At 41.6% G+C, this 45,252-nt stretch carries 40 protein-coding genes (1 of these 40 cut by a window edge); 7 read left to right on the top strand and 33 right to left on the bottom strand.

Annotated elements, in window-relative coordinates:
* Positions 1 to 172: 172 nt before the first annotated feature.
* From dat to AC1Q59_RS13735, 8 genes are all read right to left on the bottom strand, one after another.
* The gene (gene dat, locus AC1Q59_RS13770; RefSeq protein ID WP_492366413.1) at positions 173 to 1,027 is read right to left on the bottom strand and encodes a D-amino-acid transaminase; all 855 of its coding nucleotides are present in this window, start codon (positions 1,025 to 1,027) and stop codon (positions 173 to 175) included.
* A gap of 306 nt (positions 1,028 to 1,333) precedes the next feature.
* On the bottom strand, positions 1,334 to 2,338 hold the full coding sequence (locus tag AC1Q59_RS13765; protein ID WP_492366412.1) for a proline racemase family protein: 1,005 nt from the start codon (positions 2,336 to 2,338) through the stop codon (positions 1,334 to 1,336).
* Positions 2,339 to 2,479: 141 nt separating this feature from the next.
* Positions 2,480 to 3,949: an alanine/glycine:cation symporter family protein gene (locus AC1Q59_RS13760; RefSeq protein WP_492366411.1), complete on the bottom strand. Its 1,470-nt coding sequence runs from the start codon at positions 3,947 to 3,949 to the stop codon at positions 2,480 to 2,482.
* 224 nt (positions 3,950 to 4,173) lie between these two features.
* Entirely contained in the window at positions 4,174 to 5,670 is a 1,497-nt protein-coding gene (locus AC1Q59_RS13755) for an aldehyde dehydrogenase family protein (protein WP_492366410.1), read from the bottom strand.
* A 146-nt stretch (positions 5,671 to 5,816) separates the two neighbouring features.
* Positions 5,817 to 6,710 carry a 4-hydroxy-tetrahydrodipicolinate synthase gene (gene dapA / locus AC1Q59_RS13750; RefSeq protein ID WP_492366409.1) on the bottom strand — a complete coding sequence of 298 codons (894 nt, stop codon included), beginning with the start codon at positions 6,708 to 6,710 and terminating at the stop codon, positions 5,817 to 5,819.
* A 216-nt stretch (positions 6,711 to 6,926) separates the two neighbouring features.
* Positions 6,927 to 7,877 carry a proline racemase family protein gene (locus AC1Q59_RS13745; protein WP_492366408.1) on the bottom strand — a complete coding sequence of 317 codons (951 nt, stop codon included), beginning with the start codon at positions 7,875 to 7,877 and terminating at the stop codon, positions 6,927 to 6,929.
* Positions 7,874 to 8,911 carry a proline racemase family protein gene (locus tag AC1Q59_RS13740; RefSeq protein WP_492366407.1) on the bottom strand — a complete coding sequence of 346 codons (1,038 nt, stop codon included), beginning with the start codon at positions 8,909 to 8,911 and terminating at the stop codon, positions 7,874 to 7,876. Before AC1Q59_RS13740 ends, AC1Q59_RS13745 begins: the two co-directional genes overlap by 4 nt.
* A complete protein-coding gene (locus AC1Q59_RS13735; protein ID WP_492366406.1) occupies positions 8,911 to 10,116 on the bottom strand; it encodes an NAD(P)/FAD-dependent oxidoreductase in 1,206 nt (401 codons plus the stop codon). The genes AC1Q59_RS13740 and AC1Q59_RS13735 overlap by 1 nt, the downstream gene beginning before the upstream one ends.
* Positions 10,117 to 10,301: 185 nt before the next feature.
* On the opposite strand from AC1Q59_RS13735, the gene AC1Q59_RS13730 reads away from it, so the two are divergent.
* From AC1Q59_RS13730 to AC1Q59_RS13715, 4 genes are all read left to right on the top strand, one after another.
* Positions 10,302 to 11,915: a sigma-54 interaction domain-containing protein gene (locus AC1Q59_RS13730; RefSeq protein WP_492366405.1), complete on the top strand. Its 1,614-nt coding sequence runs from the start codon at positions 10,302 to 10,304 to the stop codon at positions 11,913 to 11,915.
* 76 nt (positions 11,916 to 11,991) lie between these two features.
* Positions 11,992 to 12,267, top strand: a complete 276-nt coding sequence (locus AC1Q59_RS13725) for a (2Fe-2S)-binding protein (RefSeq protein ID WP_492366404.1) — start codon at positions 11,992 to 11,994, stop codon at positions 12,265 to 12,267.
* On the top strand, positions 12,260 to 12,592 hold the full coding sequence (locus AC1Q59_RS13720) for a (2Fe-2S)-binding protein (RefSeq protein ID WP_492366403.1): 333 nt from the start codon (positions 12,260 to 12,262) through the stop codon (positions 12,590 to 12,592). Before AC1Q59_RS13725 ends, AC1Q59_RS13720 begins: the two co-directional genes overlap by 8 nt.
* Complete coding sequence (locus AC1Q59_RS13715) at positions 12,589 to 13,827, top strand: NAD(P)/FAD-dependent oxidoreductase (protein ID WP_492366402.1); 1,239 nt, start codon at positions 12,589 to 12,591, stop codon at positions 13,825 to 13,827. Before AC1Q59_RS13720 ends, AC1Q59_RS13715 begins: the two co-directional genes overlap by 4 nt.
* A gap of 55 nt (positions 13,828 to 13,882) precedes the next feature.
* Here the strand turns inward: AC1Q59_RS13715 and AC1Q59_RS13710 are convergent, their stop codons facing one another.
* From AC1Q59_RS13710 to AC1Q59_RS13655, 12 genes are all read right to left on the bottom strand, one after another.
* Positions 13,883 to 14,893: an ornithine cyclodeaminase family protein gene (locus AC1Q59_RS13710; protein WP_492366401.1), complete on the bottom strand. Its 1,011-nt coding sequence runs from the start codon at positions 14,891 to 14,893 to the stop codon at positions 13,883 to 13,885.
* Positions 14,894 to 15,214: 321 nt separating this feature from the next.
* Positions 15,215 to 16,321, bottom strand: coding sequence for a M24 family metallopeptidase (locus AC1Q59_RS13705; protein ID WP_492366400.1), 1,107 nt, complete (start codon positions 16,319 to 16,321; stop codon positions 15,215 to 15,217).
* A 67-nt stretch (positions 16,322 to 16,388) separates the two neighbouring features.
* Entirely contained in the window at positions 16,389 to 17,714 is a 1,326-nt protein-coding gene (locus tag AC1Q59_RS13700; protein ID WP_492366399.1) for a purine-cytosine permease family protein, read from the bottom strand.
* A 27-nt stretch (positions 17,715 to 17,741) separates the two neighbouring features.
* Positions 17,742 to 18,182 (bottom strand): DUF3830 family protein, encoded by a 441-nt coding sequence (locus tag AC1Q59_RS13695; RefSeq protein ID WP_492366398.1) that lies wholly within the window; start codon positions 18,180 to 18,182, stop codon positions 17,742 to 17,744.
* 163 nt (positions 18,183 to 18,345) lie between these two features.
* Complete coding sequence (locus AC1Q59_RS13690; protein ID WP_492366397.1) at positions 18,346 to 19,998, bottom strand: hydantoinase B/oxoprolinase family protein; 1,653 nt, start codon at positions 19,996 to 19,998, stop codon at positions 18,346 to 18,348.
* Entirely contained in the window at positions 19,995 to 22,031 is a 2,037-nt protein-coding gene (locus tag AC1Q59_RS13685; protein ID WP_492366396.1) for a hydantoinase/oxoprolinase family protein, read from the bottom strand. The genes AC1Q59_RS13690 and AC1Q59_RS13685 overlap by 4 nt, the downstream gene beginning before the upstream one ends.
* 133 nt (positions 22,032 to 22,164) lie before the next feature.
* On the bottom strand, positions 22,165 to 22,710 hold the full coding sequence (locus tag AC1Q59_RS13680) for a helix-turn-helix domain-containing protein (RefSeq protein WP_492366395.1): 546 nt from the start codon (positions 22,708 to 22,710) through the stop codon (positions 22,165 to 22,167).
* A gap of 171 nt (positions 22,711 to 22,881) precedes the next feature.
* Positions 22,882 to 23,970 (bottom strand): M24 family metallopeptidase, encoded by a 1,089-nt coding sequence (locus AC1Q59_RS13675; protein WP_492366394.1) that lies wholly within the window; start codon positions 23,968 to 23,970, stop codon positions 22,882 to 22,884.
* A gap of 27 nt (positions 23,971 to 23,997) precedes the next feature.
* Positions 23,998 to 25,620 carry an OPT/YSL family transporter gene (locus AC1Q59_RS13670; protein WP_492366393.1) on the bottom strand — a complete coding sequence of 541 codons (1,623 nt, stop codon included), beginning with the start codon at positions 25,618 to 25,620 and terminating at the stop codon, positions 23,998 to 24,000.
* A gap of 22 nt (positions 25,621 to 25,642) precedes the next feature.
* Positions 25,643 to 26,407 carry an IclR family transcriptional regulator gene (locus AC1Q59_RS13665; RefSeq protein WP_492366392.1) on the bottom strand — a complete coding sequence of 255 codons (765 nt, stop codon included), beginning with the start codon at positions 26,405 to 26,407 and terminating at the stop codon, positions 25,643 to 25,645.
* A 237-nt stretch (positions 26,408 to 26,644) separates the two neighbouring features.
* Complete coding sequence (locus AC1Q59_RS13660; protein WP_492366391.1) at positions 26,645 to 28,396, bottom strand: hydantoinase B/oxoprolinase family protein; 1,752 nt, start codon at positions 28,394 to 28,396, stop codon at positions 26,645 to 26,647.
* Position 28,397: 1 nt separating this feature from the next.
* Positions 28,398 to 30,443, bottom strand: coding sequence for a hydantoinase/oxoprolinase family protein (locus AC1Q59_RS13655; RefSeq protein WP_492366390.1), 2,046 nt, complete (start codon positions 30,441 to 30,443; stop codon positions 28,398 to 28,400).
* A 258-nt stretch (positions 30,444 to 30,701) separates the two neighbouring features.
* Between AC1Q59_RS13655 and AC1Q59_RS13650 the strand changes: the two genes are divergently transcribed.
* The 3 genes from AC1Q59_RS13650 to AC1Q59_RS13640 all read left to right on the top strand — a co-directional run bounded on the left by AC1Q59_RS13650 (position 30,702) and on the right by AC1Q59_RS13640 (position 33,157).
* Positions 30,702 to 31,010, top strand: coding sequence for an ArsR/SmtB family transcription factor (locus AC1Q59_RS13650; protein ID WP_492366389.1), 309 nt, complete (start codon positions 30,702 to 30,704; stop codon positions 31,008 to 31,010).
* Between the two features lie 12 nt (positions 31,011 to 31,022).
* Complete coding sequence (locus AC1Q59_RS13645) at positions 31,023 to 31,970, top strand: cation diffusion facilitator family transporter (RefSeq protein ID WP_492366388.1); 948 nt, start codon at positions 31,023 to 31,025, stop codon at positions 31,968 to 31,970.
* Positions 31,971 to 32,161: 191 nt separating this feature from the next.
* Complete coding sequence (locus AC1Q59_RS13640) at positions 32,162 to 33,157, top strand: potassium channel family protein (protein ID WP_492366387.1); 996 nt, start codon at positions 32,162 to 32,164, stop codon at positions 33,155 to 33,157.
* A gap of 42 nt (positions 33,158 to 33,199) precedes the next feature.
* Here the strand turns inward: AC1Q59_RS13640 and AC1Q59_RS13635 are convergent, their stop codons facing one another.
* From AC1Q59_RS13635 to AC1Q59_RS13575, 13 genes are all read right to left on the bottom strand, one after another.
* Entirely contained in the window at positions 33,200 to 34,549 is a 1,350-nt protein-coding gene (locus tag AC1Q59_RS13635; protein ID WP_492366386.1) for a glucose-6-phosphate isomerase, read from the bottom strand.
* A gap of 209 nt (positions 34,550 to 34,758) precedes the next feature.
* On the bottom strand, positions 34,759 to 35,382 hold the full coding sequence (gene hxlA / locus AC1Q59_RS13630) for a 3-hexulose-6-phosphate synthase (protein ID WP_492366385.1): 624 nt from the start codon (positions 35,380 to 35,382) through the stop codon (positions 34,759 to 34,761).
* Between the two features lie 3 nt (positions 35,383 to 35,385).
* Positions 35,386 to 36,222, bottom strand: a complete 837-nt coding sequence (locus AC1Q59_RS13625) for an SDR family oxidoreductase (RefSeq protein WP_492366384.1) — start codon at positions 36,220 to 36,222, stop codon at positions 35,386 to 35,388.
* A 2-nt stretch (positions 36,223 to 36,224) separates the two neighbouring features.
* Complete coding sequence (uxuA, locus tag AC1Q59_RS13620; protein WP_492366383.1) at positions 36,225 to 37,328, bottom strand: mannonate dehydratase; 1,104 nt, start codon at positions 37,326 to 37,328, stop codon at positions 36,225 to 36,227.
* On the bottom strand, positions 37,325 to 37,963 hold the full coding sequence (locus tag AC1Q59_RS13615) for a bifunctional 2-keto-4-hydroxyglutarate aldolase/2-keto-3-deoxy-6-phosphogluconate aldolase (protein ID WP_492366382.1): 639 nt from the start codon (positions 37,961 to 37,963) through the stop codon (positions 37,325 to 37,327). The genes uxuA and AC1Q59_RS13615 overlap by 4 nt, the downstream gene beginning before the upstream one ends.
* An 83-nt stretch (positions 37,964 to 38,046) precedes the next feature.
* Positions 38,047 to 39,066: a zinc-binding alcohol dehydrogenase family protein gene (locus AC1Q59_RS13610; protein ID WP_492366381.1), complete on the bottom strand. Its 1,020-nt coding sequence runs from the start codon at positions 39,064 to 39,066 to the stop codon at positions 38,047 to 38,049.
* A gap of 14 nt (positions 39,067 to 39,080) precedes the next feature.
* Positions 39,081 to 40,355: a TRAP transporter large permease gene (locus AC1Q59_RS13605; RefSeq protein WP_492366380.1), complete on the bottom strand. Its 1,275-nt coding sequence runs from the start codon at positions 40,353 to 40,355 to the stop codon at positions 39,081 to 39,083.
* A complete protein-coding gene (locus tag AC1Q59_RS13600; RefSeq protein ID WP_492366379.1) occupies positions 40,352 to 40,849 on the bottom strand; it encodes a TRAP transporter small permease in 498 nt (165 codons plus the stop codon). The genes AC1Q59_RS13605 and AC1Q59_RS13600 overlap by 4 nt, the downstream gene beginning before the upstream one ends.
* A gap of 131 nt (positions 40,850 to 40,980) precedes the next feature.
* Entirely contained in the window at positions 40,981 to 41,991 is a 1,011-nt protein-coding gene (locus AC1Q59_RS13595) for a TRAP transporter substrate-binding protein (RefSeq protein ID WP_492366378.1), read from the bottom strand.
* A 59-nt stretch (positions 41,992 to 42,050) separates the two neighbouring features.
* A complete protein-coding gene (allD, locus tag AC1Q59_RS13590; protein ID WP_492366377.1) occupies positions 42,051 to 43,061 on the bottom strand; it encodes an ureidoglycolate dehydrogenase in 1,011 nt (336 codons plus the stop codon).
* Positions 43,062 to 43,073: 12 nt separating this feature from the next.
* Positions 43,074 to 43,619, bottom strand: a complete 546-nt coding sequence (gene hxlB, locus AC1Q59_RS13585) for a 6-phospho-3-hexuloisomerase (protein ID WP_492366376.1) — start codon at positions 43,617 to 43,619, stop codon at positions 43,074 to 43,076.
* 16 nt (positions 43,620 to 43,635) lie between these two features.
* Positions 43,636 to 44,592: a sugar kinase gene (locus tag AC1Q59_RS13580; RefSeq protein WP_492366375.1), complete on the bottom strand. Its 957-nt coding sequence runs from the start codon at positions 44,590 to 44,592 to the stop codon at positions 43,636 to 43,638.
* A 50-nt stretch (positions 44,593 to 44,642) separates the two neighbouring features.
* A protein-coding gene (locus AC1Q59_RS13575) for a LacI family DNA-binding transcriptional regulator (protein ID WP_492366374.1) crosses the window boundary here: on the bottom strand, positions 44,643 to 45,252 show its 3' portion. 395 nt of this gene lie beyond the right edge of the window; only the last 610 of its 1,005 coding nucleotides appear in the window; the start codon falls outside the window, past its right edge; it ends in the stop codon at positions 44,643 to 44,645.

The following is a 45,252-nucleotide window of genomic DNA, read 5'->3' as shown; positions in this document are numbered from 1 at the left end:
TGTGGCTTTAGCCCACAACATACTGAAAGTAGCAGGCATCCGCCAGCTACTTTCAGAGAAAAATTCAAAAGATAAAAATAAGGGTGGAGAAAATTTGTTGATTTTCTTCCACCCTTATTTAATTTAGGGACTTATCAGACAGCCCCTTTTTTCTACTATAAGAGGATGTCAATTAAACCTTAGCTATCACTTCAGAAACCAACTTTTCATACTGATCCTGGAGCACTTTAGTTATCTTTCCTGGGGTTCCATTCCCAATAATTTTATCATCCACCTTTATTACCGGCATTACCTCGTTTGTCGTACTTGAAATAAAAATTTCATCGGCATCTAAAAGCTGATCTACAGTGAATGGCTCTTGAATGACTGGAAGACCAATTTGTTTGCTTAATTTTATTATTAATTCACGAGTGATTCCAGGTAATATTAAATTAGACAATGGATGTGTAAAAAGCTGTTCATTTTTAACGATAAATACATTAGTAGCACTGCCTTCAGTAACAGTTCCATTTCTATGTTGAATGGCTTCTTGAAACCCTTTCATCTTTGCTTCCTGTTTAGCTAATACATTACCTAATAAATTTAGACTTTTAATATCACATCTAAGCCAGCGTATATCCTCTTTTAGAGTTGCAGTGATTCCTGTTTTCTGTTTTTGAATCGGACGTTCAACTTCATTTGTATAAGCTATTACTTGCAGTTTTGTATCCCCATCTGGAAAATCATGATTTCTTGGAGCTACTCCCCGAGTAATCTGGATGTATACATTTCCTGTCCTTATATTATTTTTTTCAATTAGAGTTAGAATACTTTCTTCTATGTCTTTTCGCATATCCTTCAACTCAAGAAGAATCTCCCTGCCACTTCGTTCTAAACGATCAAGATGTTCTTTTAGAGTAAATGGTTTTCTATCATAAACTCTAATAACCTCGTAAATTCCATCCCCAAATTGATAGCCGCGGTCTTCAAAAGAAATGTTAACTTCATTCATTCTCATTATTTGACCATTAAAAAATACCAAATCCACAATTTCCACCCTCTTATTCTTTATATTTCTTATTAAATTACTCGTCACCTTTTCCTTTTGTGACTCTCGTTTAAGGATGAACATCTGATATACAATGATAAAAGCAAGCTTTACGTCTGTAAGTACTAATCCACATCGAATCTGAATATTTGGACATTTCTAAAGCAATATTAAACTCCAGCATTTTATATGTAAAATAGATAAACTCGTAATTTAAACACAATAATTTCGATATTTAATGAAAATCTCTAAAAGTAAAAGCGGTCCCCGCTCCATTATTGAGCAGCAAACCGGCTTATATATATATTATTCTAATAAGAAACCTTGTTTCAGCGGGTCCCTCGGATCAACAACAAACTGATGAAAACCAGTAATGAAGGCTTGCCCGGACACTCTTGGTATGACAGCATTATATTCTCCTACCTTTGTAAGCGACAAGATCTCTCCTATAAATTGGCCATCGGTAATGCACTCATGAACAAAGCTTTCACCTACTTTTAATCGGCCATGCTCATACAATGTTGCAGCTCTGGCAGAAGTACCGGTACCGCAAGCTGAGCGGTCGACTTGCTCATCTGCAAAAATCGTAACATTTCTAAGATCCGCGCCCTCTTTCCTTGGCTCATCTGAAAAAATTACGCCGTATATTCCCTTTAGGTCTGGCTCCAGCGGATGCATTACTTCTATATTGCTTTCAATAAAGTTTTTTATTTTTGTTCCCCAGGCTTGAATTTTGCGGAGGTCTTCAAAATTCACGTTAAGCCCCATTTTCTTACTGTCTACAACCCCATAAAAAGCTCCGCCAAAAGCGATATCAATGGTAAATTCACAGCCATCGATTGTCACCGGAAAATCTTTTTTATAAACAAAGGATGGAACATTTTCAAAAGATACGGATTGAACTTGATTACCCTCGTATTTCGCATAGGCAATCACCTCACCAGCTGGGCTGTCGATAATAAATTTCTCTTTCCCATTAGATAAATCGAACATCCCAGTCTCAATGCCAACAGTCATTACCGCGATGATTCCATGGCCGCACATCGTACTCCAGCCTTCATTATGCATAAACAGCACACCGAAATCTGCATGCGTGCTTGCCGGTGGTGTGATGATGCAACCATACATACCGTGATGGCCGCGCGGCTCATACATTAAAATTTCTCGAAGATGATCAAGATGTTCCATACAATAAGCCCGTCTTTCGAGCTGTGTTTCCCCTTTAATCTCTGGGAACCCGCCAGTAATAACACGAAGCGGCTCTCCATCCACATGCAAATCAACCGTTGTAAACATTTTACTAAAATTCATGATTTTCCTCCGATCATTAATTTTCTATTGTTTAGATAGTTGACTATTCACCTGTTCGCTGTACAAACTGTGTGTTCATCCTAAATTAAACTAGGACGGATCTCCCCTTCATAAGAAGAAGGAAAACCGCCCTATTTCTATTTAACCAACGTTTTTCTTATTTTTTGCAGCTTCATTTTTGATCTTTTCCTCCCAGAAATCAGCACCTTTAATACCAAGTTTAATTGGATCAAAGACTGGGTCTAAGCCTGCTTTTTTCTGAGTTTCATAGTCTTTAAATACTTTTAAGGCCGTTTTTGTTAAAAATAGAATGGCTATTAAGTTAAGCCAGCACATTAGGCCAAAGCCGAAGTCACCTAATCCCCATAACAAGGATGCATTCTCCACACTGCCGAAGTAAATCATTCCTAGGAAAAGAATCATTAAGCCTGTCCTTAGCCCTTTTAAATTTCTATTTCTGCCAAGGTAGAATAAAGTCGTTTCTGAAATATAGTAGTAAGCCATCAAAGTTGTAAAAGCAAAGAAGAAGATCGCAACGGCTACGAAAAATCCGCCAAATCCTGGGATAACGCTTTCAACGGCTGCCTGTGTCCACATTGGTCCAGCCTCAACGCCTGGAATGTTGTCAACAATCGGCTGTTGCTGACCTTCTGGTGTAATACTGTACATACCGGTGATTAGGATCATAAGTGCCGTAGCTGTACATACAACGATAGTATCAATATAAACAGAGAATCCTTGAACAAGACCTTGTTTGGCCGGATGGGAAACATCAGCAGCTGCTGAACTATAGGTACCTTCTCCGACACCGGCAACGTTAGAGAATACTGCCCGCTTAACTCCCCATGCAATAGCAGCTCCAATCATTCCGCCGAACATTTCATTAGCGCCAAATGCGCTTGAGATGATTAGCCACAGCATTGATGGAATTTCTGTTGCATTAGCAATTAATAGAATTAAGGTGATAATCACATAGCCCAAAGCCATGAATGGAACAACTTTTTCCGCAACAGAAGCAATTCGTTTAACTCCGCCGAAAATAATGACACCAATTAAAGCGACAAGAATAATACCAGTGATGCTTTTGTTTAGACCCAATGTGTTTTCAAATCCAACGGCTATAGTGTTGGCCTGTATGCCGGGGACGAAAACGCCATAGCAAATAGTAACAACAATCGCAACAAACACTGCAAACCACTTGATATTTAACCCTTTTTCGATAAAAAATGGTGTTCCGCCTCGATATTGATCTCCATCTTTTACTTTATAGACTTGAGCAAGAGTTGACTCAATAAAGGCACTTGCGCCTCCTAATATAGCCATAACCCACATCCAGAAAACTGCTCCCGGACCGCCAAATGCAATCGCAGTGGCTACTCCAGCAATATTTCCAATACCAACACGGCTTGCTAAAGACATAGCAAACGCTTGGAAAGAAGAAACACCTGATTCTGGATTACCCTTTTCCAAAAGAAGCTTGATCATTTCCTTAAAATATCTAATTTGCACAAAACGTGTCATAATGGAAAAAAACAATCCAGCACCAAGAGCAAATACCACTAATCCAAGGCTCCATACCATACCTGACGCTTTATTCACTAATTCTTCCATCCTATCCCTCCTCGAACTAGTCTTGATTAAACAATTCTATCTTTTTATATCCTTTTCAACAATAGTAATTTTCAGATAATAGTGAGTTTAGATGAGGACAGACCTGCTGCCCGCAGCTAGGGCATCTGGTCTGTCCCGTAAAGGACACGGGGACAGGCACCCTGTCCCACCGTAACCTGCTATTGGTTCAACACAAGGTCAGAACCGTTTTCCAAATAGAAGAATTATTGATCCTGCTTAATATTAACAAATACACTTTTCACTTCTGTGTAGTTTTGCAGGCCATACTCGCCGCCCATTTCGCGGCCGATTCCTGATTGTTTGTAGCCGCCGAATGGCATTGTTTCCCACTCGAGGCCAAAGTCATTAATCCAAACTGTACCTGATTGCAGCTTTCCTGCAATATAGTGGGCTTTTTTGATATTTTCTGTCCAAACACTTGCTGCTAAGCCGTAATCACTGTCGTTTGCACGTTTAATAACTTCTTCGATTGTGTCGAAAACAAAAATGGACATAACAGGACCGAAGATTTCTTCGCGGGCAATCACCATTTGATCTTCTACATCGGCAAAAACAGTTGGCTGCACAAAATATCCTTTTTCATATGCTTTTTCGCCGCCGGCTACAAGGCGAGCGCCTTCCTTTTTCCCTTGCTCAATATAGCTAAGAACCGTTTTATGCTGTTTAGCTGAAACAAGCGGTCCCATTTCTGTTTCAGGATCCATTCCAGGTCCTACTTTCACTGCTTTAGCTTTTTCTGCTAAAGCTTCTACAACACGATCATAGATGCCTCGCTGGACAAATACACGGGTACATGCACTGCAGTTTTGCCCGTGATTATACATCGTTCCGCTAAATGCCCCTTCGATAGCTTCATCAAGATTAGCATCATCTAAAATAATGGCTGGTGATTTTCCGCCAAGCTCTAGCGTAACACCTTTAATTTGCTCGGCAGCTTTTTTCATAACTTCTTTTCCAGTAGCTGTTGATCCAGTAAAGGCAACCTTATCAACATCTTTATGTGTGACGATAGCTTCACCGGCAATTCTTCCAGATCCCGGTACAATGTTTACAACACCGTCTGGAAAACCTGCTTCTTTAAAAAGCTTTCCTGCATATAGAAGAGATAGCGGTGTTTCAGTTGCCGGCTTGATAACGACTGTACAGCCGACAGCTAGTGCGGATCCAAGCTTCCAGGCAGCCATGGCGAGCGGGAAGTTCCATGGAATAATTTGGCCTACAACTCCAACCGGCTCATGTACTGTGTAAGTAACATAATCCTTTGAAATTTGCGTAGTCTTGCCGAATAGTTTTGTTGCCCAGCCTGCATAGTATCTGAAATGCTGAACAGTTCCATCGACGTCATCTGCCAAAGCGACTTCATATGGTTTACCATTATCCAATGATTCCAGCTGGGCTAGCTCTTCACGGTTCTCTTCTAAGAGATCAGCAAATTTATAGATGATCCGGGAGCGCTCAGCCGCATCCATCTTTGTCCATTCACCTTCATCAAAGGCCTTTCTTGCAGCAGCTACCGCAGCATTGATATCTTCCTCTTGTGCTTCACTCACTTCAGCAATCACTTCTTCATTTGCTGGATTTAAAACAGCAAACGTCTTGCCGCTAATCGATGGCACATACTCACCGTTAATATATAAACCTTTTACACCTTCTAAAAACTCCTGCACCTTTGGCTTCAATGTGTAATTAGTCGCTTGCATACTATCTCTCCTTCACAAATTTATTCATCTAGAAATCCCGCGCTGGCTTTAACGCTTTAAACCATCGGGGGTCAGGCCCCCATTGCGTTAATGCCTTAAACTAATGCAACAATCGCCGGGGGTCAGGCCCCCATTGCGTTAATGCCTTAAACTAATGCAACTGATAGGTCAGCTAATAGTTCTTTTAATTGCTGATCTTCTTCAGGTGATAAGCCTAGACGAGGGTAACGTGCAGGTCCTCCAGCCTGGCCAGTTAATTCCATGGCTCTCTTCACGATTTGCACGTATTTTCCTGATCCCTCTAGGAACGCACACAGCGGTAAAATACGGTCATTGATTGCCCATGCTTCTTCAAGCTCGCCGTTTTGGAAATGGTTATACATGTCTGTTACAAGCTTTGGCACGATGTTTCCTGCCACAGAAATCCAGCCTGTTGCTCCAACGAGGTAAGACTCCATAACAAGTTCTTCCGCGCCGCAGAATACTTCAAAGTCTCCCTTTCCTTTTCTTGCAAGATCTCTAACTTTACCAATCTCGCCGCTAGATTCCTTGATATGTGTTACATTTTCGCAATCCTTGCCAATCTGAAGCATTAATTCTGTGCTCATATTAACGCCGGAAGTAAATGGGTTGTTATAAAGCATAATTGGCAGATTCACAGCGCTGGAAACTTCTTTGAAATGGTAATAGATTTCATTTTCCTTTGGCTTCATGTAATAAGGGTTGATGATTAAGGCAGCATCAGCTCCATGTGCTTCTGCCTGCTTTGTATATTCGATCGTTTCTTTTGTTGTTTCTGCAGCTGTACCAACGATAACTGGAATACGGCCGTTTACTTCTTTCATAACCGTTTCTACCATTTGGAATTTTTCTTCTTTTGATAGACTGACAAATTCACCAGTGCTTCCGTTGATAACGATGCCTGCTACGCCTTGGTCTATGAAGTAATTGACGTTGTTTTTTACTCCTGCCCAATCAATTTCTTGTTCCTGTGTCATTGGTGTAATTAATACTGGATAAGCTCCTCTGATTGTTGTCATTTTAATTTCCTCCTGTATGATTAATAGTTTTTTATTTAGTTGTGTTAACTTAACAAAGCCGTTGATTTCCGCTCCAGGCACTGCGCTTTCCTGGGGGCATTTTGTGAGCCTCCTCGTCGCATTCGCTCCTGCTCACGTCTCACTTCAATGCTGATCCCCAAGGAGTCTTCGTGCCTTCCGCTCCAATCAACTAGTTCCTAACTTTTAACAATGTAATTATTTTAATAAAAACCCTGCAGCTAAAGGATCTGTTGGATCTAGCACATAGCTCTGCATCCCTGTAATAAATCCGCGGGCTTTAAAAACAAACTCAAAACCGGCTTCATTTTGTGCTGAAAGCTCTGCTGTCAATTTGCCATTAAAAATGCTTTCATTTTCAATTGGGCTATCTGCAGGTACATCGCCATTTCCTATTAAATAGGCGCTGCAGGCAGCGAGTGTGCCAAAGCCTGGTGAACGCACAATATAATTGTCCGGACGGAATGTGACCGTTTTGATTTTGCCTTCACTTTTTTGCGAATGATCCAGCAAAATCACTCGATCAACCGATTTGCCTTCTAAAGCTTCAATCGCCTTCTGTCCCCATTGATTAATCTCAGGAAGGTTCTCCGTCTCAATTTCAAAAGGCAGCTCCGCCTTATCAAAAATTGCATATACCTGATCGCCTTGAACAAGCGTAACTTCTGTCTGTACGTCTAAATAGGAAACTGCTGCATTAGTTGCAACAATCTTGAATGCTCCACTTTCCAATTCGACGGATTTCACCTCATCGTCTTCCATAGCAGCAGTAATCTTAACGATGCCGCTGACCGTTTCAATGCTATATTCGTTTGATGGCTTTGCCTTCAGCTGGCCGCATTCCAGCAATGCTGTTATAACAGCAACTACTCCGCCATATTGCACCGTAAACGTTCTGCTGTGATCGAAAAAGACAACTGCTGCATCTGCCCCGCTCTTAAAAGGCGGAACAACCAAACAGCCATTTAACCCGGCAAACCCGCGCGGCTCATTTAATAAAAGTTTAATCTCTTCCTCATAGACAAGCGGAAATTGCTCATTTAACTCCTGCAAACTCTGATAATGGACAAACGGCGCATCCTTAATGATGCGGAAGGCCTCGCCTGCTACGTGAACATCCGTTGCTGTGTATGCCTTTTGAATTTTCATTTCACATCCTCCATTTCATGTTCCATTGGGGGAATGAGTAAAAAGCCTTCTTTAAGCGGGTCTTCCTCGTTATAAAAGAACCTGTGCATTCCCATCAGCCATGCTGAACCAGCGATTCTTGTAATAACAGCCTCTACACCCTGCACATCGGCAGTTTCAAGGACGCGTCCGCGGAATAAAGAACCCACAATACTTTCATGTACAAATTCTTCGTCAATGCCTATTTCCTTTTTGGAATAGAGAACTGATAATTTGGCTGATGTGCCTGTGCCACATGGAGAACGGTCAATCCCGCCCGGCGGGACAACTACCGTATTTTTCACATCTGCTTCTTCATGAGTCGGCTCTGTGAAAAACTCAATATGAGTCAAGCCGCGAATAAATGGGTGCTGCGGATGAACCACATCTGTTGTTTCATTGATCGTGTTTCTAATTTTAATTGCTTTCTCGATAATCCTTGACGCGTTCTCTGGAATTAGCTCCAATCCAACAGATTTCGCATCAATAATTCCATAGAAATTACCGCCATACGCAATGTCTGCCTCAACTGTTCCAATTCCTTCAACATCTACAGAAACACTTTTTAATAAGAAGGCGGGGACATTGCAGAAGGAAACCTCTACCGCTTTTTTGTTTTCCACCTTAATATCTGCTTCTACAAGGCCTGCTGGTGTATCAATTTTGATTGAGGTAACTGGCTCTTGCACTGGGATAAGCCCTGCTTCCACTAATGCTGTACAGACACCGATTGTGTCATGGCCGCACATTGGCAAATACCCGCCAGTCTCGACATAAATAACGCCGATATCTGCTTCAGGATGACATGGTTCTGTCAATAATACCCCTGACATGACATCATGCCCTCGCGGTTCGTTCATCAACAGCTTGCGGATCCAGTCATACTCCCTTTGCATATGGAGCATTTTCTCAGACATGGTTGCCCCTTTTAGCTCAGGGAGTCCGCTTATCAAAGTCCGGGTGGGGTTGCCGCCCGTATGTGTATCAATGGTCGTAAAAACTCGATTTGCCTTCATCAGCTCAACACCCTTTCCGTAAATCGGGAGAACCTCAGCGGCTCAGTAGGGATGCATGTTTCCTTGTTATTAAGCATCTCCTCTATCACTTTTCCAGTGACAGCGGCAAGGCTGATTCCGTCTCCCTCATGGCCGGCTGCTATATAATAATTTGGAATTCCTTCAACCTCTGAAACAATTGGCAAATGATCCTCCGTCCATGGGCGCAGGCCTGCATAGGAGCGAATAACCATCATGTCAGCCATTTTTGGATAAAATCTGATGGCACGATTGGCAATGCACTTAATAATTTCGTTGTTGACCTTTGTATTAAAGCCAACAAACTCACGGCTGCTTCCAATTAGGAAGTTTTGGCTTTCTGTTGGTTCAAAAACAAGGGCAACCCCGTATTTTTCTGTAATCGGATCAACCTGGCGCTTGCCTCCAAACTTGGAAATCAAGTAACCAAACTCCATAACCTTTCTTGGCCCAACAAATTCCTGGCGCGACGCGACAATAATGTGGCCCTTTCTTGGTTTAATCGGAATTGACAAATCCAGCATCTCGCCGATATATGGAGCCCAAACCCCTGCAGCATTAACGACATTTTTCGCCGTAAACACCCCGTTGGATGTTTCGACGGTAAAAGTGCCGTCTGCTTCCCTTTTCATTCCGGTAACAGCTGTTTGCTTATGGGCTTTAGCCCCCATTTTCTTTGCACCTTCAAGAAGGTTAAAGGCAAGAAGGTATGGGTTAACGGTCGAGTCTGTTGCACACTCTAAACCGCCCAATAAATCATCTGCAAAATACTTGGAATCTTGGCGAATATCCTCGCGGTCCAGCATTCTAAACGGCAGCCCAGCCTCCTTCTGGCGGTCTACCCATTTTTGTGCAGCGATCATTTCTTCCTCAGTCTCACAGACAAGAATGCTTCCAGGAGCGCGGTATTCAAATGGATGTTCTAATTCTCTGCTTAGTTCATCAACTAGTTTCTGACTGACCAGCGACATTTGACTGTCAAAGCCAGGGTCTTTATCTATTGCTAGAATATTTCCATCACAGCGGGAAGAAGTGCCGCTGACGAATTCACCTTTTTCAATAACCGTTACGTCTCTTCCAGATTTGGCAGTATAATAGGCAATTGCACAGCCTATGATTCCTCCGCCTATAACCAAAACGTCACAATGATGTCCCACAAAAACCAATCTCCCTTCGTCTGGTTGCATGCTGTTATTAATGCAAAATGCGTGCCAATTATTTTAAGCTTGCATAAAACGACAATTTTCAGTTAAATATTACAATGATTTAAAATTTTTGATTTCAATTTACTTTTAATTTTAAAAAAATTTGATAAACTAGTGTATAAAAGATTAAACAGTGTAAAAATTTTTATACACTACAGGAGGCTGTCATGTTTGCATTACCGTCAGTCAAAGAAATAATTGAAAATAATTTAATTCAGCTAAACCGAACACAGGATGAGAAGGATTTAAAGAGGGTTGATATAAATGATTCCTTCTCAGTATTAACAAAGGCCTTCAAAAGCTCCCAGGCTGTTGCTGTCATAGACTCCTACGGTCAAACGCTTGGCTGCATCACAATTGAGCAGGTCGTTGAATTTCTGCATGATTCCTATAATCAGTTAAAAGCTTTCTATGAAACTGTCATTCATACAATGGATGCTTCGGTGACAGTCATTGATGGGGATGAACGCGTCCGTACTTGGACAGAAGGGGCAGAAACCATCTTCTCTGTCAGCAAAGAAGAGATTATGGGGAAGCCAATAACAGATTTCTTTGAACATCATAATCTTGAAATTTTGGAATCGCTGCACAGCGGAAAAACCATCCGGGGACAGCAGCATCAGCCAAGATCTGATCTATTTGTCCTTATTAACGCAAACCCTGTTTATTTTAATGAAAAAATAATCGGGGCTGTTGTTTCCGAAACTGATGTGACCAACCAAGTCGTACTGAATGAAAAATTATTTAATATGTCAACTGAGGTGCACCGTTTAGAACAGGAGATGGCTAAGTATAGACCATCCGATCCCTTTAATATCATTAAAGGCAAAAGCGCTGTCATGGAAAAAACGGTGCAAATGGCGAAAAAAGTGTGCTCTGTCAGGTCAACCGTTTTGATCTTAGGAGATAGCGGTGTCGGCAAGGAGGTCTTTGCCAAAGCCATACATGAGGCAACTGAAGGGCCTGACGCACCGTTTATTTCAATTAACTGCGGCGCTATCCCTGCTTCATTATTTGAAAGCGAATTATTCGGATATGACCGGGGCGCCTTTTCCGGTGCGGATCATAGAGGAAAAAAAGGTAAGATCGAGCTGGCTAAAGGCGGCACCCTTTTTCTTGATGAAATTGGTGAAATGCCATTAGATATGCAGGTTAAGATGCTGCGTGTACTTCAGGAAAGAAAGTATTATAAGGTCGGCGGCGAAAAGGAAATGGAAACTGATTTTCGGGTCATTGCCGCAACAAATAGAGATTTAAGAGAACTAATGATGGAAGGTCAATTCCGGGAGGATTTATACTATCGGCTCAATGTCGTCAGCTTAAAAATTCCTCCGCTAAAAGAACGCCGGGAGGATGTCGTTGAACTCATTCACTACTTTTTAAATGACTTTTCATTGCGCTACCAGCGGCCGATCCATCATTTTTCACAGGAAGTCATGCAGGAGATGCTCCAATATGATTGGCCAGGAAACGTTCGGGAGCTGCGTAATGTTGTGGAAAGGCTTGTTGTTTTTGCGACAGATGGCGTCATTCGGAAGGAATATTTGCCATTCCATCCCATGACGAACCATTCCTCTACAGCTGATGCAGAGCTTCAGGAAAGCTTTATGGAATTTGATACACTCATCTTGCCTCTTCAAGAAGAAATGGATCAGCATGAAAAGAAGGTGCTCGAAAAAGCATTGGCAGTTACCCATGGCAATAAGCTTGAATGTGCGAAAAAACTGGGGATCACAAGAGCAACTCTATACAATCGTCTCAAACGTCTAGGACTAAGCTAGCTGCGTGAGGCCCTTTATAAGTTGGTACGATTTTTGCATATATTTTTAACATATGATTGAAGGGGAGGATTTCCAAATGAACAACAAAGAAGCACTTGTGATCTGCCGTTGTGAAGAGGTTACCTATGGACAGCTTTGCGCAACAGCGGAAGAACATCAATGCACAGCCAGGGAACTAAAGCTTAGAACAAGGGCGGGAATGGGTTTCTGCGGAGGACGTACTTGCAGAGTGATGGTCGATCGAATCATTGAGAGTGCCATACCTAATATAGAAAAAGGCGAAATTCCATTAAAATATCAGCCTCCAATTCGCCCGGTAACATTTGGAACAGTAGGTGAAAATAATGACTAGAATTATAGATCATCCAGTTTTAGGGAAATTAGAAGATAGAAAAAAGATTCCATTCACATTTGATGGAAAAGAGTATGAAGCCTATGAAAATGAAACCATTGCTGCAGCCATGCTGGCAAACGGCGTGAGAACGCTGCGTGTTCATGAGGATAGCGGAACACAAAGAGGATTCTACTGCAACATCGGCCACTGTATGGAATGCCGTGTAAAAGTAGACGGACAGGCTAATGTAAGAGCTTGTTTGACCGTTGTAAAGGAAAATATGGCGGTTGAAAGCGGGAAACAGCATCCTAATATTGTCAAAAGGATGGTGGAGGAACAATGATGGATGTTATCGTAATCGGAGCTGGACCAGCCGGTTTAGCTGGTGCCATAGCCTGTGCTGAAAACGGCTTAAAGGTCACCGTCATTGATGAGTTTGTCAGACCAGGCGGGAGATTAATCGGCCAGCTGCACCAGGAGCCATCAGGCGAATGGTGGAATGGAATCAAAGAATCCGAGCGTCTTCACAATGAAGCTCAAAATCTATCTGTAGATATCCGCTGCGGCGTTTCTGTCTACAACCTTGAAAAAGACGAGGATGGATGGAATGTTCATACAAATATCGGAACACTGACCGCACCTTATGTGCTAGTAGCAACTGGAGCAGCAGAGTTTCCAATTCCAGTGCCAGGCTGGACACTCCCGGGCGTCATGTCCATAGGGGCAGCACAGGTCATGACGAATGTCCATCGTGTTGAGGTCGGGAAAAAGGGAATTATTATTGGAGCTAACATTCTAGCATTTGCGATTTTAAACGAGCTGCAATTAGCCGGAATTAATGTGGAACGGATTGTTCTTCCGGAAAAAAGCCCGCTTAGCCAAAATGCCGGAGAACCAGAGGAAGTCATGAAGTCGCTTCTAAACGCGGCCCATCTGGCTCCATCTCCGCTTTTACGCTTCGGCAGCCGTTTTATGAAAAATGAAGGGTTCCGTAAATTAGGAATGAAATTCTTCCCTAAAGGTGGCGTCAAGGTGAATGGCACACCACTGCAGCTGAGAAAAGCGGCCCTGGAAATTTTGGGCAAGGATCAGGTCGAAGGTGTCCTTACAGCAGATATTGATGCAAGCGGAAATGTCATCAAAGGAACGGAAAAGATTTATGAGGCAGATTTTGTATGTATCGCAGGAGGCTTGTATCCATTAGCTGAGCTGACAGCGGTTGCCGGTTGCCCGTTCCAATACATTCCAGAATTAGGCGGACATGTTCCGCACCATTCAGAAAAAATGGAAACCCCGCTCGAAGGATTATTTGTCGCAGGCAACATCACTGGCATTGAAAGCGGAAAAATCGCCATGGCCCAGGGAACCACTGCAGGTATTTCGATTGCCATGCACGCAGGAAAAGGCGGCGCTAGCATTGACGAGGAACTTAAAAAGGCAATGAAAAATGTCCATACTGTCCGTCAGAACGCTGCTATTCAATTCAACCCGGAGATTGCGAACGGCCGTAGAAAGATTTATGAGCTGTGGAATGAGCTATACGTGGAGAAACAGGATACTTTACAAAAGATAGGATAATAAATTCATGCAAAGAACTGCAGCTTTTTAAATGACTGCAGTTCTTTTTTTACTGTTATACATTTTGAAAATCAATAACAGATTCGCCTCCAAGCGAAACTTGCTGGCCTATTTGTTCTTTAAGGGCTTTTTCATATAGGTATCTAGCTGCAGCAATATCCGCTACTGCTAAACCTACTGATTTGAAGACAGTAATCTCTTCATCATTTTCTCTTCCCGCCGCTTTGCTGCTGATGATTTCTCCCAATTCGGCATGAATGCCTGCCGGGCTAAATACACCTTCTTTTATAGGGATTAAAAGATCTCCCGCCTCACTTAATGAGGACTTTCTTGATTCAACAACAACTTTATTTGCATTTGCAATAACATGGGAAGGCAGTTCCTGCATCGCAGGACGGTACGATCCAATCGCATTAATGTGAACGCCTGGTTTCAAACGCTTGGAAAAAACGGGGGTTTCTGAACTTGTAGAAGTAACAATGATGTCTGCACCTTCAATTGCCTCATCAGCATTTTGATGAACAGAAACAGGAATAGAATGACGTTCTTTCACATAATTTGCTAAAGCTTTTGCCTTTCCTTCACTCCGATTATACAATCTTACCGATTCAATATTTCGAACGGCCATAACCGCTTCTAATTGGCCAACGGACTGCTCTCCCGTACCAATTAAGGCAAGCACCTTAGCATCCCCGCGGGCCAAATATTTTGTTGCCGCTCCAGATAATGCACCTGTTCTCATGACTGTTAGATAGGAACCCTCTAAAAGCGCGATTGGCTCTCCCGTTTTATTGCTGATTAACAGCACAACCCCATTGATCGTTTTCTTTCCAATCGCTTTATTATTTGGGAATGTACCGACATACTTCATCCCAAGACTATCGATATCCTCTGCAACCGAAGGCATGAATATCGCATTGCCCTGTGCTTTATCAACTTGCAGCACTGTCCGCACTGGTGTCATTGACCGCTGGCAGGAATACTCTTCCAAGGCGTTCGATACTGCATCAATCAACTCGGGCATTTTTATTAATTTTTGCTGATCATTTGAACTTAAAACTAACATGTCGAACCTCCTATATAATTAGCTCTTAAATACTCAAAGTATCTCTTTTTAGCATTTCTAAGATGGTTTCGCATGGCCTTCTTGGCCCTTTCCTGTTCTTTAAGCTCAATTGACTTATATACTTCGAATTGTTTCTGCCGGATACTGTTAATTTAAATCATACTAGGATCAAGGTCAACAAAAATGACTAAATATTCATAATAATATAAATAATGATTTACCCTATGCGCCTTTATAAAAACACGAAAATTGACATAAAAAAGTCAAGAAATTCTTTGATTTCTTGACATCATTACGCTATTAAATCTTTATTTTTAAATTCTATCCAATCCGAATTAACTCAGTCGGGAAGGATGTGAGCTTTCTTCCATTTCCATCTTCATCAATATAAACATTTTCCTCAATCCGAACTCCGCCATATCCTGGGATATAGATGCCCGGTTCAATAGTGAATAATAAACCGCTTTCTGCAAGGGTTTCATTGTTTTCATGAATGGATGGATCTTCATGAACCTCGATTCCTAAGCCATGTCCGACACGGTTGTTAAAATACTGACCATATCCCGCTTCCTTAATCACATTTCGTGCGGCAATATCAAACTGCCCAAGAGGAGTACCTGCCTTGACAGCATTAACACCCGCTTCAGTTGATTGACGGACAATTTCATAGATTTCCCGCTGCTTTTCGGTTTCTTCGCCAATGACAAAGGTACGCGTAATATCAGAGCAGTATCCATCTGCGATGACACCCATATCAATTAGCAAGAAATCACCTTGATTAATGGTCTTGCTGCCTGGCACACCATGAGGCAGAGCTGCCTTCGCTCCGGACAAGACGATGGATGAGAATGAAGGGCCGTCAGCTCCAAATCTTCTCATCAAGTATTCAAGTTCAGCTGTTAACTCAGCCTCTGTCATTCCTGCTTTAACTCTTTTAATTCCTTCACCCATAACCTTTTCGATCAAATGAATGGCGTGCTGAACCTTTACGATTTCCTCTGGGCTTTTTTTCATTCTTTGGCTTGCAATAAACTCGCCAATATTTTTGTAGGTGAAATCTTTAAAGAAATATCCTAGCTGTTCCTGATGGTAAAGGGTAATAGCTTTTGTTTCCAAACCGATCATCTTCACATCGCTGCCAATGGTATCCACTAGCACCTGATATGGATTCACTTCATCAGAAATCGGCACAATTTGCTGTATATAGGAGCAATCATCTGCAATTTCCTTGTCCAATGCAGGTACAAACAAATATTCCTGCTGTCTTTTCAAATCAACAACCAGCGCCATAAATCTCTCATGCGGATCGGAATTAAATCCGGTGTAATAGAATACGTTTTTTGGATCTTTGACGATTGCCAGGTCTGTTCCTAGAGTTTTTAAATAGTTTGTCAATGCTTGTAATCTAGATTTATATTGTTCTTGCAAAGATGTTCACTCCTTAATTTAAAACATGAAGGCAATTCTTTATTATACAGAGAATGGTTTTATTCTACTATTTGTTGACAACGTCTCTCATGTCAGAAAGGTCTGTTTCAGTTACTGTAAATTGGTCAGGTCTAACACTTGCTTTGATTTTCATTCCAGCCAGATACACGACTCCGGAAATAATTAGTGATTGGATAGCAGGAACTCCCATTGGAAATTCATATTGTGTTAGGTAACCAACCACTGCACCTACAACTAATGCAAGTGTAGCAATCCAGTTCCATCCCGATTTATCAACCCAGGTCTTATTTCGAATAAAGAAGAAGTCAGCAAACATAACAGCAGCAATAGCAGGATAAATGACACTTAATAGAATTAGAAAATCCATGAAATAATCTAGTATACCTGCAACGGCTAATATGATACCGACGAGGGAGCCTCCTATGGTCAGCCAAGCTCTGCCTTTTCCTGAATCAATATTAAACATATTTGCTGCAGCAAGACCGGTTGAATAGCAAGCAACTAATTGGCTAGTCCATAACGCCAGCCATAAAATAAGGAAGCCCCAAAATGGAAAGCCTAAGTCGTGCATAACCGCAACAATATCTGCATTCCCAACGCCAACTGACATTACAGCACCAGTCAAAAAGAAGACAAACCCAATGATGATTATACCAAGAGGAATCAGAATTTGGTCCTTAACCTTTGGTTTTGAATACCTCGTATAATCGGATGCAATTAACCATTGAGCCACATTCGCACCGAGGATAAGACTAACTGCTCCCAAAAATGTCATCGACGGCTCCGGATTCCACGAAGAAATCTTTTCCCAGCCCGCTCCTTTTAATGAATAAAATACTCCAGCAAATATTAGTAAGAGGCCTGCGGGAACAGCTAAATAATCTGTCCACTTCATAGAATTATAGCCAATAATCGCTGGTACGGAAAACAGAACACCGGCAATTAATGTTAATAAAGCCCAAAGTACCCATTGCTCTGTGTAATCAATCCCAAAAACCGCTGAAATAGCATTCCCGGCAACAGCTGTATTTACACCAAACCAGCCTACATTCATAATTACTAATGATAAACCGACAATAAACCTTGCCTGTACTGAACCAAAGCTAGTTCTGGCAATAACGGCTGAAGGAAGTCCTGTTTTTGCACCTAGGTAACCTTGAAGAGCATTACCGGCCCATTGAATTATTACAAGTCCAACTAGCAGGATAAGCAATATCTTAGATAGCCCAAAGCTTCCAGCTAATGCGGCTCCAATCATAATAACCGGAACGGAAAACTCCAAACCGCCAAATATAGTGGCAGGAACAATCCAGTGCTGCCGCTCAGATTCCGGAACCTTGGCCAGTGCTTTATCATCATCCATAGACGCCATGTATTTTCCCCCTTAAAATAAAAAAGTCTATTCTTCTAATCTTTCAATAAAAATTTTCTCTTTGCCCTCTAGCCATATTCTTTCCCCTATTTGGGCCAGTCTTCCAAACTCATGATAATCAACTTGTGCAAACACGTTAACGGGTTCACTTCCTCTATGGCTCCTAGCCAGCTCTGCACCATAGTAGATAGCTATTGCCTGTGGGTGTTCACCATCTTCTTCCCAGCTCCAATCCCTCCAATAGCAGACTTCGCCTATACTGGTATAAATGGTTTGATTCTCTCTTCGAGGCATATCTTTTTCCATGTAAGCGAAATTCACTTCCCTGCCAGACCATCTGGACTGGGTAACAACACTTTCCAAGGGCAGTGAGCTCCAGATTTTTTCACATGTTTGCGGTGCTTTATCTACAAGTAATCTAGCTGTTAAACTATCTCCATTCTCAAATCTAATCCGTATTCGCTTCAAAATTTTGCACATCCTCTTTTGCTTTACTTCATCATTCTTTCAATACCCAATTTTCCGTTTTACAAGGATAAAAAAAGGAAGGAAACACAAATAAAATATTTGAATCCTCCCTTATTCTCGGAAAAAGTGTATTCATAGCTGTCTGTTAAGCATTTGGATCTGACTATTCGCTAACGTATCCGTTCCTTAAATCTTTTTCCTTATCACTAGCGGATCTTTCCTCTAGTTTGCCGAAGCCTCCTCCGCCGCCAGTTTTGGCGATAATGATATCACCCTTTTTCACCTTTTTCCCATTAACTTTAAGAAGATGTTCACTCTTGCCTTCTGATACAATTTCTACATCAGGCTGAGCACCGGGCTGGCCGCCAAACAACCCCCATGCAGGAGTCTTAGATCTTTCAAACCAAAGTGAAACATAAGCCTCATCATTTAAAATCTCGTATTCCCGCACAACACCGAGACCTCCGCGATGTTTGCCTGCACCGCCTGAATTTTCTCTGAGTGCGTACTGATTGATTCTAATCGGATATTTTGACTCAAACACTTCAATCGGAAGGTTTTTGAAGTCTCCGCTCACATGGTTAATTAATGCGGATTGGCCATCTCCGGAATGAAACGCACCCCATCCGCCAGCAGTTGCTTCAACGCTCAAAAATGATTCATTTGTTTCCTCGTCCATTCCGGCAAAAGTTACAACCATTGAATCACCATAATGGGCCCCAGCTGCTTTTTCTTTCATAACAGGAGAAAGCGCTTTTATTATTAAATCGATTAGAATACCAAGCGGTGTAAAATACCATCCGCACGGAGCAGGCTCGACCGCATGGAATATGGTTGCTTCCGGTGCAATCACATTCATTGTCCTAAAGTTTCCGCCTGTTACCGGAGAATTAGGGCTAATTAAATCTTTAAATGCAACCCGGCATGCAGAGATTGTCTGAGCGTATCCGCAATTGGTCTGTCCAAACCGCTGTTTGCTTGAACCTGTTAGATCAATCGTAATATGTTCTCCCTCTACTATTACTTTAACTTTGACAAGTATTGGCTCATCCTTAACTCCGTCATTATCAAGATGTCCTTCCGCTTCATAAACTCCATCTGGGATACTTCTGATAACACTGCGGTCCATTTCCTCGGATTGCTTAAAAATATCATGAATGCAGCGATTAATCCGATCAATGCCAAAGCGAATGATGAGTTCTTTGAATCTTTTTTCACCTGTTCTGCAGGCTGCAATCTGCGCGTTTAAGTCTCCAAGTGCTGCCTCCTGGAAACGGTTATTTGAAACAATTAGCCGAATGACATCTTGAATTGGCTTTCCTTTATCATAAATTTTAGTAGGGAGGATGCGGATTCCTTCCTGATAAATACTTGTAGCATCCATTGGATAGCCAGGATCTTTTGAGCCAATATCAAGCCAGTGTGCACGGTTAGCAGTAAACCCTACCAATTCTCCATCAAAGAAAATAGGTGAAAAAACTGTGACATCATTCAAATGGGTTCCGCCAATATAGGAATCATTTAAAATATATACATCGCCATCATTGTAATTTTTGATTCCGCCAATCATTTGCGTAGTCACTTTAATACATTCATCGATGTTTCCAAGGAATATCGGCAAACCTGCAGACTGCCCCAGCAGCTCAACATCCTTGTTAAAAATACAAACGCTGCAATCTTTCATTTCATAAATGATTGGAGAGAAAGCACTTCTGGCAAGACTTGCATTCATTTCGTCAGCTGCAGAAATAAGTGCATTTCTTATGATTTCCGTTGTAACCGGATTCTCTAAATAAACCTGTTGCTGGATTGTCATACCAAGACCTCCTGTTCAGCTGTTTCTTTAACAATTTCGATATTCTGATATTCATCAATGCGAATAAAGTGGTTTGGCGGTATTACAAGTGTTGAGTTTTTATCTTCTACGATCGCTGGGCCATTGAAATAGTTTCCATTAATAAGTACATCTGTTGAATAGACCTTTGTTGCCTGTTCAACGTTATCCCAAACAACATTACGGGAAGATTTAGGCACAGCTTCCTGTTCAGAATGCACTTGTGATTTCACATATTCCACTTTCTCTAAATCTCCGAAAGCGGTCACTCTAAGGTTTACAGCTTCTATTAATCCTTTTGGATTATTGTGTCCATAAATTTCCAAGTGTGCTTTGTGGAAATTTTCTTCAATTTCTTCAAAGTTATTAGAGTCATTTAATATATTAATCGTGTATTCCTGTCCTGTATAACGAATATCAATACTGTTTTGGAAACGTATTTGACCCGTTTCAATATTCTGCTGATTCAGCACCGTAATAGCTTCCTGTCTCATTTCATCATACAATGATTCTACTTCTGACAGATTAACCTGATCACTGCCGGATACATAGTTTCTCACTGTATCGAATCGAATGTCAGTCTGAAGCATTCCCCACGCTGAGAATGTACCGGAAACACTAGGAACGAATACTTTTTTCATATCTAGCAGATCAGCTATTAAAACAGCATGCATTGGGCCCGCACCGCCAAAAGCAACAAGTGTAAATTCACGAGGATCAATCCCGCGCTTTACTGTCAAAGTACGAATGGCATCAGCCATTTTTGCATTGGCAATATCACAAATTCCTTCTGCTGTCTCCTGTACAGACAAGCCGATTTGATCTGCCACAGACTTAACAGCTTCAATGGCAGCCTGCTTATCAAGCTTTATATCTCCGCCTAAAAAGTTATTTTCATCAATTCGTCCAAGGACTAGATTTGCATCAGTAACCGTTGGCTGTGTGCCGCCTTTGCCATAACAAGCCGGTCCCGGTGTTGACCCTGCACTTTTAGGACCAACTCTTAGTCCGCCTGCTTCAATCCAAGCAATAGAACCGCCGCCTGCACCAATTGTATGTATATTAACCATTGGTGAAAGAATAGGGAAACCTTCCATATTTATTTCTGCTATTACATCTGGCTCGCCATCAATAATCATGCTGACATCAAAACTAGTGCCGCCCATATCTACACAAATTAAGTTCTTATCACCAGTTAGTTTGGTTATATTCATTCCGCCAATCGTACCGCCAACTGGTCCGGACATTAGTGTCTGCAGCGGCAGCTTTTTTGCAATTTTTGATGTCATGACACCGCCATTTGACTGCATGATATAAATGTCCTTTTTGAACCCTCTTTTTTCAACTTCTTCTTCTAAAATAGCTAAATACTTCTTCACGATAGGTGCAATATAAGCATTAATAACAGTGGTGCTTACACGCTCATATTCGCGCCATTCTCTTGCAATATCACTTGATAGGGAAACAGGAATATCAAGCTCTCTCCCAATAACAGTGCGAATATGGTCTTCATGATCAGGATTACGGTAAGCGTGCATGAGGCAAACAGCAACCGCATCATATTTTTTCTCTTTTAACTCCCCAATGATCTGGAGAAGATTTTCCTCATCCAAAGGTTTTATTACAGAGCCATCGAAGGTAACTCTCTCATCTATCTCGTAAATATGCTCGCGCGCTACTAGAGTAGCAGGCTTATTGAATTGGATATTGTACATTTCCGTACGGTTAGCCCTGCCTATTTCGTATACATCTCTAAAACCCTTTGTAACAATAAGAGCCACATTTGCTCCTTTTCTTTCAAGGAAAGCATTTAAACCAGATGTGGTTCCATGGACAAAATATTCGATGTCACTTAAGTCATCTACATAATGTTCAATACACTCTAAAACACCTTCTGCTAAATTATGTGGGGTTGTTAGCGCTTTCTTTGTATGATAAACATTCTGCACGCGGTCAAAGATTACTAAATCAGTAAAGGTACCTCCAATATCTACACCCAGCCGATAACGCGACATTTTGTTTTTCCTCCTTTTATACATATACTGTAATTTTTGTAAGACTGTAACATAAAAAGCATACATTAGCCTAAGGTAAGCAGTAGCTTTGGGACCGAAACATTCCTCCTTTCAAGTATCGATTTATGTAACATTAATTAAAAATAACAGGGGTTACAACAGATAAAATTACGGTTTCCTGATCCAAAGGATTTTCCCACATATGAAGATGTGTGGATGGAAAGTGAATGGCGTCACCCTCCCGCAAGTAGTATTCATTCTGATCAACACTTATAAGCACTGCACCTTTTAAGACATAGTAAAATTCTTCTCCCGGATGCTTGACAAGCTCCTTATCCTTTTGATGCGGCTGCATCGTAATTAATAAAGGCTCAATTTTTTTGTCAGTAAAATCGCTGCTCAGCCTAATATAAGTAGATTCTGAGCTTTCTATCTTAAAAGGCTTTTGATCTTCTTTTTTAACAGCGTAATTTACATTCTCAGGCTCCTCGAAAAAATAAATCATCTTTACTCCGAAAGCATCAGCAATTCTTTTTAGAGAAGTAATGGCCAAGGAGGAGTTCCCTCTTTCAATTTGAGACAAAAAGCTTACCGACAAATCAGTCTTTTTACTCAGTTCCTTTAAGGTCATTCCATGTTCGAAACGCAGCTGCTTAATCTTTTGGTAGATTTCCTCCATAGGTTAATTCCTTTCTTTAAATAAAGAAAATTTACAGTATTTCTAAAATTCGTTTTAATTCTATCATAAATTTAAAGGTATTTAAATACACTTTTCAAAAAATTTAACCTAGTTAGAATTCAATGTGTTTCTAAGACAATAAAAAAAAGCGGTAAAATTACCGCTAATTTTTTATAAAACAATTAATTCCTTAGTAAACGTCATTAAATTCAAACTGCCATTTTCAGTCACAATTAAATTGTCCTCAATTCGCACGCCGAATTTGTCCTTTAAATAAATCCCGGGTTCTATCGTAAAAGCCATTCCCGGCCGGAGAACCATTTCATTCTTTTGCATAATAAACGGCTCTTCGTGTCCATTTAGGCCGACACCATGACCAAGCCTGTGTGTGAAATATTCGCCATAGCCTGCTTCGCGAATAATCCCTCTAGCTTCTTCATCGATGTCATGAATTTTTACTCCGGGCTTAATTTTGTTAATCGCTGATTCATTTGCTTTTTTAACAATTTCATATACATTTTTCATTTCGCCTGTAACAGATCCAACACCAACGGTTCTTGTAATATCCGCGACATAGCCATTATAAATAGAACCATAATCAAGGACTACAAGGTCGCCTTTTTCAATGACTTTATTTGATGCCCGTCCATGGGGGAGCGCCCCGCGATAGCCTGAGGCAACAATAGTTTTAAAAGGGGTTCCTTCAGATCCTCTTGTTCTCATTTCAAATTCGAGCCTTGCGGCAACAGCAAGTTCACTTACACCAGACTGAATATATGGAAGGGTTGCGGTTAAGCTTTCCTCGACGATTTGGACAGCCTTTTGCATATGCTTCATTTCTTCCTCTTCTTTATACATGCGGATCGCAGGAATAAGCATGCCCAAATCGACGCTCTCTTCAAAGTCCAGTTTCTGTAAGAACCTTTCCTCGCGTACTCTTGTTTCTCCGTATACATAGCCAACCTTTTGCAGATGCCCCATTTTATTTTTTAGCTGCTGAAGAGCCATATTAGGCCCTTCCTCATCTGAGTAATAAAAAATAGATCCATCTGTTTCGCCTTCTACCTTATTTAACTCAACGGCAGGGACAAGAAAGTGCATGTCCCCAGCACTTGTAACCAATGCCAAGGTCAGCCGTTCGCTTGCATGGAGAGGAATCCCTGTAAAATAATACATATTTTCTGATGGAACAAAAATGACTGCCTCTAATTGATGATCCTTCATTAGTGAAAGGAGCTTGTTTACTCTTGTTTCTAGCATTAAAATTCCCCTAACAGTATTAACTCATTATTTTCCAATCTTAAAGATGGAATTAAAGAAGCTGTATAACGCGTCTCCAGCGATAAACCCAGCGGCTAAAATAGTCATTGGTGTTTCCGCCTCTTTTCCTTTCCATTTTAACACTGAGAATCTAATTAAAATACCGACCAATACTGCCCATCCAGCAATAGGATTGGTCAGTAATAAACCTGTCGCGAACAAAACACCCATTTGTCTTTTTGAGCCGCCAATCAATTGAAGCAACGCACCTGGGATTGCCCAGATCAATAATTGTTTTGCGATGTCAGGAGAAACCCCTGATTCGATAGTTGCAGCATATACGTGGTTAACCGGTGGTATGGCACCTCGAGAGAAAAAGCTTTCATAGGTCAGCAAGACAACGATGGCTGCCACGGAAAAGCCAATCATTCCCGCATAAAGCTGCTGGCGTCTGCCCTTTCGCTCAAAGTCTGGATCGCTGCCGTTTCCACGAAGCATATAGCCCGTCTTTAAATCATAGCCCATATCCGCAAAGGCAACACCTGTTGATGCACTGAAACCGACGAGCAGCGCAAGAGCAGGAGTAGGGAATCCAATTAAAATACCAATAATAAGTGTAATTAAAGCAACAGCAAAGGCAGGGAACCAGCCTGCATGCATGGCCGCAATACCGACAATTAATTCATGGGCAAAGGCTGCAATAGCTGCAAATAACAGAAAGCCCGCAATCATTCCAGGAGACATATCTGTAATAACTCCGCCCATAAAGGCTAATAGCAAGGCAATAGCAAGGTAGGCGATAAATCCGTAGCCAAAGCCTTGGCCAATATCCTTTTCAGATCGGGTATACTGTACCTCTTCCAAAGCTGCGGCCGTCTCATCCTTTGCTTGTCCGACATTCGTATGGACTTTCTTCTTTTTGAAGATTAAGAAAACGACTTGGAATAAAGCAACAATGCCGGCACCGATCATAAACCCATGGGGAATGTAGTGCTCGCTAATATCAAATCCAAAAAGCGGAACGGAGTAGCCTTTTAATAAAAGACCAATACCAAACATGGTTAATGCCCAGATATTTCCAATAAATGCAACACCGAAGGCAGACATTGGAACCTTCAAAATCGATCCTAAAATCCCGATTCCGATTCCGACGGTCAATAATTTCGCCCTTTTCCCCCCTTCATCACCGGCCTTAATTGATTCAGCCGTCGCGATTCCCGGCGGCCAGGCTTCTTTAGCAGGAAAAACCTTCGTATCGAAAAATTTATAAAGTAAAATAGCATCTAAAAACATGGCAAGTGTTACGCCAATAAATAACGGGATCACTAATTCTTTCAAGCCTAAAACGTATGGAATTCCAATTGGCAGGAGCAAGCTGCTGGCTGCACCAAAGGTAGCCGCAGAGATTGAGGACTGAACTAGGTTTTGCCTATGGACAGATTTAAACTTAAGAAATGCTTGAATTGGTATTCTTGCGATCAGCATGGCAAAAATTGCACCGATAATCGAAGTGTTTGCCGAGATTCCTAATGAGGTGATTAGCTGTACCCCAATAATGGCACCTACAACAGCTGTTGCCACAGTCGTTAGTAAAACCATTGGCTCAAAAGCTGACGGGTGATTTTTTTCTATTATCCTGTTGTCTTTCATACCCTTCCTCCTTATATGTTTTTTATCGATAGTTGCTGCTGTAGTGTTTCAGATAATCCTGAATCTTTCCGGCTGCCTTCTGCAGCACATTTAATGCCTCTTTCGTATTCATTTCCTCCGCCCGATATTCCGGACCGCTGATGGTCAGAGAAGCAATAATTTCATTCTTGCTGTTGAAAAGAGGCACACCCAGACCAAAGACCGAATCAGAAAACTCCCCGACTGAGTAGCACCAGCCTTTTTCTTTGATCTCATCCAGATCTTTTAATAACTTCTCTTCATCCAAGATGGTATTTTTTGTAAAGGCTTTCAATCCGTTGCTGATAATTTCCTGCTGTTTATCCTGTGGCAGGAATGCCATGATTACCTTACATGACGCACCAACATAAAGCGGAGTTCTTGTCCCTAAAGACACGTCATATTTGATGCGATGGGCACTTTCTGCTATCTCAACGGTGACTCCATCCGCCTTATCAAGCCATGTCAAGAAGATCGATTCCTCAACCTGTTCCGCCAATCTTTTCATAACCGGATAAACAAGCTCAGATAGGCGCATTTTTTCTTTTACCATCTGGCCGAACTCTAGGAACCTAAGGCCTAGCTCATACTTTTTGCTTAAAGGATCCTGTTCCAAAAATCCATATTTTTCAAAAGATGCAAGGGTTCTGTAAACAATCGAATGGCTAATTCCCATTTCCTTTGCCAGCTCCCGTACCCCCCAAGAAGGTGTCTCTCTTGTAAAATAGTTTAGGATTTCTAAAGAATTATCTAATGTTTTTAATGACAAAAAATTGACACCTCCCTGCGGCTGTCTCTAAATAAGAGACAATGTATCGTTTTATAAAATAATTATATAATAATAACGCTAATCCAACAATGGTGAATTTTCTAAACAATTAAAGGAAAAAAATTACACTTTACCGCTTTAAATCCCTGGGGGTCAGGCCCCCAGGGATGTAATGCGTTAAACAAGCGGGGGACAGTCCCCCAGTGCGGTAGTGTGCTAAAGACTGTCCCGATGTTTTTAGCCTATGTTTTGTCTTTCTTCTGTCAGTCCGGTGATGGTGTAGGTTGCTGGGTCGATTTCAACACCAAATTTTTCTTTAGCCTGGTCGATTGAGATAAAGCCATTCTTTACATCTCTGACTACTTTTTCTGCCGGGCGTTTTAGCGGATTTCCGTACCCGCCTCCTGTCGCAGTGACCAGTTGGGCTACGTCACCTTTATTTAAAGGATATCTGGCTGTGACACCTATTGGGCCGACAACCTCTCCATCCTTTTTCAAAATGCGTACATAGCTTGAAGATCCATTCTCCCCGCCATTCATTCCCCATGGAGAGAATTGGTGGCGGCCAAAGATTGCCGACAGCTTCTGGTCGTCGCTTAATGCCTGATAAGAACGGATCACACCGGAACCGCCGACAAACTCGCCCGCACCCGCTCCGTCACAGCGCAGACTATATTCATCTACTAAAATGCCATATCTCGTTTCGGCTACCTCAATGGGAATATTATACGTTTCGCCATCCCCCATACAGAATTGGCCTCGCTGTCCATCCATGCCTTGTCCTGCTCCCCAGCCGCCAACAGAAGGCTCAACAATCAGGAATGGTGCTTTCGTATCATGATGCTGGCCGGATAATACAACCGAACAAACAGAAAGTAAATGTCCAGCGGTCAAACGATCTGGAAGCAGCGGTGCTAACGCTTTCCATATAAGCTCTGCTCCGCCAATTCTTCCTTCAAAGTTCATTGATACCGGCGCCGGCCGTTCAGCAGAAATAATAGAACCTTTATCAGTCAATAATTGTAATGGGAAAAAGATTCCTTCATTAATACTATTTTGTGCAGGCCTCATAATCGCTAAATACATAACACGAACACTGGCAAGCAATCCGAAATAAGAACAGTTCACTGGATTGGTCACCTGCGGATGGCTCCCGCGGAAATCACAAATAAATTCATTATCGGTGATGGTGATCTTCACCTTAATTGGGTATGGACCGCCTTTAGCTGGATCGCCCTCAATAAAATCTTCAGCTGTAAAGGTCCCTTTTGGCAGCAGGGCAAGCTCTTTTTTCGCGAGGTGCTCGCCTTGTTTTAATAGATTATCAATCGCAGCAAGAACTAAGTCCTTCGAATGTTTATCACATAATTCTGCGATTCTTTTTGCACCCGTTTTTAATGCAGCCACTTGCGCCCACATATCGCCTAAAGAAAGCTCAGGCAGACGAACGTTAGCTTCAATAATATCAACAACAGCCTGGTTGACCTTTCCTTCATCGAAAAGCTTTACCCCTGTTAACTGCAGCCCTTCCTGATATATTTCATTGGAATCACTTGTAAATGAACCTGGGTCCTTGCCGCCTACTTCCGTCCAGTGACCCTTGTTGGCAGAAAATGCAACCAATTCACCTTTATAGAAGATCGGCATCACAAGCCCAACATCCGAAAGGTGAGACCCTCCGCCAACATACGGATCATTAATAATGATGATATCGCCGTCTTTTAACCCTTTACCTTGATCAAATTTCTGATAAACATGCTGAACCATCGGGCTAAGCATTCCTATAAAACTAGTAACCCCATTCCCCTGGCTGATCAGCTGCCCCTTTGCATCAGTAAGCCCGCAGGCATAATCAAGCACTTCATAGATAATCGGGCTCATAGATGTCCGTGCAAGTGCCAGGAACATTTCATCCCCAATCGACATAAGCGAGTCCTTAATCACTTCAATTGTAAATGGATTCATCTTAACCTTATTTGCAGTTGTCATATTACTCCACCTCCGTATCAATCAATAAATTTCCATATACGTCCATTTCTAAAGACTGATTTGCGTAAATCACTGTCGTCGCTGAACGCTCTTCGACAATTGCTGGTCCCATGACTTTCATGCCAGGCTCCATTTGTTCACGTTCATAAATATTGGTCTGTACCCAGCCCGCTTCTTTAAAATAAACTGGCCTTACTTCCTTTAAAGCCTCTTGCACTGTTTTTCCAGTCACCGATAGCTTTTGTAAAACCGGCTTATCCACTTTTCCGAATCCAGTAAGATGCAGATTGACAATTTCAGTCTGTGCTTCAGGCAGTTTGAAGGTGTAATTTTGCTCGTGAAGCTGGTGGAATCTCTCAATAATTTCTTCTGCAGTCTCTTGTGTCCATTCAGCATTCGGTACAGGTACCTTCACCGTATGCTCCTGCCCGATATACCTCATATCGGCAAAACGGTTAAATACAACCTGATCTTTATCCATGCCTTCTTCAATAAATTGATGATACGCCTGGGCTATCATTGTCTCCCATTCCTTATTAATAGCCGGTAAATCAATATCTTTTAATTGTTTAATATGGGTTTGGATATAATCATGGCGAAGATCTGTCATCAGCATTCCCCAAGCTGAAAAGACAGCTGATGCAACAGGAATAATGACCTTTTTCACTCCAAGCTCCTGGGCAAGCGCCGCTGCATGCATGGAGCCCCCTCCGCCAAAAGCAACCATTGAGAAATCCTTTGGATCATATCCTTTTCGAATAGAAATTAATTTAAGTGCATTTAGCATATTAGAATTGGCAATATCAATGATCCCCATTGCCCCTTCTTCCATCGTTAAATCATAGTGGGAAGAAACCTTTTCCTCAATGGCTTGTTTCACTTTATCCATATCCACTTCATAATCGAAGTTTTTCTTCGAAAGGCGTCCTGCCACCAAATTGGCATCTGTCGTCGTTGGATCTGTTCCGCCTTGGCCGTATGCCACTGGTCCTGGCATAGCACCTGCAGATTGCGGTCCAACCTTTAATGATCCTGTTGAATCGATCCAAGCAATCGAACCGCCGCCATTGCCAATTTCTACGATATCTACTACCGGAACTTTAAGCGGATACCCCGCTGTATCATCGCTTCTTTCAATATAATAATCTGTTGAAACCTTCACTTCTCCATTGGTTATTAAGGAACATTTTGCGGTTGTACCGCCAATATCAAAGGCAATAATATTTTTCTCATTTAAAATTTGTCCAAGAATCGCTGCCCCATATATTCCGGCAACCGGTCCGGATTCTACCATATTAATCGGTGAATGCTTGGCTCCTTCAAAAGTAGTAGCGCCGCCATTGGACTGCATGATATAGGTGTTTCCATTGACCTGATGTTCTTGCAAGTTTTTACTAAGTTTATCAATATAGGCACCTGCAATTGGCTTGACATATGAGTTTAGAACCGTCGTGTTTGTCCTTTCATATTCACGCCACTCCTTCGTAATTTCGTGGGAAGCTGTGACAGCAACCTCCGGCCAAAGCTGCTTAATCAGTTCCACCGTTCTCTTTTCATGTGCCGGATTTATATAAGAATGAAGATAGCAAACTGCAATGGCATCTACCTGTTCCTTTTTAAAGAATGAAAGAATGTCAGGCAGCTGAGCTTCGTTAAGCGGGGTGATGATTTCCCCCTTATAATTTAATCTCTCCTCGACTTCAAATCTTAAATAACGTTCAACAAAAGGCTCTGGCTTTTGATAGCGGAAATTATAAAGGTCCGGGCGATTTCCTCTGGAGATTTCAAGAACATCTCTCGTACCCTTTGTAGTAATCAGCCCTACCTTTACCCCTTTCCTTTCTGTAAGCGCATTTATAACAACCGTCGATCCGTGAATAAACATATCAATAGACTTTGGCGATACACCGCTTTTTTCAATAACATCCATTACCCCTTTTTCAAATTGGGAGGGTGTTGTATGGGCCTTTGCTGCTCCAAAATTTCCGTTATCGTCCACATACACAAGGTCGGTAAATGTTCCACCAATATCTGTAGCAACTCTCATGTAATAACCACCTTTTTTAAAATATTTTCACCTGAGCTTATTGTCTCTATATAAGAACCAGTGGTTCTTAATTTGCATACCCTTATTATATTTAATTAATAGAAAATTATCAATATTTTTAATGGGTGTACCTTTGAAAAAATTAGTTTTCCAATAAAGTAAAATTATTTGACATTATCTTATTTAGCGGCATATATTGTATATGAACATATGCTCATATAAATTTGTTGCAGAACTTAAGAAGGTGAGGTTAAAAATATGGAGCAGCAGGACCATTCATTTTTATCATCAAGTACAGTGGAGGAGGCTTCCCGCATTTTTAAAGCATTAGGGGACCCGACTCGAATCAAAATTTTGTATTTATTATCCCAGGAGGAATGCTCCGTCAACCATATAACAGAGGTTTTAGAAATGACGCAATCCGCTGTATCCCATCAGCTAAGCCTCCTAAGAAACCTAAGACTGGTAAAATACAGACGGGCAGGAAATACTTTCTATTACACGTATGATGATGAGCATGTAATAACTGTTTTAAATCAAGTTATCTCACATATTGAATGCCGATAGGGAGGGGAAAACATGGGAAATCATCATGAACATCACCACCACGGACACCATCATCACCATGGCCATAGCCATGATCATTTTGATGAGGTTCGGCAAGGAAATAAAAAGGGGCTTATTATGGCTCTTCTAATAACAGCTGGAATTATGATTTTGGAGTTTTTCGGGGGGTTATGGACAAATAGCCTGGCATTATTATCCGATTCTGGCCATATGCTGAGCGATGCTAGCTCATTGCTTTTAAGCTTAATCGCCATTTCGTTTGCAGCAAGACCTGCCTCTCCAAATAAAACCTATGGATATTATCGCTTTGAAATCCTTGCAGCGCTTCTGAACGGGGTTACCCTGTTTGTCATTGCTGGATTTATTGTCTGGGAAGCCATTGGGCGCTTTTTTGACCCGCCTAGTGTCTCAAGCGGAACAATGATGCTTATTGCATCCGTTGGCTTACTGGCCAATCTGCTAAGCGCCTGGTCTTTAATGAGAAAAGGTGATGTTAGAAATAATGTGAACTTGCGTAGTGCCTATCTTCACGTTCTTGGTGATGCTCTTGGTTCGATTGGTGCCATTATCGCAGGTCTCCTTATGCTTTTGTTTGACTGGTATGTCGTCGATCCAATTATTTCTGTTTTGGTCGCTTTATTAATTTTAAAAAGTGCATGGGGGGTTATATCGCATTCAGTTCATATTTTAATGGAAGGTACACCGATTACAGTCAATCAAGAGGAGGTTCAATCTGCACTAGAGCAAATTGAAGGTGTGATGAATGTTCATGATCTTCATATTTGGACCATTACCTCTGGCATGGATTCACTGAGCTGTCATCTTTTAATTCAGGACGATACTGACAGCCAGGAAATCCTGCAAAAAGCGATTAATGTGATAAAGGAAAAATTTAAAATTGAACACACGACCATTCAGATTGAAAAATCAGTGATTGCTCATAATGAGCTAAAGGTTTAAATCATTGATCCGTGCCCAAGGTACGATAAAAATCCTCGCTTTGGGCACGGTTCCCCCTAATATCAATTCCCCAAAACAATAAAAACCCGCTCCCCCTGGGCATCATCCCGTCGTCCTTTTTCACCTTGCCTATTATGAAACCCCCTTTATTCGGCAATAATGTATGGGAAATCGCATTAGGAGTGGATTCCATGCCATTCAATCAATTTGTTTCGAACTTTGCCCGGCTGCCGAGGGTTGTTCGTGTACTGATAATTTCTCTCTTCATTATTATCCTTTTTGGATGGTTTGTTCATTTGATTGAACCAGAGGAGTTTCCGACCTGGTTCGAGGGGATTTGGTGGGCGGTTATTACCGCAGCGACTGTCGGTTACGGGGACTATGCCCCAAAGACCGTCATGGGGCGACTATCTGGAATTGCATTAATTTTTGTGGGTGCCGGATTTTTAGCCTCCTATTTTGTCACTTTGGCTGCGGCTGCAGTGACAAAGCAAAGCGAGGTCCTAGATGGCAAAGTAGCTTTTAAGGGGAAAAGACATATCATCGTTATCGGGTGGAACGAACGATCCCGTGAAATCTTGAAAACCCTGGCGAAAAACGACAAATCCCAGACATTTATCCTGATTGATGAATCGCTAGATATAAATCCTCTGCCCGAATTGAATGTACATTTTATACGCGGGCGTTCCAATCAGGATGAAACGCTGATTAAGGCAAATGTCTACGATGCAAGCAAGGTCATTATTACAGCAGATCCCAACAGAGGAGAACTTCAGGCAGATATGGGATCGATCCTGACACTCCTGGCGGTAAAAGGGATAAATCGCGAGGTCCAGTGTATTGTTGAAATATTAACAACAGAACAGGTAGCGAATGCCAGAAGGGCCGGAGCAGATGAGGTCGTTCAGACCAACATGCTTACAAGCTTCATTATGATTAACAGCATCTCCTCACAGGAGCTCTTTACTTCTTTTCTTGATTTATTGAATCAGCTGGATAAAAGAAAGCTTACCTTTAAACCGGCAACTTCTGAAATCGCTGACAAGACCTATTTGGAGCTTAGTCAATTGTTTATTCAGGATGGCGCTCTTCTTTTAGGCGTAAAACGAGGGGAAGCAACCATACTAAACCCGCCGCATCCTTTCAAAATTATACCCAAGGATCAGCTAATTATTATTCTAGGCTAAATAAAAAGAAGTGCCCCCACCTTTGGATGGCACTCCTTTTTTCTATTTTAGCCGCTTTTCAAGCTCTTCTTTTCTTTTTTCGAACCCCGGCTTTCCAAGCAGAGCAAACATATTCACCTTGTAGGCTTCCACTCCAGGCTGATCGAATGGATTAACCCCCAGCAAATATCCGCTCATCGCACAGGCCTTTTCAAAGAAGTAAACTAAATAGCCGAATGAATAGGCATCAAGTTTGGGAATAGAGATAACTAGATTCGGCACCCCGCCATCAGTATGTGCAAGCATCGCGCCTTCAAAAGCCTTTTTATTAACAAAATCAACCGTTTTACCGGCTAAATAATTTAATCCATCTAAATCCTTTTCATCTTTTTCAATGACTAAATCTTCCTGAGGGGTTTCTACCCTTAAAACAGTCTCAAAAAGATCACGCCGGCCTTCCTGGATATATTGCCCCATGGAATGCAGATCCGTTGAAAAATTAGCCGATGAAGGATAAATTCCTTTCAGATCCTTCCCTTCGCTCTCGCCGAATAATTGCTTCCACCACTCGGCAAAGTATTGCAGGGATGGCTCGTAATTTATGAGCAATTCAATTGTTTTTCCTTTTTGGTAAAGGATGCTGCGAATAGCTGCATATTGATAGGCCGAGTTTTCCACAAGCTCAGATTTTCCAAAGTCTTCTCTGGCACTGGCTGCTCCTTCCATCATTTGGTCAATATCAGCTCCGCTTACGGCAATCGGCAATAAACCAACAGCTGTTAAGACGGAATATCGCCCGCCAATGTCATCAGGGATGATAAAGGATTCATATCCTTCATCCTGAGCGAGGGTCTTGAGCGCTCCCTTTTCCTTGTCGGTTGTCGCATAGATCCGATCCTTTGCCTCAGACTTGCCATACCGCTCTTCCAATAGGCTCCTAAATATACGGAACGCGATGGCTGGCTCGGTGGTTGTTCCTGATTTTGAGACAACATTAATAGAGAAGTCTTTGCCTTCTAACAATTCGATCAAATGCTTTATGTATGTAGAGCTCAGGCTATTCCCAACAAACACAATTTGCGGTGACTGTCTTTTTTCCTTTGGAAGCTCATTATAAAAGCTGTGGCTAAGCATCTCAATCGCAGCCCGAGCACCAAGGTAGGAGCCTCCAATTCCAATTACGAGCAAAATATCTGAATCACTTCTGATTTTTTCTGCAGCATTTTTAATTCGGGTAAATTCTTCTTTATCATAATTGACCGGCAAATCAATCCAGCCTGTATACTCATTTCCGGGACCCGTTTGTTCATGCAAAGAATGATGGGCAACCTTTACAGCATCTTGTAAATAGGTAAGTTCATGCTCACCCATAAATGTAAGGGCCTTTGAGTAGTCAAAAGTAAGATTTGTCATATGTGTCCTCCAATATATGTCCGATATTTATTATTTAAAAAAGCTATCGTTGTATTCCTAATATACCCATATCTTCACTATCACTTTATCGGATGTCGATTATATTATCAAGGGACATAAAATGTCGATTATTGCCTGGGCAATTTTCGACAAAAAAAGCAAAGGGTTAAGCCCTAGTGATATAGCCTATTCCACTAGGAGCTTAACCCTTATAATATAGCCTGTTGAATTTTATCTGCGGCTGCCTTAGGATCATCGGCGCCGGTAATGGCACTGCCAACAATAAGAACATCAACGGGTGAGTCCTTTAGCTCTGCTGCTGACTCCGCATTGATTCCGCCAGCCATTGCCACTTCAATTCCATTGATTCCTTCTATCAAGCTAAAAAGTTCTTTGGATGCAAATTGCCCTTGCTTTTGCATGTCTTTGCCCACATGGAGACAGACAAGATCTGCACCTAATGCAACAAGCTCATCTACACGCTTTTTGGATTTAACCCCAAGCAGGTCAAACATGACGCGCTTATTGTACTTTTTAGCAGTATCCAAAGTTTCGCGAACTGTGCCATCTCCAGAGAATGCCATAACCGTCATGATATCTGCCCCAGCCTCAAATGCCTGTGCTGCTTCATGTTTGCCGGCATCACACGTTTTCATGTCCGCTAAAATCAGAATGTCTGGATATTTGGCTTTCATATCCCGGACAATGGACATGCCATATTCCTTTATGACACCCGTTCCAATTTCAATCCAATCAATCGACGTGCCTGCAGCATCGACAATGCGAAAGCATTCTTCTGTGGTTAACCTGTCTAATGCAAGTTGGATTTTCATATATTACACTCCTGAATAAGCCATAAATCCGCCATCAACTGGAACTGTTACACCTGAAACGAAACCGGAGCAGGATTCATCAGTTAACCATAACAGTGTGCCCAATAGATCTTCCGGCTTGCCAAAACGTCTCATTGGCGTATGTGACATAATCTTGTGGGATCTCTTAGTTAATGAGCCATCTGGGTTTGTCAGCAGGTCTTTATTTTGCTTTGTTAAGAAAAATCCCGGTGCAATCGCATTCACTCTTAATCCTGTTTCTCCAAAATGAACGGCCATCCACATTGTAAAGTTATTAATGGAAGCTTTTGCCGCACTATAGGCCGGAACCTTTGTCATTGGCGAATAAGCGCTCATAGAGGAAATGTTGATAATGACTGGTGATTCCTGCTCAAGCATATTCTTAGCAAAAACCTGGGTAGCTAAAAAGGAGCCTGTAAAGTTGGTTGCAAAGACTTGTGAAAAGCCTTTTTCATCTAAATCAAAAAAGGTTTTACCCTCAACATCTTCGCCAAAGGTTTCCGGAGCCGTAATTGCATCCGGATGGTTGCCGCCAGCGCCATTGATTAAAATATCCACACGTCCATACTCGTTAATTATTTCATCCCGGACTTTTTCTAATGATGCCTTGTTAAGCACATCTGCAGCCAAGGCAATTGCAGTTCCGCCATTAGAACGAATTTCTTCTGCAACTTCTTCGCCTTTTGCAGCAGTACGGTTAAGAACAGCTACCTTAACTCCGTGGCGGGCAAGCTCCCGGCACATTTCAGAACATAATACACCGCTGCCGCCTGTAACAACTGCAACTCTTCCTTGTAAGTTTTCATGAATAGGAAGCATTCTTATCCCTCCTTCTTATCATTTTGCGGGACAAGGTGCCTGTCCCTGTGTCCTGCAGTAAATGCATCCCAAAGACCGTTCAAATACATGATTCCAAGTGCACGGTCGTATAATCCGTAGCCTGGGCGGCAATGTTCTTCAAAGATATGTCGGCCATGATCGGGTCTGACATAGCCTGAATAGTTCTGCTCTGCCAATTCTTTGACCACACCTGTTACGTTAATGGAACCATCTGAAGTAAGATGGGATGTTTCAATAAAATCGCCGTTTTCAAAAATTTTCACATTGCGGATGTGAGCAAATGGAGATCTGCCTGCAAATTTCCCAGCAAGCTCGACCATATCATTTTTTGGATTTGATCCTAATGAACCTGTACAAAATGTAATCCCATTGGCTGGCGAATCGGATATGGACAATAATTTTCTTAGTCCTTCTTCACCTGTCATGATTCGCGGCAGTCCAAAAAGTGACCATGGCGGATCATCCGGATGAATGGCCATTTGGATGCCTGCTTCCTCGCAAACAGGCAAAATTTCATTGAGAAAATAACCTAGGTTCTCCCATAGCTTATCTTCATCAATCTCTTTGTATGCTTCAAACAATTCTTTAATCCGGCCAAGCTTCTCCGGCTCCCACCCTGGGAGAGTCATGTCAGATGCCGATGAAAAAATATCGACAAGCTCATTTGGACCAATCGAATCTAATTTTTGTTTCTCATAGAATAACGCTGTTGATCCATCTGGAAGCGGGTGGTATAAATCTGTCCGAATCCAGTCGAAAACAGGCATAAAATTATAGCAAATGACCTTAACGCCAAATTCACCTAGATTTCGGATGGTCGTCTTATAATTTTCGATATATGTATCACGTTCTTGATTGCCTAATTTAATTGCTTCATGAATATTTACACTTTCCACAACTTCAGCATGGAAGCCATAGGACTGAATATATTCAACCTCTGCTTTTATTTCTTCCTTAGTCCAAACATCACCAACAAGCTTTTCATGGAGTGCCCACACAATTCCTTTTACACTAGGGATTTGTTTAATTTGCTCTAATGTGACTGTGTCATTGCCTCTCCCATACCAGCGAAATGTCATGTTCATAGGTCTACCCCGCTTTTATTAATAATATCTATATATTTACGGCAGTGATCAATGACAGCTTCTTCCCCGCCGCTGCGATAAGCCTTTGTTAAATCACTGCCCACACCGGCAGCCACAGCCCCAGCATCTAGCCATTCAGAAATATTGCCAATATTTATTCCGCCGGTAGGCATCATTCGCACATGTGGAAGCGGACCATTCACTGCTTTTATAAAAGAAGGTTCAAAATTATTCGCTGGGAATAATTTCACTACATCACAGCCAGCTTCAAGCGCTCTGACAATTTCCGAAATCGTTAAGCACCCAGGCAAGTAGGGAACACAGTAACGATTGCTAAGCTTACTGATATCCTCACTGAAATGAGGACTGACAATAAATTTTGCACCATGAAGAAGGGCATGCCTGGCTGTCTCGGCATCCAAGACAGTGCCGGCTCCAATTATTGCCTGTTCTTTTTCTAGTTCCTGAAAAACCCGTTCAACATTTGGTGTTGTATACGTGAGTTCTATGGCCTGAAATCCGCCTTTAATGGCTGCCTTAGAAATTGCGATAGCCTCATCAGCATCCTTTCCGCGAACAACAGCCACAACTTTTGCTTCAGACAGTGATTTTAATATCTCTACCTTCGGTAACATCCAAATGCCTCCTATTTAGAAAAGCGCCAGGCGTCAGCTGGCACCAGGCGCTAAACTATTCTTAAAGTCGAAAAAAATACCCTTTATTCAAAAACGATTAATGCTTTTCTAACAATATCTTGATTTTCTTCAACGAATTTGAAAGCCTCTTGAACCTGCTCAATTGGGAATTTATGAGTAATTAATCCATTTGACTGTAGTTTCTTTTCATTTAATAGCTGTACAATAGTTTTAAATTGATCTGTTTGTAAACGTGAACCAACGATAGTCAGCTCTTTCTTTGTAATAGGAAGCTGTGAAATAGATGCAGGACGCTCGTCAAATCCCAAGCAGACAACTGTACCAGCAATTGAAGCTACTTTTGGTCCCAGTTCAAAAGTCTGAGGAAGGCATACAGCATCAATAACAACGTTAGCCCCTTCTCCATTAGTATATTCCATTACCTTTTCTTCTACAGATTCATTACCTGCATTAATAGTCCAGTCTGCACCATTTTCTTTGGCAAATGCTAAGCGCTCCTCTTTAAGGTCGGATACCATAACCTTGGCACCTAAATGCTTCGCCATTTTCAATGCGCAAATTCCAATTGGACCTGCACCTTGGATAAGAACGGTGTCACCTTCTTCAACTTTTCCGCGCCAATTAGCTTGAGCTCCAATGGTATATGGTTCTGCAAGGACAATTTCATCCCAATCTAATGACAGGTCAACGGCATGCAATTGTTTTTCTGGAAGAACGAAGAATTCACGCATCCCACCATCTTCATGTACACCAAATACTGAAAGCTTTTCACAAACATTCGGACGTCCTTTGCGGCAAGCGTAACATTCTCCGCAATAGCTGATCGGTTCTACAACAACATGATCCCCAGCCTTTAGCTTTGTCACATTCTCTCCAACTGCCACAACCTCTCCGGCTACTTCATGGCCGACTACGCGCGGATAGGTCGCAAGCGGGTTGGTTCCATGGAATATATGCATATCCGAACCGCATATTCCGACACGCTTAACTTTGACAAGAACGTCATCCTCATTTTTAATTTCTGGTTGTTCAACTTCTAAAGAAATCATTTCATGTGGTTTAGTAATTTGTACAGCTTTCATTATATTGCATCTCCTTATTCAAATAAGCTTGGCAAGAACAATGTAACTTGAGGAATAAAGGCAACAAGCAGTAAGACAATTAACATAACCGCAAGGAACGGAATTAATTCCAGTGTCACTTTCCCCATCGTAACCCTTCCAATCTGCGAGGCCACGAATAAACATACCCCTACCGGCGGTGTAACCAATCCGATAACCATTGCTAAGACCATCATTACACCAAATTGGATTGGGTCCATGCCAATTTGAGTGGCTACCGGCAACAGAACAGGAAACAGAATAACTAGTCCTGCAATGGTTTCCATGAACGTGCCAACAAATAACATTAAAGCAATAATTAATAAAATAACAACAACAGGATTTGAAGAAATACCCAAGATAGTATCTGCTACCATTTGCGGAATTCTTTCACTGACTAAAATCCAGCCAAACAGATTCGCAAATCCAACTAATAGCATAATTGCTGCAGTAGAAGTCATGGTAGATAGCATAATTTCAGGGATTTTTTTAATTGGAAGCTCTTTATATACGAAAATACCAATAACAAAAGCATAAATAACAGCAACAACAGAAGCTTCAGTAGGTGTGAATAATCCTCCTAAAATTCCGTATAAGATAATGATTGTCATTAATAAAGCCCAGAAAGCGCCAAGGAAGCTTTTCCAGATTTCTTTTAATGACCTTTTTTCGCCTTTTGGATAATTTCTTTTAACAGAAATAATATAGGTAGGAATCATTAAGCCTAATCCGATTAATATACCTGGTACAGCACCGGCCATGAATAAGTCACCAATAGACAAGGAAGCAAGAGTTCCGACAATGATCATTGGCAGAGATGGCGGGATAATTGGTCCAACAATGGATGAAGAAGCAGTAACCGCAGAAGAGAATGCTGCTCCATAACCTTCCTTTTTCATCGCTGGAATAAGAATGGCACCAATACTAGCTGTATCTGCAAGAGCTGTACCTGAAATACCGGCAAATCCCATGGAAGCACCAACGTTAGCAAGCCCAAGTCCGCCGCGGATACGGCCAAGAATACTGTTGGCAAAGTTAATAATTCGATCCGTAATACCACCGACGTTCATTAAGTTACCGGCAAGTATAAAACCGGGAATACAAAGCAAAACGAATGAGTTCAGACCGGCAAACATCTTTTGCGGAATGATATTTAATGGAATATCACCGACAATCAGATAGATAAGCGACGACAGACCCAAACTAAATGCTACTGGCACGCCAAGGAAGATTAATGCGATAAATGAAATAAACAATAGGAGAGCCATCATATTTCCCCACCTCCTTCTACTTCATATGGATTTTTCTTGTTTCTAAATATATAGCCAAGTCGTATTATTGCAAAAAATGCTAAGAAAATACTCATAATAAGCATAGACCCATGGATCCATCCCATCTTAATCGGCATGGTGGCTGACAGCTGAGGTGCCCCAATCTGCACAAATGAGATAGATTCCTTAATCATGATGATACTTATAACTAAAAGGGATGTCATAATCAGAATATCAAAAACCTTTTTCAGCTTTTCAGGGAATCTGGCAATAACGATATCAACAGCAATATATTCATTGCGAAGAAGTGCTAGTGGTGCAGCAGTTGCTATACCAAAAAGGAATAAATAACGCGTTAACTCTTCTGTCCAAATATAAGAATATGGAAAATAGCGGGAAAGGATTTGCATGGCAACGATGACAATAACGCCGATAAAACAAATAACAGATATAAATCCAAGTATTCGTGTCAGCCACTTTAGGACACTCGACATCAGATTCACTCCCTTTCGGAAATAATATATAATTTCAAAAATTTTACAACAGCTCTAATTAAACCCAACTCTTCCTTAAACTAACGGAAAGGCACTGTCAACCAAGAGGTCAACCGTGCCTATCCTATTTTTTATTTTGCTTCTAAGATTTTTTCATATAATGCATTTTGCTCTTCAGAAAGTGAAGCTTTAACAGCAGGAACCATTAGCTCAGCGAAGGCATCTTTATCGGAATCTACAAACTCCATACCTTCCTCTTTCAATTGTTCCTCAATCTTGCTGATCTCTTCGTTAAATAATTCTTCACCATAGGTCTGCGCTTCTGCAGCAGCTTCTTGAACAGCAGTCTTTTGCTCATCATTTAAAGCATCCCATTGCTTGTTTCCAACTAGAACGTAAATCCAAGAATAAACATGCTCTGTGCGGTTTACATATTTTTGCACTTCATATAGACCGCCGCTTTGGATAAGGTCAACAGGGTTTTCTTGTCCATCGATTACTCCTTGCTGGATACCAGTGAACACTTCGTTAAAGTCCATTACCTGAGGCTTAGCTCCAGCTGCTTCCCATACTTTAAGGAATAATGGAACATTAGGCACACGCATTTTAAATCCTTTTAAATCTTCTGGTGTTTTAATCGGTTTGCTGGATGTAAGATTACGCGGTGCACGTGTCATATAAAATAATGGTGTTAAATTTGCTTTTTCCTTGATTTCAGCTTCAATTTCGTCTCCTACTTCACCTTCGACTACTTTTTTTACATGGTCTAAACCAGTGAAGGCATAAGGTACAGCAAGTAGTGCAGCTTTTGGAGCCCAGTTTTGCAGTGTCTCGCCAGAAATAACTAGGTCAGCTGTTCCAGCAGAAATCGCATTGATTGTGTCTGTTTCGCCGCCTAAAGAGTTGTTAGGATAAACAGTGATCTCAATTTGTCCATTAGTTTTCTCTTTGACTAAATCAGCGAATTTTAAAGATGTTTTGTGCCAAATATGATTTTCATCTGCTAAGTGGCCCATTTTCCATTTAATTGTTTTACCGCCTTCGCTGCCGCCGGCTTCTTCTTTATCTCCGCCGCCGGATCCGCATGCTGCTAATAACAGCATAACTGCCATGATAGCTGATAACCAGCTAAGTTTTTTCATCTCTTTTCCCCCTAATTTTGTTGATTTTTTTTATCTTTGAAAAGGCATTGCCTTTCAAATTATTTTGTTAGATACTCATACACTGTTGATGCGATGGCGATGCCATCTTTCAAGTTTTTCTCTTCATTCATTTGCTCAATTTCTCCTGGAACTAGTACTTGAGAGAATCCTGGTGCTGGCGGAACATCATGAAGCTCGTCCATCATTGTGTCCATTTGCTCTAAGAAAGTATCTGTATCTGTAAAGAAAGCAGGGTTAATCGCACAGAAGTAATGGCCCAGCTTTCTCTTTTTATCAAGATCATCATACATTTTCGCCACGTGTGGGCCAAATGCTGCTCCAGCTAAAAGTCCAGAGAAAATATCAACGATCAAGGATAATCCGTATCCTTTAGGACCGCCAAATGGTGATAAGTAGACAACTTTGCTTGGATCTGTCACTGTTTGACCAGTTTCATCAACGCCCCAGCCTGGAGGGATATCTTTTCCTTCTTCTTTATATTGAAGCACTTTACCTAGTGCAACATTCGATGTGGCCATATCAAGAATCATAGGTTTATGATTTTTGGCAGGCACACCATAGGCAATCGGGTTCGTTCCTAAAAACGATTCTTTTCCGCCAAACGGAACAACAATTTTATCTGTATGAGTCATTGCAATACCGATAAGGTTTTGCTCTGCAGCTTTTTGTACGAAATAACTTAGTGCACCACAGTGGCTGCTATTAATGGCGGTAACCATGCCGACGCCATTTTCCTTCGCCATATCAATTGCATTTTGCATAGCGATATCTCCGACCACATGGCCAAAACCATCATCTCCATCAACAACACCTGTTACAGGGCCGGTTTTCTTGATGCTAATATTGGCATTTGTATTAATGCCGCCTGCATTGATTCGGTTAACATAGTGTTCTGTACGAAGTACGCCATGTGAATTCACATTTCTTAAATCAGCATGCACAAGAACTTCTGCAACTTTTTCAGCATGTTCCGTAACTAATCCAGCTTCTGTTAATTTTTTTACAACAAGGCCTTTAGCCTCTTCGTGATTAATGATTTGTTTAGACATTTTTAAATCCTCCTACTCTAGGTTAGAGTGCTTTTTCTTCATTTCATCCTGCAAATGATCCGATTGAAGACTGTCAATAATCGCAGCATCAAGGATAATATGTGCGGATTGATCAAATTGGTTGCCAAGCGGCTGAATAGTCGCAGGCTCTTCAGGCAAACGATGCTTGGTCGCTGCTGGAATCCGAAGACCAGCATGGCACCAATCATGGCTTAAAGCTTCCTGATTAGTAGTCACAAGAAAAACTTCAGCCCCTGCTTTGGCAGCACTTTCACCTACATGTACTGTCTGCATAGTTTTTCCGGAGCCGGAAAGGATGATTAAGACATCTGAAGCCTTAATAGCGGGTGTGGTTGTTTCACCTATTACATGCACCCTTTTTCCACCATGCATTAATCTCATAGCAATTGCTTTTGCAACAAGCCCTGAACGGCCTTCTCCGGCAAAATAAAACGTACGATCTTGTTTAAGAAGCTTTATAAGCTCCTCGTATTGTTCGTTGGAGATGTTGCTGCATACTGCGCTTAGCTCCTCAAGTATGGTTGAGATCGTTTTCATTATTACGTGTCACCTTTCATCGTTCGATAATTGTTTCGTTTCCGATAAAAGCCTGAACTTCTTCAAGATATGGAAGACCTTCATTGTCCCCTGAAACCGTTGTTACCAATCCGCCGACGCCATTTGCAAAACGCAGCAGATCTTCAGGCTGGAACTGATTCAGGTAGCCATAAATATAGCCGGCATCGAATCCGTCCCCTGCTCCCACAGTATCGACAACCGTTACCTTGAAGGCATCTGCTTTCGTCCATTGACCGTTACGGTACAGCATGGACCCGTTTCCGCCATCCTTGATGACCAAATCACTAAATCCATACTGTTTAGCGATTTCCTCTAAATCCTCATTAGAATCTTTTCCGAAAATTAACCGGAATTCATCCAAACCAGTTAACAAAATATCAATATTAGGAAAAATCATCTCATAGACTTTTCTGGCTTCTTCAATTGTCCATAACTTTAACCGAATATTTGGATCGAAAGAAATCGGAATATGTTTCTCCTTTGCTTTCTCAATAATCGCTTGTACTATCGTACGATTTCTTACATCAATAGCAAGATAAACACCTGTTAAATGGACAAGATTTATTCCCTCGAACATTTCGTCTGTTATATCCTCTGGTGTAAGAGTCAGCATAGGAGACTGATAGCGGTAGTAAAAAGTTTTTCCCGAACCGTCTTCCTGAATTTCTTTGAAATTTAATGATGTTGGATATCCAGCTGCAAATTCAACCTGTGACATATCAACACCTTCGCCGCGAACAGTATTATAAATGACACGGCCAAATTCATCTTTACCTAACCGGCTAACCCATCTTGTTTGGATGCCTAATCTTGCACATCCGATGGCAAAGTTCAGCTCAGCACCGCCAAGCTTCCTTTCAAAATGGGTCACATAACGCAATGGGCCTGTTGTCACAGGATTCATTGTTATCATGGCATCACCGATGGTTAACACACTAAATTGAGATGACATTTTCTTCTCTCCTTGCTGTTTGCAAAACTTCTGTCTAATAAAACCCAAAGTTAAACGGAATCTCTCCTAACCAGCTCAGGCATATACCGTGTAACCTCATATTCCTCTTCAAGCTTCCCTAACGCCGCTAACTCCAGGATTTTTTCTGCGGCCGCCTTGCCCATTTCAAACGTTGGCTGCTTCACTACGGTAATAGGCGGAGTCAGAACTTCCATAAATGGAGAATCGTCGACAGCTGTAACGCTTACATTTTGAGGAATAGCAAGATTCTTCTTTTTCAAAAATTTCAGCAGTTCAATCAGCGACAAATCGTTTACAGCAAAAAAGGCATCAGGAAGGTCATCATCCTCCCAGATTCTTTCTAAATAGGCTGCAATTTCATGGCGCTCAGCAGTGATAATCCACTTTTCATTAATAGGAATCCCGTTTTCTTCCAGTGTCTTTTTAAACCCTTCAACCCGCTCAACCCTTGGCGTAATGTTTCTTTCCAGCGAGGTACCAACTAAGCCAATCTTACTTTTCCCGCTATTGATAAGTTCATTCACAGCCTTTTGCGCGGCTTTTTCGTTATCAAGCATATATGTTGGGTAAATAGCAGGCTCCATTTTTCGGTCTATAAAAACAATGGGGAATTGGGATTTTTTCAATAAATTATACAAA

It is taken from the genome of Cytobacillus sp. MT66 (genome assembly GCF_058792595.1).
This window is presented reverse-complemented; position numbering and strand designations above follow the sequence as displayed.

Excerpts from the sequence above, each read along its gene's own strand:
- AC1Q59_RS13765 (WP_492366412.1), bottom strand. The coding sequence starts at position 2,338 with ATGAATTTTAGTAAAATGTTTACAACGGTTGATTTGCATGTGGATGGA.
- AC1Q59_RS13760 (WP_492366411.1), bottom strand. The coding sequence starts at position 3,949 with ATGGAAGAATTAGTGAATAAAGCGTCAGGTATGGTATGGAGCCTTGGA.
- AC1Q59_RS13755 (WP_492366410.1), bottom strand. The coding sequence starts at position 5,670 with ATGCAAGCGACTAATTACACATTGAAGCCAAAGGTGCAGGAGTTTTTA.
- dapA (WP_492366409.1), bottom strand. The coding sequence starts at position 6,710 with ATGACAACAATCAGAGGAGCTTATCCAGTATTAATTACACCAATGACA.
- AC1Q59_RS13745 (WP_492366408.1), bottom strand. The coding sequence starts at position 7,877 with ATGAAAATTCAAAAGGCATACACAGCAACGGATGTTCACGTAGCAGGC.
- AC1Q59_RS13740 (WP_492366407.1), bottom strand. The coding sequence starts at position 8,911 with ATGAAGGCAAATCGAGTTTTTACGACCATTGATACACATACGGGCGGC.
- AC1Q59_RS13735 (WP_492366406.1), bottom strand. The coding sequence starts at position 10,116 with ATGCAACCAGACGAAGGGAGATTGGTTTTTGTGGGACATCATTGTGAC.
- AC1Q59_RS13730 (WP_492366405.1), top strand. The coding sequence starts at position 10,302 with ATGTTTGCATTACCGTCAGTCAAAGAAATAATTGAAAATAATTTAATT.
- AC1Q59_RS13725 (WP_492366404.1), top strand. The coding sequence starts at position 11,992 with ATGAACAACAAAGAAGCACTTGTGATCTGCCGTTGTGAAGAGGTTACC.
- AC1Q59_RS13720 (WP_492366403.1), top strand. The coding sequence starts at position 12,260 with ATGACTAGAATTATAGATCATCCAGTTTTAGGGAAATTAGAAGATAGA.
- AC1Q59_RS13715 (WP_492366402.1), top strand. The coding sequence starts at position 12,589 with ATGATGGATGTTATCGTAATCGGAGCTGGACCAGCCGGTTTAGCTGGT.
- AC1Q59_RS13710 (WP_492366401.1), bottom strand. The coding sequence starts at position 14,893 with ATGTTAGTTTTAAGTTCAAATGATCAGCAAAAATTAATAAAAATGCCC.
- AC1Q59_RS13700 (WP_492366399.1), bottom strand. The coding sequence starts at position 17,714 with ATGGCGTCTATGGATGATGATAAAGCACTGGCCAAGGTTCCGGAATCT.
- AC1Q59_RS13690 (WP_492366397.1), bottom strand. The coding sequence starts at position 19,998 with ATGACAATCCAGCAACAGGTTTATTTAGAGAATCCGGTTACAACGGAA.
- AC1Q59_RS13685 (WP_492366396.1), bottom strand. The coding sequence starts at position 22,031 with ATGTCGCGTTATCGGCTGGGTGTAGATATTGGAGGTACCTTTACTGAT.
- AC1Q59_RS13680 (WP_492366395.1), bottom strand. The coding sequence starts at position 22,710 with ATGGAGGAAATCTACCAAAAGATTAAGCAGCTGCGTTTCGAACATGGA.
- AC1Q59_RS13675 (WP_492366394.1), bottom strand. The coding sequence starts at position 23,970 with ATGCTAGAAACAAGAGTAAACAAGCTCCTTTCACTAATGAAGGATCAT.
- AC1Q59_RS13670 (WP_492366393.1), bottom strand. The coding sequence starts at position 25,620 with ATGAAAGACAACAGGATAATAGAAAAAAATCACCCGTCAGCTTTTGAG.
- AC1Q59_RS13660 (WP_492366391.1), bottom strand. The coding sequence starts at position 28,396 with ATGACAACTGCAAATAAGGTTAAGATGAATCCATTTACAATTGAAGTG.
- AC1Q59_RS13655 (WP_492366390.1), bottom strand. The coding sequence starts at position 30,443 with ATGAGAGTTGCTACAGATATTGGTGGAACATTTACCGACCTTGTGTAT.
- AC1Q59_RS13650 (WP_492366389.1), top strand. The coding sequence starts at position 30,702 with ATGGAGCAGCAGGACCATTCATTTTTATCATCAAGTACAGTGGAGGAG.
- AC1Q59_RS13645 (WP_492366388.1), top strand. The coding sequence starts at position 31,023 with ATGGGAAATCATCATGAACATCACCACCACGGACACCATCATCACCAT.
- AC1Q59_RS13640 (WP_492366387.1), top strand. The coding sequence starts at position 32,162 with ATGCCATTCAATCAATTTGTTTCGAACTTTGCCCGGCTGCCGAGGGTT.
- AC1Q59_RS13635 (WP_492366386.1), bottom strand. The coding sequence starts at position 34,549 with ATGACAAATCTTACTTTTGACTACTCAAAGGCCCTTACATTTATGGGT.
- hxlA (WP_492366385.1), bottom strand. The coding sequence starts at position 35,382 with ATGAAAATCCAACTTGCATTAGACAGGTTAACCACAGAAGAATGCTTT.
- AC1Q59_RS13625 (WP_492366384.1), bottom strand. The coding sequence starts at position 36,222 with ATGCTTCCTATTCATGAAAACTTACAAGGAAGAGTTGCAGTTGTTACA.
- uxuA (WP_492366383.1), bottom strand. The coding sequence starts at position 37,328 with ATGAACATGACATTTCGCTGGTATGGGAGAGGCAATGACACAGTCACA.
- AC1Q59_RS13615 (WP_492366382.1), bottom strand. The coding sequence starts at position 37,963 with ATGTTACCGAAGGTAGAGATATTAAAATCACTGTCTGAAGCAAAAGTT.
- AC1Q59_RS13610 (WP_492366381.1), bottom strand. The coding sequence starts at position 39,066 with ATGAAAGCTGTACAAATTACTAAACCACATGAAATGATTTCTTTAGAA.
- AC1Q59_RS13605 (WP_492366380.1), bottom strand. The coding sequence starts at position 40,355 with ATGATGGCTCTCCTATTGTTTATTTCATTTATCGCATTAATCTTCCTT.
- AC1Q59_RS13600 (WP_492366379.1), bottom strand. The coding sequence starts at position 40,849 with ATGTCGAGTGTCCTAAAGTGGCTGACACGAATACTTGGATTTATATCT.
- AC1Q59_RS13595 (WP_492366378.1), bottom strand. The coding sequence starts at position 41,991 with ATGAAAAAACTTAGCTGGTTATCAGCTATCATGGCAGTTATGCTGTTA.
- allD (WP_492366377.1), bottom strand. The coding sequence starts at position 43,061 with ATGTCTAAACAAATCATTAATCACGAAGAGGCTAAAGGCCTTGTTGTA.
- hxlB (WP_492366376.1), bottom strand. The coding sequence starts at position 43,619 with ATGAAAACGATCTCAACCATACTTGAGGAGCTAAGCGCAGTATGCAGC.
- AC1Q59_RS13580 (WP_492366375.1), bottom strand. The coding sequence starts at position 44,592 with ATGTCATCTCAATTTAGTGTGTTAACCATCGGTGATGCCATGATAACA.